Below are 49,675 nucleotides of genomic sequence, written 5' to 3'. Positions count from 1 at the left end.
AAAATGCTTTTGCGAGATTAAAACATTTCCGTGCTATTGCAACTCGATTTGATAAACTAGCACGCAATTATAAATCTATGATCCGTATAGCCTGTTAAGCAGCCACATGATAGTGTAAGCAGTTCACAGTCAAATTCAATCACCAAAATGGGGCTTTAAATCCTAAATTAGCATGTTTATGTTACAGTGACCGAAGTGTACATTGATGCACTAAGTTGATTTAAAAGTTCGCCAAATGATGGGCTTTTTTATTCCCTGAGAAATGTCATGTGTAAGCAATATCAGGACCACCAGATTCTAATTATGTCGAATTTTCGATAATCAAACCTTTCGAATTCGAAACCATTAAAACCATATCGAGTAGCAATTAAGTTTTTCTAATAATTTAATCAAATTAAAATTATGTGATTTTTGTCACATTATGCCACTGAATATTATTTTATTAGTGTACAAAATAGCCAACAGAAACTGCTGTAGTTTCTGAATGACTTCCCAAAGTCCTTAGTTTATAAGCCCACATCAACTACTACTGAAGTGGGCTTTTTTTTGTATGAAATTTAGGAGAAAAGCAATGCTCCAATTCCTAATGTGTTTATTTGGCTTTCATGGTGCGATAGAAATTGATTACACAATTGATGATGATGAAATCAAAGTGTGCCGAGATTGTTCGAAAGAAGTTAAATAATCAAATCAAAAAAAGCATAAACTTCATAATTGGTTTTTAATTCATATTAATTTTTGGAATATAATGTTAATTGCATCACACTTTAAACATAGTATATTAGTCTGGATTAATTTCTTCATAGAAATATTTTTAAGTCTTCTGCCTGAACCTTCCCTGAGATGCAGGTTTTTTTTTGACTAAAATTTTTCTGGACGCATTACGGCACATGAAGGCTCTGCTAAATATATGTGTGCTATCAATTAGCGTCCACATAAGTTGTGAATTTAGTGTGATGTTTATCATAATTTTACAAAATATTGTGATTGTAAAAACATTAATAAATGATTACTCTTCTTATAGTTAAGGTGCTCTGATTATCACTCTCAATAGCCGAAAATAGCACAAAGATCGGCTTTTTGCCCTTTGCCCGCGGATGATCAACAAAGCGGGCCTTTTTTATATTAAATAAGCTCATTTAGCCAATAATCTGTAAAATTAATGTGATTTTTTTCACGAAATTATTAGATAGATTAATTGTTATCACATTTTATTCATGGTAATTTAATAAACATTAAGCAAATCTCCGATCGCTTAACTTTTGCTTGGCTTTCTCCGAAGTCCAAGCTTCTTTAGGGCGTGTCATCAATTAAGCCATATCATGATTGAGGCAAGCTAGATCGCTGACAGGAAGTTTTGAGCCAATTTATCATAGCGCGTAGCAATACCTCGATACTGCTTGAGCTTGGCGAAGAAGTTCTCGATCAGATTCTTGCCTTATAAAGACGTTGGTCATAATCACGCTGATCAATCGCGTTACTTTTGGACGGCATCATAATCTGACCATTGATCTTATGGATTGGATCAATCACCCGATCCTTGGAATTGTAGGCTTTATCCATGAGCCAAGTCTGACTTAACGATAAGTCCAGCATCACATCAGCACCATTTAAGTCATGAGCCTGCTCGGCAGTGAGATAAAATCCTGTTGGGTTGCCTAAAGCATCAGTACGAGCATGAATTTTGGTACTTAAGCCACCTTTACTGCGTCCAATCGCCTGTTCTTTTTTTTTCCGGCACTGTGTTGATGAGCGCGCACAATGGTTGAATCCAGCATGGCATATTCATTATCACTATTCCTTGCCAGCACTTCAAAAACTTTCTGCCATACGCCTGCTTTAGCCCAACGGCTAAAGCGAGTGTGCACGGCTCAAAAATCCCCAAAGCGTTCTGGTAAATCTCGCCACGGAATACCTGAACGATACCGATACAATACTGCTTTAACAAATAGCCTGTTGTCTTTGGCAGTTACTCCAACAGTACTCGCTCGTCTGGGCAACAGATCCTTAATCTGTTCCCACTGATCATCTCTTAATGCATAGCGTTTAGTGATAAAAAAATAATGAGGGCAGATTAGATTTTCTCAAGCTAATTGATGACAGGCACTAGTTACTAGATAGTAAATTTAGCTGAAAGCACTTAAGCATATAACACCCTGCTACGTAGTAGATATTGGTGGGGGCTTTTTTCATCCAAAGGTAAATGAAAACGAGTCAAAAAATTAGGTAATAGGTGTGTAGGGTGCTGAGATTAATACAGATTATAATAGTGTAACTGTTACACATCAAGAATGGATTATCCGGATCCACAGGATGATGGTGATAAGACAACGTACTTACCAGCTGGACATTTTTATGATGTTATTGCTGGTGAATATGTCACTTCAATCCATTTCCAAAATGGTCCGGTAAAAGAAAATGGTGTGAATGGTGCAACCAGTGAAGCATTACTTGCAATCTTGATCCACTGCACCAAAGTTTTGAACGATAATTTCTCCTGTGATGAAAATAAGTGTGCTATTTCCTATATGGAAAATGCTTTAGCATTGTTTGAGCAACGTACCAAAGATTGTCAAGTTAGTGGTGTTAAAAGCCAGAACATCGCTTAATTAATTATTTGATCTACCAAACCCCAAAGTATTTCAAATGTTTAGGAGTTTAGGGAGGAGAGTTCCCTATGACCTGATTCAATAACCTAGATATGAGATGGTCACACTTGGAAGCAGCATCAAATGTTTGTAGACACTCCATTCTCAGGTGAATGCTACAAATGAATATATTTCATATTGCGAATATACGTATATTCATATATAAAGGCATGATTCATTTATAAGGGTAAAGCTCATGAATCAAATGCCAAAAGTCCAAATTTATCATAACCCAGCCTGTGGCACGTCACGTAATACGCTGGCGTTAATTCGCAATGCGGGAATTGAGCCGGAAGTGATTGAATATCTGGTTACGCCACCCTCTAAAGATCAGCTGGTCAATATGATTCGGGACGCCGGTTTAACGGTTCGTGAAGTCTTGCGTAAAAATGTCCATCCCTATGCCGAGCTAAATCTGGATGATGCGAGCTGGAGTGATGAGAAACTGGTTGATGCCATGCTGCAGCATCCAATCCTGATCAACCGTCCGTTGGTGGTCACCGAGTTCGGAACGCGTTTATGCCGTCCTTCCGAAGTCGTGCTGGATATTCTGCCTTTGCCTCAATTAGGAGCCTTTGCCAAAGAAGACGGTGAATTCATTATTGATGAACAGGGCAATCGGCTGAAATAAAGCGTCTTGGATAGCAAAAAACCCTAATTTGATTAGGGCTTTTTTGTGAAAATACATTGACGATGATCAATATAATTTACATACTGGTGAAATAGGTCCTTGATGGATAAAGGAATTGGATCATCAGCAGGCAGTTTCCCTGTATCAGGTTTTGACGGATAAGACCCGTCTTCAGATTCTGCAAATGTTACAGGCAGGGGAGTGTTGTGCATGTGAATTGCTCAAGAATCTGTCGATTAGTCAATCAACCTTATCTCACCACATGAAGTGTTTGACTGAATCGGGTCTGGTTAAAGGCAGAAAAAACGGACGCTGGATACACTATTCACTGAATCCCATCCGTGCTCAAGAACTGTCTCTATTTACACAAGCACTATTATTCCCCCAAGACCAGGAGATTTAAATGGATCAAATAATTGTCCTCTTTGCTTGGTTGAATAACACTCTGCTCAAAATGACCTGGTTGTCAGAGGGTGTGCGCTGGCTGGTTGAAAATGTCTTCGGTTTATCTGTCGCAACCCGTCTGGGTGGCAGTATTCACTTCTTTATCTATGATGTCTTCAAGATCTTTATTCTGCTCTCGGTTCTGATCTATACCCTGTCGTATATCCAAAGTTATTTTCCGCCTGAACGCACCCGGCAGATTTTAGGCCGAATGACCGGGATCAAAGCCAATATCATGGGGGCTTTACTCGGCACCATTACGCCATTTTGTTCCTGTTCCTCGATTCCTCTGTTTATCGGGTTTACCCGTGCAGGATTGCCTGTGGGGGTGACCTTTTCATTTCTGATCTCATCTCCGCTGGTCGATCTGGCTTCGATTATTTTATTGGCCAGTATTTTTAACTGGAAAATCGCCATGATCTATGTACTACTGGGTTTAGTGCTGGCGGTATTGGGTGGCTCCTTGATTAGCTATCTGAAAATGGAAAAGTATGTGGCTGAGTTTGTGACCCATCATCAGGCGATTCCGGGAGAAGATGAAGATTTCAGTATGACCGCGAAAGAGCGGCGCGCATTTGCCTGGGAACAGGTGGTGGAGATTTTTAGCAAGGTCTGGATCTATGTGTTGATTGGGGTAGGGATTGGTGCGGCGATTCATAACTGGATTCCTGAACAGTGGATTACCGCCTTGCTTGGTCAGGAACACTGGTATTCTGTACTGATTGCCACGATTATAGGTATGCCAATGTATGCGGATATCTTTGGTACCTTGCCGATTGCGGAAGCACTCGTGACCAAAGGCGTGGGTTTGGGGACGGTATTGGCCTTTATGATGGCGGTCACTGCACTTTCCCTGCCATCTCTAATCCTGTTAAAGCAGGTAGTGAAAACGCGCTTATTGGGCCTGTTTGTTGGCATTATTTTTGTGGGAATCTTGATTATTGGCTATAGCCTGAATATTTTGGGTTACTGGTTTTTGTAAAATGTTTGGAGAATAAAAGATGAAAATTAAAGTCTTAGGTACAGGTTGCCGTAAATGTAAGGCACTGTTGGCGGCAACCGAAGAAGCCGTCAAAAGTACCGGTGTGCAAGCAGACATTGAATATGTTACCGATATGATGCAGATTGCCGAAATCGGTCTGCTAAGCACACCGGGTCTGATGATTGATAATAAAATTGTCTCCAGTGGTAAAGTTCTGGAAGGTCAGGCTGTCGCGGAACTGATCGAGAAAAATAAATAACTTCAAAATTGAAGTTATAGAGAAGAAAACCAGTGGTTTAAGCCGCTGGTTTTTCTACATTGGAAAAAGAGGAAAACTGTTAAATCCAGCGCTTTCTGGAAAGCATATCCTGATCCGGATATAATTTTTGACAGGTCGTCTTTACTATATATATGGATATGTATATATTTGCATAACAGAATGGGAGCAGCTATGGACCACGTTCAGTTTTTTAAATGTTTATCTGATGAAACACGTCTCAGTATTGTCCTGCTGATTGCACAAAACAAAGAACAATGCGTCTGTGATCTGACCGATAAACTCCAGTTAAGCCAGCCGAAAATTTCACGCCATTTGGCTTTGTTACGTTCTTGTGGTTTGCTTAACGATCGCCGGCAGAGCCAATGGGTGTATTACAGCATCAATCCGCAATTACCGGTCTGGTGTTTTGAAATTCTAGATGTACTGAAACGTAGCGAAGTTCCGGTTTTATTCAATTCTTCCGCTCTATCGATTCAGAGCCATTGCGAGTAAGTTTTCATGAAGTTTTTATTTTTATGTACCGGCAACAGTTGCCGCAGTATTCTCTCTGAAGTGTTGTTTAACAGCCGCGCACCAGAAGGCTGGGTGGCTTATAGTGCCGGCAGCAAACCTTCTGGTCAGGTACATCCCTTGACAATTAAGACTTTGCAGAATTTGGGTTTATCCACTGAAGGTTTATCCAGCAAAACGATTGATGCCTGTGAACAGTACCAGCCAGAGGTGGTGATTACCGTCTGTGATGCGGCTGCACAAGAGGGGTGTCCATTGTATCTGGGGGGAGCGATCAAGGCGCATTGGGGGCTGTCAGATCCTTCGCATCTGGATTTACCCAAAGAAGAAAAATTACAGGTCTTCTTGACCACGGTAGAGCACATCAACAAACGCCTGGATGCTTTATTTGCCTTGGATCCAGAAAAAATGAGCCGTCCGGAACTCATTGCCGCAATCAATCAAATTTCTCATCTTTAATCGAGCCGATCATGTCTAAACCCGGATTGTCCTTTTTAGATCGTAACCTGACCCTGTGGATCTTTGTGGCCATGGCATTGGGTGTGGCGATTGGGGTGTTTTTCCCGCAAGCATCGACAGCACTGGATGCCATGAGCATCAACTCGGTCAATCTGCCGATTGCGATTGGCCTGATCCTGATGATGTATCCGCCATTGGCTAAAGTCGATTATGCGACTTTGCCACAGGTGTTTCAGGATAAAAAGACCTTGGCCTTGTCCCTGATCCAGAACTGGCTGATTGCCCCGGTGCTCATGTTTGTACTGGCCATCGTCTTTCTCAGCGATTATCCGGAATATATGACTGGTCTGATCCTGATTGGTCTAGCGCGCTGCATTGCCATGGTGCTGATCTGGAATGGTCTGGCTTGTGGTGATAACCAATACGGTGCTGCATTGGTTGCGTTTAACAGTATTTTCCAGATTCTGTTCTTCAGTAGTTATGCTTGGTTCTTCCTGACCTATTTTCCACCATTTTTTGGGGTGGAAGGGCATGTGATCCATGTTGATTTCTGGACGATTGCCAATGCCGTCTTGATCTATCTGGGGATTCCTTTCCTGATGGGTTTCCTGACCCGCCTGTCGTTGGTCAAAGCTAAAGGGCTGGACTGGTATCAGACCCGGTTTTTACCCAAAATTGGCCCGCTCAGCTTACTTGCCTTGCTGTTCACCATTGTGGCGATGTTTAGCCTGAAAGGTGGCGATGTGGTGAGTTTGCCGATGGATGTGTTACGCATCGCGATTCCATTGACGCTTTACTTTGTGCTGATGTTCTTTGTCAGCTTCTTTATGAGCAAATGGATGGGCAATGACTATCCGAAAACCACGGCTATTTCATTTACTGCTGCAGGCAATAACTTTGAGTTGGCACTGGCAGTTGCGATTGCGACCTTTGGTCTAGCTTCTCCGATTGCCTTTACCACCATTATTGGGCCTTTGGTGGAAGTGCCGGTGCTGATTGCGCTGGTCAGCGTATCGTTATGGCTGAAGAAAAAATATTACCCTAATTCTTAAGAGGCTGATATGAGTCTCCCAAATCTTGAATTTGATCTTTTACCAACACCCACGTTTGCCGAGGTGCAGGCCAAAGAACTGACCCATCCGCCACGGATGTTATTACTGTATGGATCAAACCGCGAGCGCTCGTACAGCCGACTGGCGGTAATGGAAGCCGGCCGCATTTTGGAGCGGTTTGGCTGTGAGGTCAAAATTTTTCATCCCAAAGGATTACCGTTGCCTGAAGATGGCGATCTGGAACATCCGAAAGTGAAGGAACTGCATGAATTGCTGGCCTGGTCCGAAGGTATGGTCTGGTGTTCACCGGAACGGCATGGCTCGATGAGTTCAATCTTTAAGGCACAGATTGACTGGATTCCACTGGCAGCGGGTGCCATTCGTGCCACACAGGGCAAAACCCTGGCACTGATGCAGGTCAGCGGCGGCTCGCAGTCTTTTAATAGTGTGAATCAGATGCGCATTTTGGGGCGCTGGATGCGTATGATCACGATTCCGAACCAGTCTTCTATTCCCAAGGCCTTTTTGGAATTCGATGAAGAGGGACGTATGAAACCGTCATCCTTGTATGATCGCATTGTCGATGTGATGGAAGAACTGTATAAGTTTACCTTGTTGACCCGTGGGCAAAGTGCTTACTTGACCAACCGTTACTCGGAACGCAAGGAATCGGCTGAAGAACTCTCTAAACGAGTGAACCAGCGCAGTTTGTAAGGCTGGATTTGCTTGAATTCAGGTTTGTCCTGTCAATATAAGATGAATATGCTGGAACCCGCTGTAAAAGCGGGCTTCTGCATCAAGAACAACAGAAAAGTACAAGGGGAAAGGCTTTGGACACAAAACAGATCGAAACAGATGTGATTATCATCGGTGGTGGACAGGCCGGTTTGTCCACGGCCTATTTCTTAAAGCGTAAGAACATTCCGTTTATCATCCTGGATGATCAGCCTCAGCCTGGAGGTGCTTGGCAGCATTCCTGGGAGTCCTTGCGTCTTTTCTCCCCGAATAGCTGGAGCTCCCTGTCGGGCTGGATGATGCCGGCGACCGAACAGACCTATCCGACCCGTCATGAAGTGATTAACTATTTGACCGCCTATGAGCAGCGCTATCACTTTCCTGTAGTTCGTCCGGTGCATGTGGATCGCGTGGAAAACCAGGGGACATATTTAGAGGTCTATGCTGGTGAACGATGCTGGAAAGCCAAAGCGGTGGTAAGCGCTACCGGAACATGGAGTCAACCCTTTATTCCCGAGTATGCCGGCCGTGAGCATTTTCAGGGCGTGCAACTGCATTCCGCAGATTATAAAAATGCTGAGTTATTTAAAAACAAGAAAGTCATGGTGGTGGGTGGCGGTAACTCTGGTGCACAAATCTTGGCAGAAGTATCTCAGGTGGCCGAAACGCTTTGGATCACCCAGACACCGCCGCAGTTTCTGGCAGATGATGTCGATGGCCGTGTCCTGTTCTTAAGGGCGACTGAGCGCCTGAAAGCCCAGCAGGAAGGTAGAAAAATTGAGCAGCCCATTGGTGGGCTGGGTGATATTGTCATGATTGATTCAGTTAAAGATGCACGTGAGCGAGGCGTTTTGCAGAGCAGGCGTCCATTTTCAGCTTTTACAGAACATGGCGTGATTTGGGAAGATGGCAGCACGGCACAAGTGGATGCAGTGATCTGGTGTACCGGATTTAAAGCGGCGCTGAATCATCTCAGCAGCCTTGGAATTATCCAGCCAGACCAGACCATCGCGGTTAAGAACGGCCGCTCGGTTCAGTTGCCGAATTTATGGCTGGTGGGCTATGGAGAATGGACCGGTGCTGCTTCGGCAACGCTGGTGGGTGTTTCTCGGACATCTAGGGCAGTGGCAGAAGAAATAGCCTCATTTTTAGGATAACAGCGTGATTTAAATCCTGCAAAAAACGTGCTTGTGTTTGGGCGTAAACGTTTAAGTAGGACTCGCCTCAGTTTAAAGAGGCGAGGATGTCAAATACCCACATTCAATGGATAGGATATGTCACAAGATTTACGTTCGGTAAATGCTGCGTTTTGTTCCAGAGAATAAATATGATGATAGTTTAAACTCCAGGATGTTGGTTCATTCGGTAAATTAAACTTGTACTGATAAGTCGCTGACTCTTGTGGCTTATGCGCGAGTGTTAAATCATTGGCTGCACATTCGAAGTTATCATGAGTTGCTAGTTGTTGCCCATCTTGTCCTATGATCTGAATAGAAGGCTGACAATTTTCAAAATATTCCGTTGTTGTTCCCGAATTGTTATTGGTGACTTGAATCGTGACAGCAATATTTTCTTCTGGATTGGGATGGAGTGGAAGGCCTTGCTGAGTCTCCAGTATAGAGCCTGTTTCAAGATCGATTAATTGCATTTTAAGGTTAATTTGGTCGCAGGTTTTCTCTATGGTGCCACTCGACCATAAAACGAATTGATTATCATCTGGTAATACTTCGCCCTCTGATGGCATTGGTGAACTAAGTATGGGTGGATTACCACCTGTAGACGGCAGCCCCGTACCTCCTAAAGAAACGCCACCAACTGAAAAAGAATCTCCCTCGCCACAACCTAATAAAACACAAGGAATAAAACAGTAAAGAGACAAATTGCTTAACTTCAAAATTTTATACCTTTAGGATTACTGGACTACATTACAATAATTATACAATACGAGAATATATTAATTTAATATTTTTTATTTATAAGAAATATATATTATTTTTTTTTGATATCAATAATTTCATCATATTGATAGATTCCCAAGCTAAATCGGTGACAAGCATCTACCTTTCCTTCATCTTGTTGAGAGAATTCTAGTGCTTTACTTAACATTTTCTGAGCATATTCCTGCCATAGCTGAGTACCGTACTCTCGAAGCTCACGAATAGACTCTTCGGTTAATTCATCTGCTCGTAAGCTTTGCTCAAGATATTCATTCTTTGTGATGAAAATATTGGCTATCCCACAGCAGAGATGGTCGAATGCAGACTGAGAAAGAAGTACCTGGCTGTCATAAAGACTATTGCTGGGGGTAAAAGACTCTGTATGTAAAATAACCGTATTGGCTAATTCAGTCACTAAGCCTAAACGCTGCAGTTCCAGTAACATTGCACGTGGATGTTTGTCTTGAGAAACTTCTTTAGCTAATGTTTCAAAACTGATGTCTTGCCCGCTGAAAGCAATTCGTTTATGCCACTTTTTTTGAATCCATAAAGTAACAATTCGCGCAGGTACGCTTGGGCTTGGAGGAGAATGATTATGATGAGCTTGTTCAAGAGACCTTTGCTTAAATGTACTCACTTCTCTTCGATTTAGTCCAGATAACAAGCTTATGGAAGAGTCTGTTTTTTTCTGCTGCAAATATGCTAATTCTTTTTCAGCTTCATGATAAAAAACAGATTTTAATGAATGAGAAAATTCGCTATAGCCTACACCCGATTTCAATAACCAAGATACCAATGGCTCCATAATCTTTAGGACATTTATAAGCGCAATGTCTGAACTAGGGAGGTTGGAATCAGGCATAGATGTAATCCTATATAAAAACTCAACTTATGAATTATAATTTAAGAAAGAGATGATACCAGCATTCAATACATATAAATTAAGAAAAAATAAATAATGTTTGATTTATATCGCAATTTTTCAGTCTAAATTGCTTTGATAATTCATTCTCAATGGAAACTCTAACTCAAATAAAATACTAAATCGTTTTAGATTTTTTTGAATGATAGGCCCAGTAAAAATCGGTTACTGTCAGATTGGGTTTGAGCGAAGTACAATTTATACTTTTATTTATTTTTAACATAAATTTTCTTCAATTGCTCTACAACATTTCTCCAGTATATTTGTAAGTTTAACTTAACTATTTAAGTTGACTTTAAAGCCATTTGTAAGATTTAATCTATTAAAAAATAATAAAACGTGACCTAGTATTCATTATTTTTATATAAAAATGTGAAAAATGAACATTTTTTGTGGTAAATTTACCGCCATTGATAAATTAATGTGCAAATTGCACATTTAGGGGTTTGGCATGAAGATCTATAACTCAGTTAAAAAAGCATCCTTCTTACTAATAGGTGGTGCCTTGGTCAACTTTTCCTATGCAGCGACAGAAGCTTTAACCGCTGATATGAAAGTATATAAAGTGGATCAATTGAACAAGAAAAAGGAATTAAAGCCTTCAGATCAAGTTAAACCAAATACATTGCTTGAATATAAGGTCGAATATTCAAATGTATCTGCGAATAGCCTGAAAAATTTGAAATTAAATTTACCGCTTCCTGAATTTGTCACTTATACCGGCCAAAGTGTTCCAAAAGATACCTATGCTTCGATTGATGGCAAGTTTTTTGCTAAAGCACCCCTGACCCGAGTGGAAAATGGCAAAAAAGTGAATGTTCCACTAAATGAATATCGTGTTCTGCAATGGAATGTGAATGAGTTAAAAGCGAAACAAAAAATCACTGTTTCGGCTCAAGTTCGTGTCAACACTTCTAAATAATTTTTTCACGTCGTTTTAAACGTTTTATGGTTGATTTTTTTATGAAACAACATTTTCAATTAAGTAAAGTCGCGACTGCTTTAGCTGTTGTGGGTGGGGTGTCGCTATTTGGCAATTCTGCGATGGCAGCAACATCTACGCCTTTAGCGGGTCAAAATATCAGTAACGTGGCAACAGCAACTTATACCGATAATACAAATACTGAACGTGTGGTCACATCTAATGTGGTTAAGACCCTGGTAGCACAAGTAGGCAGCTTTACCTTGGTGCAGTCTAATGAACGTCAAACAGCGGCAAACAGTAGTGTAAGCTTCCCGCATATTCTGACCAACACGGGTAACGGCACAGACTCATTCACACTTAAAATTGCAAATGATACCGGCACGTTTGATTGGGCCAGTTATAATGTTTATGTTGACCGCAATCAGGATGGTATAGCTGATAATGATGTGGCTTTAACAGAAACAACAGCAATTGAATTAGCTGCCGGTGAATCTATCGGTCTGGTTGTGGTTGCTAAAACACCATTAGCCGCAACTGCAAGTCAGTATGACAGCCTCACATTGACTGCAACAGCAAAAACAGCAGCTTTATATGATACTGGCAAAGATACCGCATCAAATATAGATAAAGCGACAATTATTACTGGCGCTGTCATTGAAATTAAAAAAGAAGCTAGTGTCAGCACAATTGGTGCAAATGGCTATATCACCTATACATTGACTTTCCAAAACAAAGGTACAGCAGCGGCAACTTCAGATGTCATTATTTATGACGTACTGCCAAGTAATGTAACATTTGATACATCAACCACAGCTGATGCAAAGTTGGTTGCTTATTACAATGGCAGCTCAACGGCGCTTAATCCTGGCAATACTGATGCTGACGGTTTCTACTTTAAGACCCGTAGTGATGAGAAAGAAGCTTTTACCTTTAATGCAGGCAAGCTTGCTGCAGGATCGACGGGTAAATTAACCTTTACCGTTAAGGTCAAAAATGCTGCGGAAAATGGTGAAAAAATTACCAACACGGCATATGCGGATACTGACGGCTATACATCAGGCACCAATACACCATTAACACCGGATAATGTCCCAACAGTTCCACCGACAACGACGGATACAACCCTAGTTCCATCGAACCCGAACAATGTCACCGTACTGGGTACAACTTCTCACTCGATTAACGATGATGCATCTGTTTCCTGGATTGACAACAATGTTCCAACCGGTAGCGCTGCAGGCATTGATGACCAAGTTCATGCAGCGGCTGTGCAAGGTCAGGCGATTGTCTTTGGTAATAACACCACAGACGGTGATGTTATTTATGTTCATAACTCAGGGACAACGACTGACAGCTATAACCTGAGTGTTGCAGCTGCGGCAGGTTCATCTTTGCCGGCCGGCAGCATTATCGAAATTCTGAAAGCTGATGGTAAAACACCGGTAACAGATAACAACACTGGCCCGATTGCAGCTGGCGGAAGCTTAAAATTTGTAGTACGCGTTACTTTGCCAACCAGTGGTACAGTTGATGCAGACACTAAACTGACGATGACGAGCGCTTCTGTTAGCAACAGCAGCAATAAAGATACTATTTCTTTGGTTGTTGATTCATTCACAAAAAGTGCTGTGGATTTAATACATAACAAAGGCACAACAAGTTCGCCAGTTTATGTTGGTGATGGGCAGAAGAGCAGTACAGGTGTTCCTGACACAGCTTTAGTACCTGGTACATCTAAACAGCTGGATGTTACGATCAAAAATACAGGCGGTACGCCGGACAATTACAATATTACAGTTGAAGGTGTTCCAACTGGCTGGACAGCAGAACTGTTTGGAAAAGATGCGTCAGGTAATTGTACAAATACCAAAGTCACCAACTCTGGCACCATTGCCAATGGCAGTACAGGTAGTTACTGCCTGGTCGTTACTGCACCAGACGGCACGCCAGCAACCAATATTCCAGCAACCATTACAGTCAAGATCAGCTCGCCATCGACTGGCACTAGCGACGAGATTGGATTTAACCTGACGATTGCAGAACAGCGCGCGATAAGCTTCACGCCAGACCGCCAAGGCCAGTTAGCACCAGGTGGCAGCATTATTTACAGTCATACTTTAACCAACATTGGTAACGTCACTGAAGCTGATGGTAGCAAAACACTAGATTTTGCTTTACCAACACCGTCAGCAGGTGAAACGGTCACTGTTTATGTAGACGTAAATGGTAACGGCATACTTGATACTAATGAGTTGGTAACCGGTACCGGCACAGGAACTTTAAACAGCATTTTACAAAATGCAAAATTTGATCCATCTAAGTTAGCCGGCTTGCAGCAAGGTGAGTCAGTTACTGTTTATGTAAAAGTTGAAGCAGCTGCAACAGCAACAGCAGGTCAATCTTATACATCTACAGTGCAAATTAATCCTGAAACTGGTGCTACTTTAGGTTCAAACAGCATCCTGTCGATTACAGATCGCACAGTTATTAACCTGGGTTCAGTTCGTTTGGAAAAATTACAGGTTGCTGCAGACTGTACTGTAACACCTACTGATTCTGAGTACACTGGCAATCTGCAAAACGCTAAACCAGGCCAATGCGTATTCTATAAAGTGACGGCAACGAATCAGGGTAATGCTGATGCAACTGCGGTTATGATCAATGATGCTGTACCTGCATACACAACATACAAAGCGGGTTCAGTTGCACGTGATCCATCAACTCAAGGTACTGCACCAACCGAAACCAGCGGTAATGTAAGTTACAACGTTGGCACTTTAATTCCAGGTGCTTATGCAACATTGAAATTCGCTGTTACAGTTGATAAAGCCACTCAATAATCTTGTTTAAACCTGTATGCCTCTTTTTCGAAAGGGGTATACAGATATGTCTTTAATTATTTGTATTATTTATCTTTATTTTGGGGCTGGGTCAATGAAAAAAGCAATGAATAAAAAAGTGGAGACGTTATCTTTGTCTGCGCTTGCTTCAGCTTTGTTCTTTGCACAGCAAAGTCATGCGGTAATGCCGGTTGCTGGCCAGATCATCCAGAACATTGCTTATGCAAGTTACCAAGTCAGCGATTTGAATGGTGGACAATTGCTGCAAACGACTCAATCCAATGCGGTAAATGTTGAAATTGCCAAGTTCTATGGTTTCGAGTTATTTCCAGATCAACTTCAACAGGTAGAAGCCGGTTCGAAAGTGATTTGGTTAAACCAGTTGACCAATACCAGTAATACAAATGCATGGTTTGATTTTAAACTCACACAAACTAATTACTTATCAAATTTTAAAATTTACCTCGATGCCAATCAAGATGGGGTATTTGATATTTCAGATACACTGATTGAAAATGGATTACAATTACAACCTAATCAGACCGTTCATGTGTGGGTGGTTGCAGATACGTCATTACAGACACCTGATCAGACCAAGCTAGAACTCCCTTTAGTCGCACAAATTCGTGAAGAGCCACAACTACAAAAAACCGTTAAAGATCCTGTACAAATTATTGAGCCAAAATTAAAAATAGAAAAACAAGTGGACCAAAGTGTGCTGAATGCCAGTCAGCAAGCACAGACCCTGAACTATAGCTTGATCATTTCCAATACCGCTGATCTTGCAGTGACTCCGACAGAGGTAAAGGTTGATGGACAATTACAGTCCCTGGTGATTGTTGAAGATCCTATTCCAGCTAATACCGTTTTTGAAGACATTCAGGTTCTTGAGAAAAATCAGGAGGTTGAAGTTCTACATCGAATTGCAGAAGGGGAATATACGCGTTATTTGCCAAGTGACAAGAATAAAATTGGCTATGCTGTCGTTGCTTATAAAAAACCATTTCAGCCTCAGCAAAAAAGCACAGTCCGCTTGACGGTCAAAACCAATCCAATCCTGAGCTATACCACTTTGCGCAATGAAGCGTATGTGCTACACCGTTCTGCTACAGGCAGTAAAAAAACCCTGTCTAATCGGGTGGAAACCAAAGTTGCAGGCAAGTTGGTCATTGAAAGTACAACCAGTAATTTCGAGAAAGTCGTTGAAACCGGGACGGTGAACGAGCCGATTTATGTCAAAGCAGATGCCGCCATCTGTAATGCCAACCGCTCTGTTTCAGATAAGGTTCGTATTCAACTGGTCTCCAAACTGACGGGTGATATTGTTTATGTCAATGCAGTAGAAAGTGGTGAAAATACCGGCATATTTCAGTTTACCGTGGATACTGAGGAAAAGGCTGAAAAAAACCTGTCCGATCAGATTTTACAGACGCTCAAGCGCGATCAGGTCAGTATTCACCTGACCGACTGTCTGGACGAGCAGGGCAAGGTGAGCCAAAATATTGAAGACATCTCAACGGAGATCACCACAGAAGTACTGATTGATCCCTACGGAGTTGTCTTTGATGCAAAAACAGGCCAGGCGGTCGAGGGTGCAACCGTCACTTTGACAGATGAATTCGGTCAGCCTGTTGCAGATAATGTTGTATTTGAACATGATCGGGTGACTGGTGAACTAAAGCCGTTTCCTGTACGACAGGTTACCTCGTCGACCGGTCAATTTGTTTATCCACATGTCAAGCCGGGCAGCTATAAACTGATGGTGGATACCACCACAATTCCAGGCCGAAAGTATAGTTTTGCCAGCAACCAGGCACTTTATCCGGTGGATTCATTTAATGGCAAGGCTGTGCATCCGGCATGGTCTTATGGTGGCCTGTTTACTTTAACCGCCGCCAGCCCAGCGCTGAATATTGATATTCCGATTGATCCGCTACTGGATCAATCGCTATTAATGGTCAAAAAAACCGCTCGGGACAGTTCGGTAGAGCTGGGTGATTTCACCAATTACAGCATTACCGTGAGTAATAAGGGTGATCAGCTGGCACATGATGTCAAATTGCAAGATACCTTACCGCGTGGTTTTAGTTATGTGCCAAATAGCATGCGGATTGATGGCAAGCCAGTGGCTGATCCTGAAGGCGGAAAAGGTCCGTATTTAACTTTGGGGCTAGGTGATCTTGCCGTAAATGCGAATGCTAAAATTGAATACCGTGTTCTGGTTGGACCGAATGCTTTAAATGGTGATGGGATTAACCGGGCACGTGCCGTCGATCGTTACGGTCTAAGTTCCAATGAAGCACAGGCCAAAGTGAAAGTTCGCCCAGGTGTATTCAGTGCTGACGCGTTTGTGGTGGGTAAGGTTTATACTGACTGTAACCGCAACGGAATTCAGGACAAAGGTGAATTAGGTGTGCCGGGTGTACGGCTGTACATGGAAGATGGCAGTTATGTGATTACTGACCGTGAAGGTAAATATGATTTCTATGGCGTATCCGCAAAGACCCATGTACTGAAATTAGATCGCACCACTTTGCCGGCAGGTGCTGAATTGATCACCCAGTCTAACCGCAATGCCGGTGACCCTTCTAGCCGTTTTGTCGATGTAAAACGTGGTGAATTACATCGTGCTGATTTCGCAATGGTGGATCAAGCAGGCACATGTTCTGCACCATTAACGGATGTGGTGAAACAGCGTCAAGAAAAAATTAATAGCAGTAATTTAAATCTTGAAAAGGCGATTAACAAGCAACTTTCTATTGATGCACCGAGCTATTTAGAAACCAGTACGCGTTCAGAAAATTCCCAAGGCTGTTTGGCCAGTGAGACTGATCAAAATTGCCTGCTCAATCGTGGTGAGTCTGCTCAAGCAAAGCAACCGCAATTACGCATAGATCCAGTTAAACCTCCTGTTTTGGTGAATCTTGAAGAATATTTAAAGCGTAATGATCACAATAGCCTGGAAATATTAAATCTTAAGGAAGGACAGGTTCTCCCTTTTGCCCAAACGACTATTCAAGTCCAGGGTGCAGCGGGCGCGACACAACGTGTTTTAGTCAATGATGTGATTGTGAAAGAAAAGCAGCGCGGTAAATTGGTCATCCTAGATGAGCAGCGTAAGCAAGGGGTTGAATATGTAGGTGTAGCATTAAGCACGGGTAAAAATAGCATCCGTGTGGAGCAATTGGATTTTGCGGGTAATATCCGGGAAAGCCAGCAGATTCAAGTGATTGTTCCAGATGACATTCATGACATTAAGTTAAAAAAAACTCAAGCATCCGTGATGGCAAATGGTCGTGATGTTATGCAACTGGTGGTACAGCTACAAGACAAACAAGGAATAAAAGTCGCTACACGTACCGCACTGACCTTAGACAGTGACATCGGTATGATTGATCTGCAAGATTTGAATCCAAATGAGCCCGGGATTCAAACCTTCATTGATGGCGGCGAGATGATTATACCGATCATTGCACCGAATACTGCTGGACGTGGAAAACTGCGCGTCAGTAGCGGTTTACTTAAACAAGAAATAGATATCCAGTTTGAGGCAGATTTACGTCCTCTGATTGCAGTCGGTTTAATTGAAGGCTCGATTAACTTCAATAATTTTGATAGCAAACAGCTGCATAGTGTTAATCGTAATGATGGCTTTGAAGACGAGTTGAATGAAATTGCCGAGTGGGGTAACGACACCTCGTTGAATGGTCGTGCTGCGATGTTCCTTAAAGGTAAAGTTAAAGGTGATTATCTTTTAACTCTTGCCTATGATTCAAATAAAAGTTCCAAACAACGCCTGTTCCGAGATATCCAACCTGATGAATATTATCCGGTTTATGGCGATGCTGCGGCAAAAGGCTTTGAAGCACAATCGACCAGCAAATTGTATGTCCGTTTAGACAAAGGGCGTTCCTATGCGATGTATGGTGACTATGTGACCCGTACAGAGAAAGATGAAGGTTTAGCTTTAGGGCAATATAACCGTTCATTGACAGGGCTTAAAGTGGGGCATGAAGGTGATCAGTTCCAATCTTCAGCTTTTGTCGCTGAAACCAAATCGCGTCAAGTGGTAACTGAAAATCGTGCTCTGGGTATTTCTGGTCCATATAGTCTCGGTTCAATTTCAAATGATCTGATTTTAGAAAACAGTGAAAAAGTTGAAGTGCTGACCCGTGACCGCAATAACCCGGGCCTGATTATTGCAAAACAAACCCTCACCCGTTTTTCTGATTATGAAGTCGATACCTATAGCAACAGTATTTATTTAAAACAAGCAGTCCCGAGTGTAGATAAAGACCTCAATCCAAACTTTATTCGTATTACGGTTGAGGCGGACGAAATTGGTGAAGAATATCAAGTCGGTGGTCTTAGCTTTAGTTATGCGATGAAGCCCCAGCTCAAAATTGGCGGCTCATTTGTTCAAAGTAATGATCCCCTGAAAGAAGAACAAATTGCCAGTTTAAATACTGTGGTGAAACTGGGCCAGTATGCCAAAGTGATTGCCGAAGTGGCACAGTCGAAGAATACGAATTCTACAGCAGATCAAGTGACCCAGATCAATAGCGGTGTAGCTGGCGAGAAGGATGAAGGCACGGCTGCCCGGGTAGAATTTGAATATGCACCAAGTTTTGCCCATGTGCGAGCGTATCACCAGCAAGCAGAAGACGGATTTCAAAATGATGCAGCCACTATTAGTGCAGGACGTAAAGAAAGTGGCATAAAAGTTTCAGCACCGATTGCGAAGCTTGGTTTGGCTCGTATGGAAGCGATTCGTACAGAAGACCAAAACAATAATGGGGTACGTACCGGTGTGTCTGCCAGTCTGGAACGTAATTTCTTTAAAATTCTCGCCGTGGAATTAGGTTTACGTCATTATGACGAAACCAGTACAGCTGCAACTTCGGCAACAGAAAATCAGGGCCCATATAATGGTACTACCGGGCGTATCAAATTTACCGGTAACTTGCCGTGGAAAGGGGCATCAGCCTTTGTCGAGTATGAACAGGATCTCTCCAATTCCGATAAACAGGTTTTGTCTGTAGGCGGGGCAGTTAAAGTCCTGCCAAATACTGAAGTCTATGCCCGTCATGAAGTGATTTCTGCGATTGACGGTTTGTATTCCATGAATACTACGGAAGAAACCAACAGCACGGTATTGGGTATTTCCAGTCAGTATATGAAAGATGCTTCCGCATTTAGTGAATACCGTGTTGCAGATGGTATGAGTAACCGTGAGGCGGAAGCGGCTATGGGTTTACGCAACCGTTGGCAGATTAAGCCGCATGTCTATATCAGTAGCAGTTTTGAACGAATTCAAAGCCTGTCTAAAAATATTGAAAATAGCGATAATGATTCAACAGCAGCGAGTCTGGGTCTGGAATATTTGGTTCACGACAATTGGAAAGCTATGACGCGTTTAGAGGCACGTCGTTCCGACAGTTCCGATACGATGATCAATAGCATTGGTTTTGCCCGTAAGTTGACAGATGATGCCACGATTTTGACCAAAAATACGGTTAATTTTGTCGATAATAAAGACCCCGAGCGCGGTGATCATCTGCGAAACCGTTTCCAACTCGGTTTGGCATGGCGTGATGATGAACACAATCAACTGGATGTCCTGTCAAAAATTGAATATTACTATGAGGATAATGCAACTGACCTAGAAGCAGCATTTAAGCGTGAATCCTATGTGTCATCTACGCATTTAAACTATCATCCTTATCGCCAGCTGACTTTGTCTGGTCAGTATGCAGCAAAATGGTCCACCTTGGATGAAGAAAAAGTTACAAGTTCGGCTTTAACCCAGTTGCTCAGTGGTCGAGTCATTTATGATTTGAATGAACGCTGGGACATGAGCCTGCAGGCCGGTTCACTTTGGGCAAACCATGGGGCAGGGACACGTTATTTGCTGGGTGCAGAAGTGGGTTATTTGCTGGCAACCAATCTCTGGGTTTCTGCAGGATATAATTTCCTCGGTTATCAGGATGATGAATTAGCTAATACCAGTTCCAGCGGTCAAGGGGCCTATTTAAGATTTAGATTCAAGTTTGATGAGGACCTGTTTGGACGCCGTAATTCTGGGGTAAATTCTTCTTTAGAATCGGTGCAGGAGCAATAATTCATGCGATTAAAATCAATGCTTCTGCTCAGCGCCTGTTTATATCCCATATGCCATTCTGTTCAGGCACAGACCCTACAGTCCTCTGCTGTTGAAGCCGAGGTGTTAAGCCAGCAGTTACAGCCTTATCAGCAGGTCAGTGATGCTCAAACACGTTATCAGGCCTCTAAAGCACAGATTTGGTTAAGTTATGCGAAAAATGAGTTTTTAGAACGGAGTCTAACGACTGCTGGAAGGGAAGCTCTAGCTCAAGGGCATCAGATTGCAGAAAAATTAGCCCAGAAACAGCCGCTCAGTTTAACTACGCCTATTTTAACTGTTTCACAAGTCATGCGCCGGGACTTATGGTGGCAGGTGGAATATTTCAAACAAAGCGGGGCATTGGAAAAAGCTCCTGAGCAATTGGCTCATGCAGAAGTGATGTTGGTTTGGGCGGCAGCAGAATATTGCGAACTGGGCTGGCGACATGCCAGAGAACATTTTGATGCTGCTGAACAGGCGCTATACCAGGTGGCTGTCGCAACACGACAGGATCATATTGATACAGTGAAATGGGATGGGCAAGCTTTACCAAGTTTAAAGCAGCTTAATGGACCGGGCTGCCAAGGGGTAAATGTTGATTACTGGCCATTGAAGGTGTCAGCTCCTATCCAGGACCAGACCAGCAAGCCAGCCTTAACAGAACCAGATCCAAAGATTGAAAACGTGGTGCATTTTGCCGTGGATCGCGCCGATTTAAATGCTGAAGCAAAAGCGGTCCTGGATCACTTAAGCACCTTTTTGCTTGAGTACCCTGACATCCAGATGACCTTGGTGGGATATACAGATCTGCGAGCCAGCGATGCTTACAACCTAAAATTGTCGCAACGCCGTATTCAAACGGTACGTGATTATTTAGTGGTTCAAGGGGTGTCCGCAGCACGTATTTCCGAAAAAGCGAAAGGAAAACAAGACTGGGTAGCTGATCCGCAACAAAATATTGCCCATGCCAAAAGCCGCCGGGTGGTGATTGAATTCGATGATGCTGAAGTGCATGTACAGCCACAGTGGCGTGATTTACAGCCAGAGCCATGATCAGGAATTGCAAGGATTAAAAGATGAAAAAAGCAATGTGTAAAAAAATTCTGGCGATTTCCATGCTGACGGCTGCCCTAAATACTCAGGCCTATGCCGTTGCTGATGTAAACCTGTCTACTAAAGTCATTCAGCGTAGTTTTGTGAATTTGGGTTTTGAAACTGTGCCGGACCCAAAATGGAGAAATACGGATAAAACTTCAAAATATTGTTATGATTATACTGGATTAAATGGAAGTGGCAGTCATACAGGAAGCTGGACTCAAGGTCACTGTCTATTTGATCAGCGAGGTGTTTTGGGGTGGCGAACAACAGCAAGTACGAAAGATGGTGATAAGGCCGAGATTTCACGCCGTGAAATTGAGTTTTGGAAGTATGGTGGGTGGAATGGTATTAATGCATATAATGGAACATATTATGCGGAATTAAATGCGCATGAACCTTCAAGCTTGTATCAAAACGTTTGTGTCTCAGATCAAGATAAAATGACGTGGTCTTTACGTCATGCTGTACGAAATAATGTTACTACAGAAAAAATTAAGTTTTTTATCAGTGATGAAATTGTAGATCCAATTCCGAATGGGGGAACTGCAAATGCAATTACTGTTACTGGAAAGCAATATTTCAGTAATGATCAGGGGCAAACAGAATTTAGTTCTGATTCAAGTTATTTAAAAAAGTGGAAAGAGCACAAACAATCTACAGCAGTAGCTCTTAAAACCTTTTTAAATGGTGCAACAGCTAAAGTTAAAGCATTTGGTTTTGAAGGTGTAGGCACGGGTGAAGAAGGCAACTGGCTAGATGATATTAAACTAAATTTAAAGCCAGCAATTGAATTTTCTGCAGAGAGTGGGGCGGTGTTGGAAAATGCTACAGGGAATTTACACTCAGTTGATTTTAATATTGTTGGTTTAGTAGAAGGTGATATTGAAGTCGCTTTTATGATTGACAACAGTATTATTAATAATCCTGCACAGTATGGCAAAGACTATAAAATTTATGACAATAGCTCAGCACAGCCTATCGAAATTATCCCAACTCCAGATCCTAATAATCCAAAGATTCTGCGTTTTAAATATAAAATTAAATACAATTCAGCCCTTAAATATGACAGTGGGGTAACAGTTAAAGGTCTAGCGATACAAGTCTTTAATAATTTGGATAAAGAAGGTAATCGCATAATCCCGTTTGAGCTGGACAGAACACAAACTACTATTGCTGTAATGGATTTAAGTGATTGTGGCGGGCGAGTTTTTGAAGGTTTCCAATATGAAATTCAAGATGATGATGTCGATTTGGGGGTGATCAAACAGCTCGTAGATCAAGTCGCACTTCCAAATACGGCTGTTTCATACGAAATCACCTTATTGAATGACAGTCAAGCCACTGCGAATAATGTCGTATTAAAAGATCAGCTTCTGGCCAATTTGACTCAGGATCAGACGACCAGCTTGGTTTGTGAAGCGATTGAAAATGAAGTTAAAATAGCAAGCTGTCCTGTATTTACTTCTGCAACTGATGCTGCAAGTCAGTTATTTTCTCCAACAGGTTTAGCTTTGGGTAATGTGCCAGGAAAAGCAAAATTTAAATTCACTTTGTCTAATTTAAAAGTCAGTGCGAGTGATACTGGAACTGGTGAAAATAAGGGGTATATTGCGAATAAGGCTGAAGTCAGCACGACATCCAATGATATTAACCTTGACAATAATAATGCGATCGCTAAAAACCTGTATGCTGCAAAAAATGATTTATTTAATGCGGATGCCACCAAAACCGGAACTAACTTATTTGTGATTGATAATAATGGTCAACCGCTCTGGACTAAATCCAGCCATGAAAATAAGGCTTATTTTCCTTTAAGCATTAAAAATGAAGCGACCTTGGCCCAGGACTATCAATTGTATGCCTCTAGTACTGCGATCGCCCCAACACTCAGCACTGGCGGCTATTCAACATTAGTCAAGAGTGGCATTAATTCTTTTACCTCCGGCTTGAAAATCGAATTTTATAAGGCGGATGAGGCTCAATGTAAAACGGGTTTAAACACTCAGCAAATTACCCAGCTGAATGTTGCAGCAAATACCGTAGCACAAGTCTGCGCCGTGGTTACCGTCTCCCCATCTGTAACAGCGACCACTAATATCTGGTTCGCGATTGAATCACTGCAATCAGGGTTGGGTGACGTTATCTTAGATGCTGTGATTCCTCCAGCTCAAAAACGGCTGCTCGAACTGACCAATGACCAAAGCGCACAGGTGGGTATTGGCGGTACATACGTATTCTTGCACCGTTTGACTAACTATGGTGTAGCAGATGAAACCAAAGTTAAAGTCAGTCTGAATGCCGTGAATGGCAAAGATGGTTTTTTATATACCTTATTTGTCGATAAAAATGGTAACGATATGCTGGACGCGACCGATACATTGCTATCCGATCTAGAAACAGAGTTAAGCCATATTATCCGACCAAACCAATCCGTCACTTTATTAATAAAGGCTGAAGCACCTGCTACTGCAACGAATGGTATAAATAGCCAGGTAAAATTGATTGTTAAACCGGATAATACAGGAAAAGAAATAGCATTAGTTGATCTGATGAATACCGATTTAATTACAGTTAGCCCAAACCAATTAAAAATTCTTAAATCGCAGATGAAAGTTGAAAATTGCGATATGCCAGATAAGTCAGCAGTTATGAACGCAACCTATACGGTACAAAATGAAAACTTGAAGCCAAATCAATGTTTAATTTATCGTATCTTGGTGAAAAATATGGGTAATGCGCCGTTAAGCAATGTGGTCATTAACGATATGTACCCCGCTTATACTCAGCCCTGGAAATCAGGGACAGTTTTACCTATGACCAGCAGTGGTGAAGCGGTTGAAGATAATGCGAGCAGGGTAAAAACCACCTTTGTTGAATTGTTGCCGCAGCAACAAGAATCACTATATTTTGGCATTAAGCTAAACTAATGTCTAAGCTTGCCCTACATATGGGAGTTGTTGATTGTCGATTCATAGGCTTTCTTATGATAAAACGCATCGAGATCAAAAGAACCCATTCACGTTAGCGTTCTAACTAATAATTATTCCAAAAAATAAGAGCTGATAAATCAGCTCTTATTTTTTGGAATAATTATTTAATTAAGACAATTGAGCAGCACCAAAATCAGCTCGTTGATTACCTTTCTCTTGAGAGTTCACCAGTCTTGCTTTAGGCCTTTTGAGACAATCCCCAACTCTTTGCAGAGAGCAGAAATTCATAGTTTAATGCCATGAGGATGCTCTGCATATTAAAGTTATTGCGGTCTTCAGGTAACTGTAACAGAAGCGGTAAACGTGTTACGCCATTTTCACCATTAGCAAAGGCATAATGCCGTACTTTAGAGTCAATCACCGAAATTAAATTCTTCGCTTCCAGATAAACACTCTCTTGAGAGGCCTGTTTTTGAATAGCAATAATTCTAATATAGCAACGATCTCGAACCTCGATCAGATTCTGTTTTAATTCATTGATCTTCAATTCATGATTTTCAGATTTGTTAAACAGCCGTTTAAGAAAACTGCTATTTTCGGCATTTTGCATTTCGCGTTCTAACTGGCGTATGTGCTGCTGGATCTGGCGGGTTTGTTCCATCGCGCTATTGAGCAGTTCCCTAATTTCCTGAGTGGGGGCTGAAACCGCTTGTAGCTGTTGCTGATACTGAAATTCATCGTGAAAGATCACAAAGATTTGCGCACGACGTTGTTCCAGTAATTTTAAATAGGCAATTAATCGATATTTGAACAGACGTGCATGCTGATTAAACTGTAGCATGGGTTGCTGCGATAAAATTTCCAGTTGATGCAGAAACTCATTAATTAACCTTAAAATATTTAAATAGCAATATTCTAGTTCATCGGTATGTTGCACACTGTTTTTTAAGCCTTTTAGCAAAGGTTCGAGAATATTTAAGGATAAATCTTTTTCTAAGATTTCTAGATGCTCTTTCACCAAGTGGTCGATGGAAAAACTTTGAATATTTAAAATTTCTTTTAAACTTGGGATGAGATTTTGCTGATTATATTCATGCAGGGATTCAATTAGTTCCACAATATGCGGATTCATTTTGCGCTGAATACCAATGATTCGGTTCATCAGTTGTTTAAAATTTGCAAAATAATTCGCTTGATCCAGCTGTTGCGGGTCAAGAACCAAACCACTGATATAGAATCGATCCTCTTTACCAAAGTTTTCTTCGGTTAAAAAACGGCGAATTGAATAGGCAGAAACTGAACTGTCGTAGGTGCTGCTCAGGACAAAATAATATTGAAAGGTTTTGATAATTTCAAAGTCGCGAACGCGTTGTTGCTGAATAAAATAATCCTGAAAAATTACTAGTCCCTGTTCAGCATATTCACTCGGCAAAATATGGGCAAACCAGCTTCCCAGAATTTCACTTTTCATAAAAATTTCAAAGATAAAAGTTCGAACCTGCTCAATATCCAAATGCCGGTGATTTTCAGAAACAGTAAAATCTAAGTCCCGAATAATCAGGGCAGCGTCATACAGAAAGGCTTTTTTGATCAGTTGCTGTGCCTGAATGTCTGCTGAATGTTCTAGATCAATCTGGTTAATTTCACGCACAATACTTTCTAGGTAATCGGCAATCTGAAAGTCGGTTTGATAGCCTTGCAGATAGCTGAATGTACTCTTTATTCTGTGCGCGAGTTGCAGTAATTCGGAGTTTTGCGTGTCAAGCTGAAGATTTTTTAGGCTAGTATGACCTTTAAACTCAAAGGTCTGGTTCAGGTAATTCCATGCGATATTCTTGGCTTTCAGGTACTGGTCTTCTATTTTCTGATGCAATGCTTGCGGCGTCGTCGATAGGATGGACTGTAGTTGTTGTTGCCAATGCTTATCGAGAATAGGATCAATTTGTTTTAATTTTACCCGCAGCTGATAAGGAATATATGTTTGCATTGAAATCCAAAAACCTTGTAATAAGTTCAAACTTTTAGGGAAAATAAGTCGTGTGATTTATATCACAAATATAAGTCTTAACTGGGAATATAGCATAAAAAAAATCGATATCGGCTGTGTTCATTGCTGGTTAAATGATCTGAATCTGTGCTGAGCGTAAAAATGCAGTAACCCCACGACTCCAAGTAATCCGGTACCCTGCATGTTCAGGCCATTTTCCTGAAATCATCAGTTCAGGCAGAAACAGCGATGAATGCCTAGAGCATACTTCCAAGCATTGACATCCCTTCTGCACTACAGTGGCAGTGCATTCGTTGAACGCTCGGTAAAACAAATAGGACCGGAAAAATTGACGGCCATTTCTGGGCGATTTGACTCACGTCGATGTTATTGAAATAAACCGTGTTTTTTCATTATTTTGTGATATAAGTATCGTAAATAATGATTGGGAATTGCCCTATTGAGACAGGTTTTACTGGTGCCTCGTTTAAATCTGCGCAGCTTAATATTACTTTTAACGGTTTTAAGCGTGACCTGTCTGTTTGTCTTTGCTTTATTTTTTGTTAACTATACAGTGAAAGAGCGCCTGATCGATAACTCTCTGGCCTTGAATGCTGAATATTCCTCAAGGATTGCTGCCCATACCAACTATCAGTTTGAAGAAATCTTAAAAAATTTACGCTTTAGCGCCAGGCTGCTCGGTCAAGATTTTGCTAGTCCCAGCCTGAGGAATAGTGAAACGGCACGCCTGAAAAGCCAGTCCGGACATTTCAACAGTGTTTTTCTGGTTGACCGGGAAGGGCATATCATTTCATTTTTCCCGACCACCTTAAAGATTGATTCTAAACAGATCCATAAAACCCTTGGTATCACCGAGTCGCTCAAACGCAAGCAAACTTATATTTCTTCTCCATACTGGTCATCAACCAAAAGACTGATCGTGATTATTTCTGAACCAGTCTTCGATACCCAGGGGCAATACTTGGGCTTTATCGCCGGTACGATTTATCTACAAAGCAAGAATCTGGTCAGTGAAATGCTGGCCTCCAAATATGGTTACAAGAAAAATTATACCTATGTTATGGATGACCAAAAACGCATCATTTTTCATGCCGATACTCGGAAAATTGGCCAGAAAGTCCAGGTCAGTGATGGCTTAACCCCGATGCTTCAGCAACAAGATGGCGCTTTTCGTCTGATGAACGGCCAAGGCATAGATAGTCTAGTCGGCTTTTCACATATTCCCAGTGTGAACTGGATTGTGGTATCGCAGCAGCCGATTGACGAGCTGTTTGCTCAAGCCAACAGTATCATTATCAACGTATCCATCGGGATTACCCTGTTCTATTTCTTCATTTTCTTTGTGGTCTGGCGTTTATCGGGTTTGATTGCACTACCTTTAAACCATTTGGCGAAAATGGCCAGTATGCTAAATCAGCCGGAGATTCAGGAAAAAATTAACAGAATTGACCCTGTATATTTTGAGGTTGATCAGTTCAAAAATTCCCTGATGCTAAGTTCTCAGAATTTTAATGAAAAAATTGATGAGCTAAATCAGTCGGTGAATACCGATCCGTTGACCGGTTTATATAATCGCCGTGGGATGAAGCTGTTTCTTGAAGAATTTGTGCGTGTGCGTACCGAATTTGCGGTACTGGCAGTGGATATCGATTTTTTTAAAAAGGTAAATGACAGCTATGGCCATGACAAAGGCGATATTGTCTTACAAAGACTGGCCAGACTGATGAAATATCATTTTCGTGACAATGACATCTGCTGCCGTTCAGGGGGAGAGGAGTTTATTATTTTAATGGCTGCTTCAGACCCGATCACCGTTTTTCAGGCGGCAGAACGACTACGAAAGGCAGTTGAAATCACGGAAATCGAGGAAATTGGCATTGTCACCATTTCAATAGGCATTGCTTATTGGCCGCATAGTTCTGAGGATGTGGAAGAGGTACTGAAAATAGCAGATCAGCAGCTGTATCAGGCCAAGCGTGAGGGACGTAACTGCACGCGTTAATTTCAAGTATCTAACTGATGCAAACACGACAGAGAGAGTTGAGGTATTTGATATATAAGATTAGCTGTAGGCAGCTCTCATGCAAGGTATTCACGGATTATTTACACCGGCCTAATGTTATAATAAACATGTGAATTTTTAGACAATACAACATTTTAAACAGCGCTATGACATAAGGCCATTTTCGAACTTTATTGGGGAACTTTATGCCTAAATCATCTCGTGACTTATTTTCACCGGATGTATTCGACCTTAAGTCGTTTATTTCTCCTTATATGATGATCATTCCTCCGACGATTTTTGCCTTGCTGATCTGGTGGACCAATCAAAGTTTTGGTTTCATCTTTACCCATACCATCGCGGAACTGATTTCCATCATTATCGCGCTTACAGCACTGATAGTGACTGTGGTATCGCGGCATTTTACTAAAAATTATTTTGTGGTTTTCATTGCGATTGCCATTGGCTGGTGTGGATTTATTGATCTGTTCCATACCTTGCTTTACAAAGGCATGCAGATTCTTCCTGTGGACAGTGCCAATCAGGCCACACAATTATGGATTGGCGCCCGCCTGTTGCAGGCTTTTACCATGCTCGTCGCACCATTCATGCTGACACGCGCGATCAAACCTGTCCCGCTGAACCTGTTTTTTGGTCTGCTTAGTGCCGGGATTGTGACTGCAGTCATGCTGGGTTTCTTCCCCACCGCCTTTGTTGATGGGCAAGGCCTGACCCCTTTTAAAATTTACAGTGAATATCTGATTATTGCGGTGCTGGCACTGGCGCTGATACTGGTCTGGCGCCGCCGCGAATATTTATCGGCGCAACTGACGTTTGGGGTCAGTCTTTCCATGCTGACCATGATGGCCTCTGAATTTACCTTTACCCAGTATGTGTCCGTATATGCCGATGCCAATCTGCTGGGGCATATCCTGAAAGTTTATTCCTACTGGTTTATTTATATGGCACTGGTCGAGTCGACCATCAAAGAACCTTTTAGTATGCTGTCCAAGGCGGCCAGCACCTATGACACCATTCCGGATCCGACCTATATTGTCAGTTCCAGCCAAACCATTCAGCAGGTCAATCTGGCAGCAGCCCGGCTACATGGTATTGCTGCGGCACAATTGACCGGATGTTCCGTACATGAACTGGCGCATGATCCTCGTGTAAAGGCTGAGGATTGTCCGGTCTGTTCCAGACTGCAGCATGCACCGCAAGAGTTTTTAATCCAGTTGACTTTGCCGGACCGCAAAACGGTCGAGTGTCATGTCGCCCCCTTTGCAGAACGCCTAGGCAAAAAACCGGTCTGGGTTATGGTGGTGCATGATATTACAGACCGCCAGCTTTTGTTGCAGGATGTACAAAAACGGGTCAAGGAAGTACGTTGTCTGAACCAGATCAACCAGCTTTGCAATAACATACATAGTGACATGGCTGAGCTATTGCAGAAAGCCATGGAAATCATTCCTTCGGGATTTTCCTCTCCGGAAAGGATTCATCTGAGGATTGACAGTGACTGGGGCATTTTTGGCACTGAACCTCCTGCCCAGACGCACTATCTGCAGTCGGCTTTTGGCAATGATACCCAGAAATCCGGAAACTTAATAATCTGGTATGCTCAGGCACCGGATGTGCCCGCTTTTCTGGATGAAGAACAAAGTTTAATCGATCACATCACCAGCCAGATTACCGATGTTTATATCCGGTTACAGTCCCAGGGGCGGGTAGCACGTTTAACCTATCTGTACCAGCTGCTCAGTGAAACTAACCGGGTGATTGTGCATAGTCAGAACCAGCAACAGTTGCTGACTGAGTTGCAGCAGGTACTACTGAAGCTGGGGAGTTTTGCCAAAATTTTGATTGCGCTGAAAGTTGATGATCAGGTAGACAGTCCACTGGTAATTCAGTTCCATCATAATATTAGCGCCAATATTTTGCCCACTTTACAGACTGCCTTGCAGCAGGATCAGAATACTCCGTTGAATCATCTGAAAAATACCAGCCCGGACGTGGATGTTTATAGCTATACATTGATCAATGATCCTGATAAGAGTGTTTCTCCAGAATACCGGACCTGGATACACTATTTAAAACAGGAGCAGATCCGTCAAGCGGCATTAACTCCATTGCTGTTACAAGGCCATTTCTGGGGACTGGTCGGGCTGTATACCACGGGCCAGGTGGAATTTGACCAGGAGCAAATTCAGCTACTTCAAAATCTCTCCAGAGATATTTCATTTGCGCTGGAGCGTTTTGCAGCGGAGCAGCGGCGTCAAACAGCCGAAACCTATTCACAGCAGATGGAACAGCGTTTCCAGCAGGTGTTTTTACAGTCACCTGTACCCATGCATATTATTTCCATGCAGGATGAACGTATTCTTGCAGTCAATCTGGCCTATGAAAAATGGTTGGGATATAGTCTGGCCGATTTTCAAAATCGGGAAGCCTGGCTGAAAAAGGTGGCACCTGATATAGAACAAAGACAGGTGATGCAGCAGAATTGGAAAGATGCCTTGCAACTGGCCAAAGATGGCAAACAGGTACAATTTCCTGAAATCACTTTTTTGGCAAAAGATGGCAGTCCCCGTATTGCACAGCGTACACTAGCGGTTGTAGGTAATGACGTAATTGTTGCTTGGAACGATGTCACTGCTATCCGGAAAACCGAACAGGAATTACGAGACAGTGAGCAACGTTTCCGTGGAATGGTGGAGCAGACTGTGGTCGGAATGTATGTATTGCGAGACAATCAGTATTTATACGTCAATCCAAGTTATGCCAATATGCTGGGTAGATCTGCCACAGAGCTCAACGGACATAATATCCTGGAGTTTAGAGATGCGACTCCAGACACGTTGGCGTTGATTCACCAAGCTGAGGATAGGACACAGGCGGCAGAGCATTTCAGTATGCCATCTATCGTTTCATTTCGACATCGAAATGGTCAGATCCGGGAATTTTCTTTGCATAGCCGTCACATTACTTGGGACGATGGCTTGCCTGCCGAAATTGTTATGGCACAGGACATTACCGAGCAAAAGCAGGCACAGGACCAGATTGCCCGGCAGCTGGAACAGCTGGAGGCCACCATGTATGGCACCTTGCAGGCGGTATCGATCATGGTGGAATTGCGCGATCCTTATACCGCAGGGCATGAACGCCGTGTCGGCTTGATTGCCAGTGCGATTGCCAAAGAAATGGGCTGGGATGAAAAACGCTGTCTGCAGATGGAAGAAATTGGACTGGTACATGACATTGGTAAAATTTCTATTCCTTCCGAGATTCTGACCAAACCTTCTCGTCTGACTCATCTGGAAATGGAAATGATGAAAGGCCATGCACAAGCCGGCTATGAAATTCTCAAGGATGTTCCTTTCAATATTCCGATTGCTGAAATCATTGGCCAGCATCACGAACGGATGGATGGCACCGGTTATCCTAAAGGATTAAAAGGTGATGAGATCCATCCGCAGGCCCGTATTCTGACCGTGGCAGACGTGATTGAGTCAATGGCTTCGCATCGTCCTTATCGTGCGGCTTTGGGGGTTGATGTGGCCCTGGCAGAAATCTTACGTGGACGCGGAACGATTTATGATGCGGAAGTGTGTGATGCAGCAGTACGTTTAATTAAGGAAAAGGGATATGTCCTGCCAAGTTAAACAGGCTTGAAGACCAGCTGAATAGCAGCCAAAAAGTTATTCACTCTTTGAGTTTAATGGGAATTGGGAAGACCGATATTTTCGAATGCTTTAAATTGAAGTGTTAAGGTGTGTTCAGAATTAGGTCAATAAAACTATTCCGTTTATAGTTTCGTTATGGATAGATACCTATTTACAGATGCTCAATGAGAAAAAATGGAACTACTCTGCCTCGGTAAAGTCACAGATCGGGGTCGGATCGGTACAAATAATAGATTATTTCTAGACGCGCTATTGTGGATTACACTTAGAGGTAATCGAAGGAGAGATTTACCATATAATTTTGGCAAATCGAATACTGTTTTAAAAGGTCGCTACTGCTGGGTGAAAGCCCGTGTATTTGAGAATTTTTGAATTAGTCAATGTGGATTCTGATCTTGAATACGCCATGGTGCAAAAGGGAGAGCTATTCCTAAGCGATTGGTCAATCAAAAGATGGAATGACTACTAAAATCCTTGCCTTAGTCGAGAGTTTGGGAAATTTGGTTAAATTCCGCTTAATGCCCGGACAATCTCATGATCTTGCTGAAGTTAAGCCACTGATTAAAGATATAGATTTTCAGGCATTATTAGTAGATAAAGCTTTTGATGTAGCTTAGTTATTGAAGGAGCTTAGTTATTGAAGGAGCTTGATCATCGTGGAGTAAAAGCAGTTATTCCCCCAAAAGCCAAGCGTAAAGTTCAGCGTATATTTGATCGTTGTATGTATAAATGGCGGCATTTCATCGAAAATTACTTTTGCAAATTGAAAGAATTCAAACGTATTGCCATGCGTAGTGATAAAATAGACTCAAATTTTGCCGCCATGATTTATATTTGTGTGAGCGTAATTAACCCTCGTTAATTTTCAACACACCTTAGATTAGCTTGTAGATGTATTATTAAAAAAATCGAGTAACTCAGAGTATTGAAAATCTCCTAAATCTACTCCATTTTGCGCACGTATTCGAACAGATGATAGTTGCGCTTCCTGCTCACCAATGATGATCAGATAAGGTATTTTTTGTAGCGTATTTTCACGGATTTTATAGTTCAATTTCGTTTGACTTAAATCTAATGTTGCCCTAAAGCCATACTTTTTAAGCGATTCTTGCACTTGTTTGGCGTAATCATGTTGTGTATCTGTAATTGGTAAAATTGCGATTTGAACTGGTGCAAGCCAAAATGGGAAATGTCCCACATAGTGTTCAATTAAAATACCAATAAAGCGTTCAAAAGATCCAAATAAAGCCCGATGTAACATCACAGGTCGTTGTTTTTGATTATTTTCATCAATGTAATGAATATCAAAACGTTCTGGTAAATTTAAATCAACCTGAATCGTCCCGCATTGCCATTCACGACCAATAGCATCTTTTAAGGTAAATTCAAGTTTGGGACCATAAAATGCACCTTCACCGATATTTAAGGTATAAGGGATATCAAGCTGTTCAAGAGATTGTTTTAGTGTATTTTCTAAAAAATCCCAAATTTCATCTTTACCGACACGATGATCAGGACGTGTGGATAATTTGATCGAAATTTCATTGAAACCAAATTGTTCATAAATTTTGTAAATGAGAGCAATCGTATCTTTACATTCAGATAAAAGCTGGCTGTCAGTGCAAAAAATATGGGCATCATCTTGGGTAAAATGGCGAACGCGCATTAATCCATGTAAAGAGCCAGATGGCTCATAGCGATGAACTTTACCAAATTCTGCCATGCGTAACGGTAAGTCTCTATAACTTCTTAATTCATGTGCATATAGACAAACTGCGCCAGGACAACTCATTGGCTTAAGCGCGTAACTCCGCTGATCTTTAGTGACTGTGGTAAACATGTGCTGCTGATAGTTTTGCCAGTGTCCCGAAATTTCCCAAAGCTCACGATCCATGACATCGGGAGTATTAACTTCAATATAACCCGCATCATCTTGTTGCTGGCGTAAATAATCTGTCAATAACTGAAATAATTTCCAGCCTTTCGCATGCCAGAATACGGCACCAGGTGCTTTATCATCAAAATGTAGCAAATCAAGTTGCTGTGCTAATTTACGATGATCTCGTTTTGCTGCTTCTTCAACTTGCTTTAAATGTTTTTTTAATTGTTTTTGGTCAGCCCAACATGTGACATAAATTCGTTGCAACATAGGGTTTGTAGAGTCGCCTTGCCAATATGCACCAGAAACATGAGTCACTTTAAAATGTTCTAAAAATTCAGTATTTGGAACAAGTGGACATAAGTAAACATCAGAGAAATCATTATTTTGATGAAAATATAATGTGCTTAAATCACTCATATTTTTTAAGTGTTGATATTTAAAATCAGAATTTTGCTGTTTAAAAAAATCAGCGGCTTGATCGGACGTAATCTTTTCTGTGCGTATATCTAAATGTTGTTGTACCCACTCATGCATTTTCAGTTCAATTTGTTGCAAATCATCCTGATTAAAGGATGGAGTATCGGCGAAGTCACAATAAATACCATAATCAGTAATTTTATATTCTACGGGGTGAGCAGAAGGGTATAACTGATGGACAGCTTGTGCCAATAGATAAGCATAGGAGTGTCGTAGTAGATTTAAATGATTGTCATCGTTCAGACTGAAAAGTTCGATGTGACAGTCATGCTGGATAACATAGTGTAAATCAACGAAATGAGCGTCAACTTTAGCGAGAAAAGCTTTTTTATAGCTTTGAATTTTGAAACGAGACAAAACCTCAGAAATCGCCATGGATTGTTCGAGTTGAAAATGGTGAGTTGAACCAAGAAAATTAAACTGGATATTCATATAGAGTCATCTAAATACGGGTAAGGCTATTGCAGATTAGCGGTCAATTTCTAAAGCTTGACCCTGACAGTTAAGATAAGGTTGCTGTTGATGCCATGCGAGTTGACCAGAAATGATGGTTGTATCCACCAGATGGCGGAATGTTTTCTTTTGGAAGGGTGTCCAGCCGCAACGCATATAATTGGTTTGTTCAGCTACAGATTGTTTTTGATGATTTTCACGGATGAGGACTAAATCTGCCCAATAACCTTCACGGATATAACCTCGATCTTTAATGCGGAATAAATCAGCAACCTGATGTGAGGTTTTTCTTACCAGTGTTTCAATCGATAGTTTTTGATCTGCCACTAATTCTAATAATGCAGGTAATGCATGTTGAACTAGAGGTAAGCCTGAAGGGGCATTAAAATAAGATTGTTGTTTTTCTTGCCATGTATGCGGTGCATGATCTGTACCAATAATATCAAGACGATGGCTATTAGAAACTGCCTCAATAAGCGCCTGTTTGTCATTGCTAGTCTTAATAGCTGGATTACATTTTATTAAATGGCCTAAATCAGCATAATCAGATTCATCAAAAGTTAAGTGATGTATACATACTTCAGCAGTAATATGCTTTTTGTCCAATGGCAAATTTTTAAATAAGCAAAGTTCTTTTGCTGTTGTCAGATGTAGCACATGTAACTGTGTACCGAATTTTTCAGCGAGTGATACGGCTAACCGAGAGCTTTCAAAACAGGCTTGTTTATCCCTAATTCTAGGATGTAGGTATGCAGGGACATCTTCGCCATATTGATCACGATAAAACGCTTCCAGTTGTTTAATCCGTGGCGTGGATTCGCAATGTGTTAATAAAATAGTGGGTACATTAGCAAATAAGCGTTCTAAAATCTTTGGATCATCAACCAGCATATTACCCGTTGATGCTCCCATAAAGACTTTAACACCGCTGACCAATTTAGGATCAAGTGCTTCAACAATCTCTAAATTTTGTGCACTTACACCAAAGTGAAATGCATAATTGGCTATGCTATGTTGGGCTGCAATTCCTTTTTTATAGTGTAGTGCAGTTAAGTCCAATGTAGGAGGATTGGTATTTGGCATATCCATGATACTGGTAATTCCACCTATCGCAGCTGCCAAAGACTCTGAGGCAAAACTCCCTTTTTGTGGTGAGCCTGGGTCACGGAAATGTACTTGATCATCAATCATGCCTGGGAGTAACCATGCTCCATCAGCCTCGATGCTTTTAGCATTGTATATACCCGTTATATTAGGTTGGATTTTACTAATACGACCTTGCTGAATCAGGACATCACAGATTTGTTGCTGCCCCTCATTAACCATATTCGCATTACGTATGATTAGATTTGGGGGTTGTCTAAAATTCATTTTGTAATGCCTTATAACCTTGTACCAACTCAATATTGGTGCTCACCACACTTTCAGAAAATTCACTGATAGAAATATCGATTGGAGGGTACTGACTTAAGTCCGTTCGAGCATTGATATAGCTCATCGCAGGTACATAAAATGATTCAGGCAAATCGCGACCATCGACCACTGCATTATGACGGATGGCACTATGATCACCGACTTTACAGTTGAATAAGACGCTGTTAAAGCCGACAAATACGCGGTTACCAATCACACATGGACCATGAACAATCGAACGATGGGCGATGGATGAGTTTTTTCCAATCGTGACTTGTGCACCTGCTTTTGAATGAATGACAACACCATCTTGGATATTTGAATTTTCACCGATAATGATGGGTTGCATGTCGCCATTTTCATCTACTTCATCTGCACGGATCACTGCATAAGGACCGACAAATACGTTAGCTTCAATGATGACTTTTCCACAGATAATTGCGGTTTGATCAATATAAGCGGATTGGTCAATGATAGGGAGATGACCAGTTGGATTTTTACGAATCATGGTAATGTCTTCGATGTTGTATAAATTGGCTAAATGATGGGCTGAGTTAAAATTGTGGCGTGTTGTTTGTTTAATCCAAGATAAAAACAATTGGGACGATCAGTGTGGCAGGCGGATCCAGTCTGTTCGACCAAAAAGAGAATGCTGTCACCGTCGCAATCAAGTCTGGCTTCAATGAGTTTTTGACGATGTCCTGAACTTTCGCCTTTTCGCCATAAGCGCTGCCGCGAGCGAGACCAATAGCAAACCTGTCTTGTATTCAGGGTTTCAAGTAGTGCATCACGGTTAATCCAAGCAAGCATTAAGACATCTTTACTCTGTATATCTTGTGCGATTGCAGTGATTAATCCATCCTTGTTCCAAGGAATGGCATCAATAATGCTTGCCAGTTCATAACATTGCCCCATCTTTCCTTGTTCGATATCTAGAAAAATTGTCGAACTTACCATTGCCATGAACCCTGCGCGACTGCATCGTGGGCATGTAAACTTTCAGCATGGATGACTTTGAAGTTAAATCCTGCAATACCTGAGTAGTTGACAAATGCGTGGTATAAGCGGCGTAAAGCATCTTCACAGAACATTAAATTTTGACCATTTGCTAATGCAAATGCCTGCTCATCTACACGTTTGACAGCAGTCTGAACGGGTGTTGCCAAGGCTTGTTCTGCATGTGAAATGAATTGTCGAATTGGAATGGACTGTAAGCAAGGGGCTAATTTAAAACGTAGCTGAGCAAAACTTCTTTGGCTGTGTGGTGTTGCTACAATCGCGTCTGTTGTACCTAACCACGCCATGACATCATCCGTGTTTTGTGGATTTATTTTTTTTGTATCAACGGCATCTTGAAAGCTTTTTTGAATGAGGTCTCGTGCCAAAGCCGCAGAACAAGGACAGGTTGAAGAATAGGTGATTTCTATTGCTAATTCAGCTTCAAAAGTATGCTCATTTAACTGACAGCATAAGCTGAAGGGATAGCTTTTCCAGCCCGATAGTACACTGATTAAAGCAGGTTGTTCTAAGTTAAACTCCGCTTGAATATCAAGGCGGGCTTGTTGAGAGAGCTCAGTATGACTTGCTAAGAAATCCTGAAGTGTTTGATAAATGTGATTTAAAGTTAGGTCAGGCAGTGAATGGAGCTCCAGCAGTCGAGTATACAGTCTAGACATATGGATGCCTTTGGCCTGAGGATCATCTAAGCTGACATAGGCATTTACTTTACTGGCACACAGTGTGTTTTGAATTTGAATGGGCAAAGCAATATTTTCCATTCCGACCCAATCAAGAGGATAGGTATGTGTGTGAAGAAAAGGCGCAGACGAGATATCTGGGAGTTGCGAGGCATTCATATTGGAAAGCAAGTATTAAATGTTATGTTATAACATAACAGATAATGAGTATTGTTTCTAGTCCGCCCTTAATAAGAACCGATAAATACTCAATTTTCTATTTTATTTTTTGGAATTTCTACAATATCCAAATAAGATTAGAGAATGTCCTGTGAGTTGGAAATCATGATTTTCTGCAATACTTAAAAGTAATTTTTCAATTTCTTCATTCTTAAACTCAATGATTTGGTTTGGTTTTTTGACATACAAGATGATCGTGGGAAGTATCTTGTTTTATTTCAAATAGGGCATGATTATGATCAAAGTTATGGCGTTGAATAATACCTGCCATTTCAAATTGAGTTAAGACACGATAAACCGTCGCTAGTCCAACATCTTCATCTTGTTCTAAGAGTTTTTTATAAATATCCTCTGCACTCAGATGGTGAGGACTTGAGTTTTCTAATATTTCTAAAATTTTTATTCGCGGAAGAGTGACTTTTAGTCCTGCTTTTCTCAGGTCTTGATTGCTAATCGCCATATATATAATCCGTATTTGATAAGGATGGGGGAATGTAAATTTTGAGGAAGAACTTTTAAACTCATAAGTTATGTTATAACATAACAATAATGATGGTAAACTTATTAAAATTGCCAAGATGACATTTAGAGTTGCGAGATTGTAATAACTGAATATGAAGCATCTTTTAATTATAGGGTTACTTTTTTGTCTTTCAGCATGTAGTCAAAAACAAATAGGGCAATTGATTTACTCATCGAATGCCTCGGGGAAATATGCCATAACAAAACATAAATCTGTGCTGTCAAATCGATTATTCAAGAAAATTGCACCAATTTCTTATCAGCATTGGCTATCTCAACCTTTAAATAAAGATCAAGTTCTTCGTTATAAAGAGTTTTTAAAAAATAATAACTTACACAGTGTCATGCCTGAGTTTGAGTTATTTCAAACTGCGAGAGATTGGCAAAATTGCAATGCATCCGAATATGAAATTCCACCTCAAGAAATTTGGAGCAATATTATTCCGACCTTAAAAATTTTGAAGGAATTGGTTGATGTCAAAGTGATTGATGATTTTACAGTCACTTCTGTCTACCGTAATTCTGTATTAAACCGTTGTGCGAGTGGTGCTGATTCTTCAAGGCATGTTTTTAATGCAGCACTCGATTTTCGAATTGGTTATGAACAACCAACGCCAGAAGAATCTGGAGTGATTCAGCAAACAAAAACTAAATTGTGTCAATTTTGGGTCGAAAAGGGAGTCACTTTAAATATGGGACTTGGTATTTATACTTCTGGGCAAATTCATATTGATAGTGCTGGATATCGTACATGGGGACCAGATCATAAAAGTACCTCATCACCTTGTATCACTCAGCTTTTGTCCAATCAGAATAATAAAGGAACACGAGATGAATGAATTAAAACTCAGTGTTGTGCAGCAAAGAGTGTTAACAATTTTGCAGAATGAGCAGAAGGCAATGAGCGCCTATGCTTTATTAGAAAAGGCAAAATCTTTCGGATTGCAATCTCCAGTACAGATTTATCGTATTCTAAAAAAATTATCAGGCTATGGACTGATACTTAAACTCAATACATTGAACAAATATTTAGCGTATGAATTGAAGAAGAAGCAAAGCTATTTGCTCGTCACGATTTGTACAGAATGTCAGGCAGTACAAATCGTTGATTCACCTCAGTTTGCTCACGCCATCGAACAGTCAATTTTCCCTCAAAATTTTAACTCTAAACATCATTATTTAGAGCTCGCAGGTCAATGTGCTTTATGTTTTTCCAAACATAACAGCCCTTTATTAACATAAAAGTGAGAAAGTCAATGGATCATCCTTTAGCCATCCCAGCAAAATTACCTGTAACTGTGCTGTCAGGATTCCTCGGTGCAGGTAAAACGACATTACTCAACCATATTTTAAATAACCGTGAAGGCCGTCGTATTGCTGTCATTGTCAATGATATGTCGGAGGTGAATATTGATGCTGCTTTAGTACGAGAGGGAGGTGCAGAACTTTCTCGTACAGATGAAAAGCTGGTCGAGATGAGCAATGGTTGTATTTGTTGTACGTTGCGTGAAGATTTATTGGTTGAGGTTCGTCGCCTTGCACAAGAACATCGTTTTGATCAATTGGTCATTGAGTCAACTGGAATTTCTGAGCCATTACCTGTAGCAGAAACCTTTACTTTTGAAGATGAAAATGGTGTGTCACTGAATGAGTTTGCGCGACTTGATACCATGGTGACGGTTGTAGATGCCTTTAATTTTTTAAAAGATTACAGCTCGTATGATAGTTTGCAACAACGTGGAGAATCATTGGGTGAACAAGACGAGCGTACAGTCGTTGACTTACTGATTGATCAAATTGAATTTTGTGATGTCATCATCTTAAATAAAGTGGATCTGATCAATGAAGAAGAAAAGCAACGTTTATTTGCAATTTTAAATAAGCTCAATCCACGCGCAAAAATTGAAATTTCTGAATTTGGTCAAGTTGATTTAGATAAGGTTTTAAACACGGGACTTTTTGATTTTAATGAAGCTTCTCAAGCTCCAGGCTGGCTGAAAGAATTGCGTGGTGAACACACGCCTGAAACAGAAGAATATGGAATTAAAAGTTTTGTATATCGTGCCAGACGTCCATTTCATCCACAACGCTTTTATGATTTCATCAATTCAGAATGGCAAGGTGTAGTCCGTTCTAAAGGTTTTTTCTGGCTGGCATCAAACCCTGAATTTGCTGCTTCTTGGTCACAAGCGGGTGCGATGGCTAGACATGGTGTTGCAGGCTATTGGTGGGCAACGGTTCCTGACGAGTATTGGCCAGAGGATCAGCAAAGCCGTGATGAAATCATCAAAAATTGGGATGAGCGTACTGGCGATGCACGACAGGAAATTGTACTGATTGGGATGGATATGGATGAGCATAGTTTAATCCAACAGTTTGACCAATGTTTACTGACGGATGAGGAAATGGCTGGGGGACCTGAGCAGTGGAAGCTTATGCTTAACCCATTTCCCGATTGGGAAAATTTAGGCCAATCTTTAGATAATTGATTTGAATGTGTAAACAGACTCTTTTGTTTAAATGAGTGAGCAAAAGAGTTTGTTATCTAATATATGAAATATTTTGAAGATATCTCTGGTTTTAGTCTAAGTCTTTATCACTCTGACAGTACAAGTCATATAGGGTCTGCATGATTTTTAATATTCGTATATCACTTAATTGATAAATAATCTGCTTACCTTCACGACGTGTTGATACTATTTTACTTTTTCTCAGTACAGTCAGTTGTTGTGACAAGGTCGGCTGGTAAACCCCAGCAGATATTTCAATTTTTTGAACATTCAATTCACCATCAACTAAGACACATAAAATTTTAAGACGATCAGGATTGGATAAGACTTTTAAGCAATCAGTCACAAGATTGACTTTGGAAAAGTCTATTTTTAATTCATTGTTATTCATAAAGTTATCCTAAAAATCCACCTTATTCTATAAAAAAGTAAAGTAACACTTGAATATAGTATATAATTATATATTATTAATAAATATATTGTTTGGTGTATTTTGTATGTTATGCATGACTATCTAATTTCCTTTACTGGTGGATTGTCGAGATGCGAAACCAGCGTGATTCAGGACTGAGTATGCCAAAGCTGATCCTACCTTTCATTCAGATCAATATGAAAGGTGGACAGTTCCCAACGCCAGAAGAGAATGGGGGTTTCTTATTTAAAACTTCCACTCAATTACTTTAAATAGGCATTTTTTCAAGATTAAACAAAAAGGTTTGTCTGTTGTTTAATTGCTTTAGTAAATAGAGGAACAGTGGCTATGTGGGTATTGATACTTGAAGGGCTGGCCATCGGTGGGTTATTGGGTTTAACCGGTGCTGGTGGTGGTATTCTGGCTGTACCGGCACTGATGGCGAGTCAGGGTTGGACTGTGGCACAGGCTGCACCTGTAGGCTTGCTTGCAGTCACTTTGTCCGCATTCGTTGGAACGTTCGAAGGTTTATTCAAGCGTATTGTACGTTATCGTGCTGCACTCTGGATCGCCTTGATCAGTATTCCTTCAGCCCGTTATGGCGTGCATTTAGCCGATATAGTTTCTCCAGTCTGGTTGACGCTGGCTTTCAGCCTGGTGATGCTGATTGTGGCTTACCGGATATTCTTTAACAAAGTCAATGACTATGAAAATCCACCGTGTAAAGTCAATCAAACGACCGGTCGCCTGATCTGGAATTTGAAAACTGCCTCGTTCCTCGCCGGTATTGGTGTAGTTGCGGGTTTATTAACTGGCCTGCTTGGGGTTGGTGGTGGTTTTGTAATTGTTCCAGCGCTGCGTAAATTCACAGACCTCGATATGCGTAGTATCGTTGCGACTTCCCTGATGATTATCTTCCTGATTGGCAGTGTCAGTATTTCTGCCCACGTTCTGGATGGCTTTCAATATCCTGTTTCGGTTACGCTGACTTTTGTTCTAGCTTGTATCATTGGGATGCTCATTGGGCGTAGTTTGATACCTTTGATAAAGAGTAATCAAATCCAAAAGGTTTTTGCCACGACCGTGATTGGGGTGGCAATCTATTTAATCTATTCAGCACTCATAGGCTAGTCCTGTGCACTGTATGGATAAAGAATGCATGAGTTGATGTATGACTACATGATCTGTCATCTGAATGAATATCAAACAGGTGTAGAGTCTAAAATGAATTTAGCAAATGGGCTGTTTGCAATAGTGTGATCGTTGCAACAGTGCTGGAATGAGAGTTTATAACAAAGTGCTTTTAAGTTGCTGATCTGGCTTTTATAACAGATGAGGCTGATTTTGATGAGTGAGGAAGAGTAGAAATGATGAAAACTGCAGAGCAAATGATCCTGAATGCGAAAAGACGGATTCAGGAAGTGAGTGTAGATGACTTACTTGAAGCCATGAAAAATCATAAAACCATTCTAATTGATGTTCGGGAACCAGATGAATTTCAGGCGGCAGCGATAGACCGTGCGGTGAACTATCCTCGTGGTGTTTTAGAAATGAGGATTCACCAGCATCCTTTGGCGAGCCATCATTGCGATACCCTACAGGCACTGGAACATCTTAAAGATCAGCCGATCTATTTGATCTGTGGTACAGGCGGCCGTTCTGCACTGGCTACAGATACTTTGCAGAATATGGGTTTTACTCAGGTTAAATCCGTTCAAGGGGGATTTCAAGCATGGCTAGAGCTGGGCTATCCGGTACAAAAATAATCTATTGAATAAGCAAAACCTTATTGTTGATTGTTTAGTTTGAGAGAAAATCATGAAATACAAAGAATTAACCCAGAATATTTCAGGTAATTTAAGAACGCTCAGCCAGGATTCACCTGATTTAATGAAAAGTTTCAATCAATTATCCCAGATCGCAATGCGTGATGGTGTGATTGATTCCAAAACCAAGGAATTGATTGCCTTGGCGATTGGTGTGGCTGCACGTTGTGATGGTTGTATCGGTTTTCATGTCAGGACGTTGGTCAAAATGGGTATGACCCTGCAGGAGCTGGAGGAAGCTCTGGGCGTTGCTGTGTATATGGGCGGTGGACCTTCATTGATGTATGCCGCAAATGCCCTGGAAGCATTTAAAGAGTTTTCCAACTGATTGGATAGTGGAGTAAATGGAGGGATGAAATGAGTCAGCACTGGAATGAATTGTATACCCAGACGCAGGACTTATACGGCACAGCAGCAAACCTGTTTATCCATGAGATTGCGGAAAAAATCCGGATAGAAGGTAAAACACTGGCTATTGCTGAAGGGGAAGGACGGAATATCCTGTACCTGGCTGAGCAGGCAAGACAGCAGGGTTACCCTTTTTCAGCGGAAGTTTGGGATTATTCCGATGTTGCTTTGAAGCATCTGTCCAGCAAAGCCGAAGCCACAGGGATAAAGCTGGAACTCCGACATGTTGATTTAACAGCAGCGAAATGGCCGTCCGAGCGTTATCAAAACGTGATTTGTGTATTTGGTCATTTCGATACAGAAACGCAAAAAAAGGTTTTAGAAGGCATAAGAGAATCTTTGCTAAACGGTGGATGGTTTATCGGTGAGCTGTATTCCAAGGAGCAGATCAACTATAAAACTGGTGGCCCTAAAAATATCGAATATTTATACGATCCGTGGGATATTTTGCAGGTTTTCAAGCAGGATCATATCCATCATTTTTATGTTGGAGAGCAAGAAAGACAGGAGGGAGAATTACATTGCGGTAAATGTCATGTTATTCAATTTGCGATACAAGCGATGAAGTAAAAATAAGTGAATTATTAAATGTGATGTAAATATTCAGCATTGCAGTACTTTAAAAAGAGGTTTTATTATGTCAAATCGGTTCAAAAATAAAGTTGCCCTAGTTACTGGTGCGGGTTCTGGAATTGGGAAAAGCACAGCTATGCTTTTAGCGAAGCAGGGTGCAAGTGTTGTAGTCTCTGATATTAATTTTGAAGCAGCACAGAAAGTTGCTGAGGAAATTGTATCTTTAGGCGGTAAAGCGGCTGCGAATAAAGCCAATACGGCTGAACCTGAAGACATGAAAGCAGCGGTTGAATTTTCAATTAGCACATATGGTGCCCTTCATTTAGCTTTTAACAATGCTGGAATATTGGGTGACGTTCAGCCAATTGCAGATTTAAGTATTGAAGCTTGGCGTCGTGTGATTGATATTAATTTGAATGCGGTCTTTTATGGCTTACATTATCAAATTCCTGCAATATTGGCAGCCGGCGGTGGTGCAATTGTGAATACAGCATCAATTTTAGGTTTAGTTGGGACTGAAAATATTTCTGGTTATGTTGCAGCTAAGCATGGTGTAACCGGGCTTACTAAAACGGCTTCGCTAGAATATGCTAAAAAGGGTATTCGTATTAATTCAGTACATCCTGGTTATATTAAAACACCTTTAATTGGTGAGTTTGATGAAGCTGAACTGACAAAATTGCATCCAGTTGGTCGTTTAGGAAATCCGGAAGAAGTTGCTCAGGTCGTTGCTTTCTTACTTTCTGATGATGCATCTTTTGTAACGGGCAGCCAGTATGTAGTAGATGGTTCATATACTTCACAATAGTTAATTTTAGGAAAGGCCTTCACCTAATTGAGAAGGTTTTTCCTTTTAGGGTTTATATATAAGTATATGTTTTACAAATAAAAAACTTATGGAATTCATCAGGTGTTTATATGAAATATCGTGTCAACTTATTTTAAGCCTAGGCAATTTAATTTTTTGATTAAATAGCAGTTAGTAAGATGTATTTTATTAGCTAAAGTTCCCACTAACTTTTAATGGAAACTTTAACTATGGTTTTAGATTTTATTCATAGGCGAGTTAAAGTAAACTGTTAATAAAATTATCAGGATCAATTTCATCCGTCACAATAACATGTACGCCAATATTTTTGAGTTTTTCTCGCAATCTGTCACCCATCCCTGTAGTTACGAACATGTCCATAGGTAACAGTTTTTCTAGTACCTCACCCGACTGAGAAAATGATGCTTCTTTCTCCACCTCAATGAGCTGTTTGTCCATAACTTTCCCATCTTTGAGCTCATATTTCCAGAATTTTCGGCATTTCCCAGCGTGCGGAGTAATATGACGTCGGTTCTGTGATGTAATTACAATTACCATAAAGATTTCTCCAAACCAAACCGATACTACTGCTCTTTATAGGTATGTATCGGTTCATGATGATTCATAAGTTAAGCTTGTAGTGACAAAAACTATTCAAAAACATAGCTAATACTATTCAAGCAAGATTTTTCAAAACAAACTGAGGTGACTTGATAAAGAGTTTCAACAAAGCTTGGGCTGAGCTTGAGGGATGACGAACTCCACGTTCCCAACTTTCTAAGGTACGGGCGGAAATACACAGTTTTGATGCTAGTTCTGTCTGTGAAATATTTAGAGCTTGCCGGATCCTTACAATTTGTTGTGCTAAATCCAGACAACAGTTGCTATTAAAATCACTTTTTGGGAGATGTGCCTGATCATGCTGAAGTAGATTCATCATTGTCTCCTCCTTATCGATATACTAGAAAGTTGTAATAACACTTTGAAAAATCCAAAGGTCATTGAGACTGTGACAGCCTGATTTCAAATAAATTTGAATACAGGTAAATTAAAAGCCATATTCATTATTACGGATAGGATCACTGTGACTGAAGATGCTAATTGTGAGCTGCTCACATGTTTTGGATAGATGAATATTTTCAGCCATATCGGAAACTGCGGCAGACTGCTCAGCGATACCACATCTGCTGATTTAGTGGATGAGTGTTAAAGGAGGAGCACGACCCTGAGGAATCAGGAACCACGGAGCAGGTGGGGACAGCGTATATGGGACAACTGTACTGAAGAATTGTAGTAATATCTGAGTCCTGATCAGTACTAGTCTGAGTTTCGTATCCAGTAGCGGTAGGGTATAGCTGTGCACTAGGCAAAACTGACAGTCATGCCCGGTATGTGCATCATCCCGCTCTTGATGTTCATGTCGATCCTGCACATGTGTGAAGACATGTGCATTATTTTGGTCTGCTCCGCTGGCTTGATTGCTATGCGGATGTGATGTTGCGAAGCTGTGGTGTGGATGAACGTTAGTAACTTCTAGATGTAATGCTGCGGCAATAGTTTTACATACCGAAAAAACACTGTGTTTTTCTGGCAATAAAGGCTGCAGCAACACAGCGATCTGTAACAAGATTGCTGATAACCCCAGCAATCTTCCCAACATCATGAGCACTTCACTACACTTTTATGGACATTACATAAGTTATAATATAACAAAATATAAAATTTATAATTGAAAAATAGACGATAAAATCGATTTTAATCTGCTACTAAACATAATTTTATTTTTTCTTTATGGAATAGGAAGCATAAGATCATTCTGAAGCGAATGAGGTCTTATTAAAGTTGGACTGCATTGTAGGTTTAGTTATTAAAAAGTCATTGTATTTTCTATGAGGATAGATTTGATGTTTAACTCAAGATTAGCTTATATTTATTTTACTACTTATTTTTATTTTAAATACTTATAAATATAAGTCGCGGATAACAACTGTTCTAATAGAGGAAAATCATGTTTAATATTCTGATGTATCTACCTTGGGGCAAGGTGCCTGAAATCACTTGTCAGGAATTATTGCAGAAACGGGAAATTGTACAGATTGTTGATGTCCGAAGTGCTCAAGAGTTTAAACACAGTCATATAAAAGGTGCTGTTAATTTACCTATTACACAGTTGAATGAATCTACAATACAGTCATTGGGGCTCAATCTGGATCAGCCCGTGGTGACCATTTGTTTATCGGCGCACCGGAGCATTCCAGCGACACGCAGATTGGCCAAGATGGGATATTCAGTCACACAGTTAAAAGGTGGTATGAAATCTTGGTGGAAAAATGGCCTGCCTTGTATCAAAAACTAAGTTTTAAATATGCTCTGTGAGCTTCTAAATTTAAAAAAGGAGTAAGACTATGTCGACTCAACCCAATGTAAAAGATTTTTTTGATCCTAAAACAAATACATTCAGTTATGTAGTTTCAGATCCAGGTACAAAACAATGTGTGATTATCGACAGTGTGCTCGATTATGACTCTGCTTCAGCAGTGACATCTACCACGCATGCCGATCAAATCATCGCGTATGTCAAAGAGCAGAGCTTACAGGTTAAGTGGATTTTAGAAACGCATGTACATGCAGATCATTTAACAGCAGCACAATATTTAAAACAGCAGCTGGGTGGAAAAACAGCGATGAGCGAACGGATTTCACTGGTACAGGAAACCTTTAGCTCAATCTATAACATTGATATCAAAAAGTTCAATGCTTTCCAGACATTTGATCATGTATTCCAGGATCATGAAAAATTTCATATTGGCAACTTACAAGCCTATAATATTCCTACCCCTGGACATACACCTGCATGCTTGAGTTATGTGATTGGAGATGCTGTTTTTGTAGGTGATACCTTGTTTATGCCTGATTATGGAACGGCACGATGTGATTTTCCGAAGGGCAGTGCTGAGACTTTATTTGATTCTGTGCAGACCCTCTATCAGTTGCCTGAAAACACTCGTGTTTTCCTGTGTCATGACTATTTACCGGAATCACGTCATGACTACATCTGTGAAACCGATATCAAAACTCAGAAAAAGTCTAATATTCATATTCATACTGGTACAGAAAAAGCGGAGTTTGTTGCAATGCGTCAAAAACGTGATGCAACCTTAAGAATGCCTGAGCTGATTTTGCCATCCATTCAGATTAATATGAACGCAGGACGTTTTCCTCAGCCAGAACAAAATGGCGTATCTTACTTAAAATTGCCTCTCAATTATTTCAAGTAAGCAAAGTATTCTTCTGAACACTCTTTGTACAATACATAACTTTCTCCTGCATCAACTGTAAGAGAAAGTTTTTTAAATTTTAAGTATTTAATTTAATTAACTTTTTATTTATTTTTTTTGCTTTTCAAAACTAAGTATATATTATATATTTGTAGAATGAAAAGTTGAGTAAATACGTAGGAATTTATCTTTAAATTTCATGTTTTTATTCAGCGTATCCCTCTTATTCGATGCCAGTCGAGAGAAAACTTGCTGAAGCGAAGTGGAATCTTTATTGCATTTGCAGCGATACTTTTGCAAATTGCAGTATATTTACAGCCTCTGCTGCCGGAAAAATTTCACATTGCTCCGGTCTGTATGTCGATTACCCACAATCTTCTTTCGCCTGTCGATCATCATCATGTCCACTCAGTTCATCATGAGCTGTTCAAGGATTTGATTCCTCAACATTCCCACGATCACAATAAACATAACCATCAATGCCAATATTGTACGGTTTATGGTGATTTAGTGCTGCCATTTAAGCTGGGGATTGATGAAGTTCTGGACCGGATTCAGGTTCGACTTAATTTCTATCAGCCTGTCTTCCGGCATGTCTATTTCAGCTTACAGAAGTTGTATTTGCTGCCGCAGGGCAGGGCGCCTCCTTTGGCTCTTTAGGACATGATTGGTCACGTCAAACAGTTGTTTTGTTTGCACTACACAACATCTTAAAGAGTTTTAATCATGAAAATTCAGTTTTCGCTGTTCGCTAACAGCGTAATGGTTTCGTTCGCCCTCAAAAAAGTCTATAGCGTATCCGGTATACGGGTTTCATCTCTATACCAGAAGATCGATGTCTGGCAAGGGGTGTCAGTTTCACTGCATCAATCGGCGCTGTTGATGTCCTCCCTGTATTCAATTGATCAGCAGGAGGCAGCATGAATTTAGGGCTAACCGCGCTGGAACTGGCACGTATCCAGTTTGCAT

42 protein-coding genes and 5 pseudogenes are annotated in these 49,675 nt (G+C 41.0%); 32 read left to right on the top strand and 15 right to left on the bottom strand.

Annotation, left to right across the window (positions count from 1 at the left end; all coding sequences use genetic code 11):
* Positions 1 to 98: pseudogene (locus GTU69_RS14685) on the top strand (IS5/IS1182 family transposase); the annotation flags it as partial.
* A gap of 1,238 nt (positions 99 to 1,336) precedes the next feature.
* On the opposite strand, the pseudogene GTU69_RS14680 reads toward GTU69_RS14685, so the two are convergent.
* A pseudogene (locus GTU69_RS14680) lies at positions 1,337 to 2,054 on the bottom strand (IS5 family transposase).
* Positions 2,055 to 2,291: 237 nt separating this feature from the next.
* Here GTU69_RS14680 and GTU69_RS14675 point away from each other — a divergent pair.
* The 10 genes from GTU69_RS14675 to GTU69_RS14630 all read left to right on the top strand — a co-directional run bounded on the left by GTU69_RS14675 (position 2,292) and on the right by GTU69_RS14630 (position 8,898).
* Positions 2,292 to 2,609: a hypothetical protein gene (locus GTU69_RS14675; protein WP_205683552.1), complete on the top strand. Its 318-nt coding sequence runs from the start codon at positions 2,292 to 2,294 to the stop codon at positions 2,607 to 2,609.
* 235 nt (positions 2,610 to 2,844) lie between these two features.
* The gene (gene arsC / locus GTU69_RS14670) at positions 2,845 to 3,279 is read left to right on the top strand and encodes an arsenate reductase (glutaredoxin) (RefSeq protein ID WP_166171552.1); all 435 of its coding nucleotides are present in this window, start codon (positions 2,845 to 2,847) and stop codon (positions 3,277 to 3,279) included.
* Between the two features lie 115 nt (positions 3,280 to 3,394).
* Positions 3,395 to 3,682, top strand: a complete 288-nt coding sequence (locus GTU69_RS14665; protein WP_086197131.1) for a metalloregulator ArsR/SmtB family transcription factor — start codon at positions 3,395 to 3,397, stop codon at positions 3,680 to 3,682.
* Positions 3,683 to 4,705 (top strand): permease, encoded by a 1,023-nt coding sequence (locus GTU69_RS14660; RefSeq protein WP_166171550.1) that lies wholly within the window; start codon positions 3,683 to 3,685, stop codon positions 4,703 to 4,705.
* Positions 4,706 to 4,724: 19 nt separating this feature from the next.
* Entirely contained in the window at positions 4,725 to 4,964 is a 240-nt protein-coding gene (locus tag GTU69_RS14655) for a thioredoxin family protein (protein ID WP_166171548.1), read from the top strand.
* Positions 4,965 to 5,156: 192 nt separating this feature from the next.
* On the top strand, positions 5,157 to 5,477 hold the full coding sequence (locus GTU69_RS14650) for a metalloregulator ArsR/SmtB family transcription factor (protein WP_086197128.1): 321 nt from the start codon (positions 5,157 to 5,159) through the stop codon (positions 5,475 to 5,477).
* Between the two features lie 6 nt (positions 5,478 to 5,483).
* Positions 5,484 to 5,954, top strand: coding sequence for an arsenate reductase ArsC (locus GTU69_RS14645; protein ID WP_166171546.1), 471 nt, complete (start codon positions 5,484 to 5,486; stop codon positions 5,952 to 5,954).
* Positions 5,955 to 5,965: 11 nt separating this feature from the next.
* The gene (gene arsB / locus GTU69_RS14640; RefSeq protein WP_166171544.1) at positions 5,966 to 7,006 is read left to right on the top strand and encodes an ACR3 family arsenite efflux transporter; all 1,041 of its coding nucleotides are present in this window, start codon (positions 5,966 to 5,968) and stop codon (positions 7,004 to 7,006) included.
* A 9-nt stretch (positions 7,007 to 7,015) separates the two neighbouring features.
* A complete protein-coding gene (gene arsH / locus GTU69_RS14635) occupies positions 7,016 to 7,720 on the top strand; it encodes an arsenical resistance protein ArsH (RefSeq protein ID WP_166171542.1) in 705 nt (234 codons plus the stop codon).
* A 116-nt stretch (positions 7,721 to 7,836) separates the two neighbouring features.
* Positions 7,837 to 8,898 (top strand): ArsO family NAD(P)H-dependent flavin-containing monooxygenase, encoded by a 1,062-nt coding sequence (locus GTU69_RS14630; protein ID WP_166171540.1) that lies wholly within the window; start codon positions 7,837 to 7,839, stop codon positions 8,896 to 8,898.
* Between the two features lie 89 nt (positions 8,899 to 8,987).
* Here GTU69_RS14630 and GTU69_RS14625 read toward each other — a convergent pair whose 3' ends face one another.
* Positions 8,988 to 9,635, bottom strand: coding sequence for a hypothetical protein (locus GTU69_RS14625; RefSeq protein ID WP_166171538.1), 648 nt, complete (start codon positions 9,633 to 9,635; stop codon positions 8,988 to 8,990).
* Positions 9,636 to 9,730: 95 nt separating this feature from the next.
* Positions 9,731 to 10,540, bottom strand: a complete 810-nt coding sequence (locus GTU69_RS14620; RefSeq protein ID WP_166171536.1) for a DUF6502 family protein — start codon at positions 10,538 to 10,540, stop codon at positions 9,731 to 9,733.
* 511 nt (positions 10,541 to 11,051) lie between these two features.
* Between GTU69_RS14620 and GTU69_RS14615 the strand changes: the two genes are divergently transcribed.
* The 5 genes from GTU69_RS14615 to GTU69_RS14595 all read left to right on the top strand — a co-directional run bounded on the left by GTU69_RS14615 (position 11,052) and on the right by GTU69_RS14595 (position 24,532).
* A complete protein-coding gene (locus GTU69_RS14615) occupies positions 11,052 to 11,522 on the top strand; it encodes a hypothetical protein (RefSeq protein ID WP_086197121.1) in 471 nt (156 codons plus the stop codon).
* 41 nt (positions 11,523 to 11,563) lie between these two features.
* On the top strand, positions 11,564 to 14,365 hold the full coding sequence (locus tag GTU69_RS14610; RefSeq protein ID WP_166171534.1) for a DUF11 domain-containing protein: 2,802 nt from the start codon (positions 11,564 to 11,566) through the stop codon (positions 14,363 to 14,365).
* A 94-nt stretch (positions 14,366 to 14,459) separates the two neighbouring features.
* Positions 14,460 to 20,486 (top strand): SdrD B-like domain-containing protein, encoded by a 6,027-nt coding sequence (locus GTU69_RS14605; protein ID WP_166171532.1) that lies wholly within the window; start codon positions 14,460 to 14,462, stop codon positions 20,484 to 20,486.
* Positions 20,487 to 20,489: 3 nt separating this feature from the next.
* Positions 20,490 to 21,560: an OmpA family protein gene (locus GTU69_RS14600; RefSeq protein ID WP_166171530.1), complete on the top strand. Its 1,071-nt coding sequence runs from the start codon at positions 20,490 to 20,492 to the stop codon at positions 21,558 to 21,560.
* 23 nt (positions 21,561 to 21,583) lie between these two features.
* Entirely contained in the window at positions 21,584 to 24,532 is a 2,949-nt protein-coding gene (locus GTU69_RS14595; protein ID WP_166171528.1) for a DUF11 domain-containing protein, read from the top strand.
* 241 nt (positions 24,533 to 24,773) lie between these two features.
* Here the strand turns inward: GTU69_RS14595 and GTU69_RS14590 are convergent, their stop codons facing one another.
* Together GTU69_RS14590 and GTU69_RS14585 are read right to left on the bottom strand one after the other, a co-directional pair.
* Positions 24,774 to 26,522, bottom strand: coding sequence for a hypothetical protein (locus GTU69_RS14590; RefSeq protein WP_166171526.1), 1,749 nt, complete (start codon positions 26,520 to 26,522; stop codon positions 24,774 to 24,776).
* A gap of 130 nt (positions 26,523 to 26,652) precedes the next feature.
* Complete coding sequence (locus tag GTU69_RS14585; protein WP_166171524.1) at positions 26,653 to 26,796, bottom strand: hypothetical protein; 144 nt, start codon at positions 26,794 to 26,796, stop codon at positions 26,653 to 26,655.
* Positions 26,797 to 27,000: 204 nt separating this feature from the next.
* Between GTU69_RS14585 and GTU69_RS14580 the strand changes: the two genes are divergently transcribed.
* From GTU69_RS14580 to GTU69_RS14570, 3 genes and pseudogenes are all read left to right on the top strand, one after another.
* Positions 27,001 to 28,545, top strand: coding sequence for a sensor domain-containing diguanylate cyclase (locus tag GTU69_RS14580; protein ID WP_346764490.1), 1,545 nt, complete (start codon positions 27,001 to 27,003; stop codon positions 28,543 to 28,545).
* A gap of 206 nt (positions 28,546 to 28,751) precedes the next feature.
* Entirely contained in the window at positions 28,752 to 32,207 is a 3,456-nt protein-coding gene (locus GTU69_RS14575; RefSeq protein WP_166171520.1) for an MASE3 domain-containing protein, read from the top strand.
* Positions 32,208 to 32,402: 195 nt separating this feature from the next.
* Positions 32,403 to 33,090: pseudogene (locus GTU69_RS14570) on the top strand (IS5 family transposase).
* Positions 33,091 to 33,108: 18 nt separating this feature from the next.
* On the opposite strand, the gene thrS reads toward GTU69_RS14570, so the two are convergent.
* From thrS to fur, 6 genes and pseudogenes are all read right to left on the bottom strand, one after another.
* Positions 33,109 to 35,019, bottom strand: coding sequence for a threonine--tRNA ligase (gene thrS / locus GTU69_RS14565; RefSeq protein WP_166171518.1), 1,911 nt, complete (start codon positions 35,017 to 35,019; stop codon positions 33,109 to 33,111).
* Positions 35,020 to 35,055: 36 nt separating this feature from the next.
* Positions 35,056 to 36,411 carry a dihydroorotase gene (locus tag GTU69_RS14560; protein WP_086197112.1) on the bottom strand — a complete coding sequence of 452 codons (1,356 nt, stop codon included), beginning with the start codon at positions 36,409 to 36,411 and terminating at the stop codon, positions 35,056 to 35,058.
* On the bottom strand, positions 36,401 to 36,961 hold the full coding sequence (locus GTU69_RS14555) for a carbonate dehydratase (protein ID WP_166171516.1): 561 nt from the start codon (positions 36,959 to 36,961) through the stop codon (positions 36,401 to 36,403). Before GTU69_RS14555 ends, GTU69_RS14560 begins: the two co-directional genes overlap by 11 nt.
* A 29-nt stretch (positions 36,962 to 36,990) precedes the next feature.
* Positions 36,991 to 37,410, bottom strand: a complete 420-nt coding sequence (gene hisI / locus GTU69_RS14550; RefSeq protein ID WP_166171514.1) for a phosphoribosyl-AMP cyclohydrolase — start codon at positions 37,408 to 37,410, stop codon at positions 36,991 to 36,993.
* The gene (folE2, locus tag GTU69_RS14545; RefSeq protein ID WP_166171512.1) at positions 37,404 to 38,309 is read right to left on the bottom strand and encodes a GTP cyclohydrolase FolE2; all 906 of its coding nucleotides are present in this window, start codon (positions 38,307 to 38,309) and stop codon (positions 37,404 to 37,406) included. Before folE2 ends, hisI begins: the two co-directional genes overlap by 7 nt.
* Positions 38,310 to 38,411: 102 nt before the next feature.
* A pseudogene (gene fur / locus GTU69_RS14540) lies at positions 38,412 to 38,829 on the bottom strand (ferric iron uptake transcriptional regulator).
* Between the two features lie 154 nt (positions 38,830 to 38,983).
* Here fur and GTU69_RS14535 point away from each other — a divergent pair.
* From GTU69_RS14535 to zigA, 3 genes are read left to right on the top strand one after another with little or no spacing between them, the layout of a single operon-like run.
* A complete protein-coding gene (locus GTU69_RS14535) occupies positions 38,984 to 39,730 on the top strand; it encodes a D-Ala-D-Ala carboxypeptidase family metallohydrolase (protein WP_166171510.1) in 747 nt (248 codons plus the stop codon).
* Entirely contained in the window at positions 39,723 to 40,133 is a 411-nt protein-coding gene (locus tag GTU69_RS14530) for a transcriptional repressor (protein ID WP_166171508.1), read from the top strand. Before GTU69_RS14535 ends, GTU69_RS14530 begins: the two co-directional genes overlap by 8 nt.
* 14 nt (positions 40,134 to 40,147) lie before the next feature.
* Positions 40,148 to 41,380 (top strand): zinc metallochaperone GTPase ZigA, encoded by a 1,233-nt coding sequence (zigA, locus tag GTU69_RS14525; RefSeq protein WP_166171506.1) that lies wholly within the window; start codon positions 40,148 to 40,150, stop codon positions 41,378 to 41,380.
* A 91-nt stretch (positions 41,381 to 41,471) separates the two neighbouring features.
* Here the strand turns inward: zigA and GTU69_RS14520 are convergent, their stop codons facing one another.
* Positions 41,472 to 41,792 carry a metalloregulator ArsR/SmtB family transcription factor gene (locus GTU69_RS14520; protein WP_166171504.1) on the bottom strand — a complete coding sequence of 107 codons (321 nt, stop codon included), beginning with the start codon at positions 41,790 to 41,792 and terminating at the stop codon, positions 41,472 to 41,474.
* Positions 41,793 to 41,938: 146 nt separating this feature from the next.
* Between GTU69_RS14520 and GTU69_RS14515 the strand changes: the two are divergent.
* The 6 genes and pseudogenes from GTU69_RS14515 to GTU69_RS14490 all read left to right on the top strand — a co-directional run.
* Positions 41,939 to 42,089: pseudogene (locus GTU69_RS14515) on the top strand (MBL fold metallo-hydrolase); the annotation flags it as partial.
* Between the two features lie 72 nt (positions 42,090 to 42,161).
* Positions 42,162 to 42,944 (top strand): sulfite exporter TauE/SafE family protein, encoded by a 783-nt coding sequence (locus GTU69_RS14510; protein ID WP_086197103.1) that lies wholly within the window; start codon positions 42,162 to 42,164, stop codon positions 42,942 to 42,944.
* A gap of 239 nt (positions 42,945 to 43,183) precedes the next feature.
* A complete protein-coding gene (locus tag GTU69_RS14505) occupies positions 43,184 to 43,579 on the top strand; it encodes a rhodanese-like domain-containing protein (RefSeq protein ID WP_166171556.1) in 396 nt (131 codons plus the stop codon).
* Positions 43,580 to 43,631: 52 nt separating this feature from the next.
* Complete coding sequence (locus tag GTU69_RS14500) at positions 43,632 to 43,967, top strand: carboxymuconolactone decarboxylase family protein (protein WP_068911064.1); 336 nt, start codon at positions 43,632 to 43,634, stop codon at positions 43,965 to 43,967.
* A 29-nt stretch (positions 43,968 to 43,996) separates the two neighbouring features.
* Positions 43,997 to 44,617: a class I SAM-dependent methyltransferase gene (locus tag GTU69_RS14495; protein WP_166171502.1), complete on the top strand. Its 621-nt coding sequence runs from the start codon at positions 43,997 to 43,999 to the stop codon at positions 44,615 to 44,617.
* A gap of 67 nt (positions 44,618 to 44,684) precedes the next feature.
* A complete protein-coding gene (locus GTU69_RS14490; protein ID WP_166171500.1) occupies positions 44,685 to 45,428 on the top strand; it encodes a glucose 1-dehydrogenase in 744 nt (247 codons plus the stop codon).
* Positions 45,429 to 45,686: 258 nt separating this feature from the next.
* On the opposite strand, the gene GTU69_RS14485 is transcribed toward GTU69_RS14490, so the two are convergent.
* The 3 genes from GTU69_RS14485 to GTU69_RS14475 all read right to left on the bottom strand — a co-directional run bounded on the left by GTU69_RS14485 (position 45,687) and on the right by GTU69_RS14475 (position 47,091).
* Entirely contained in the window at positions 45,687 to 45,986 is a 300-nt protein-coding gene (locus GTU69_RS14485; RefSeq protein WP_120366198.1) for a NifB/NifX family molybdenum-iron cluster-binding protein, read from the bottom strand.
* A gap of 118 nt (positions 45,987 to 46,104) precedes the next feature.
* Positions 46,105 to 46,365, bottom strand: a complete 261-nt coding sequence (locus GTU69_RS14480) for a helix-turn-helix domain-containing protein (RefSeq protein ID WP_166171554.1) — start codon at positions 46,363 to 46,365, stop codon at positions 46,105 to 46,107.
* A gap of 255 nt (positions 46,366 to 46,620) precedes the next feature.
* Positions 46,621 to 47,091, bottom strand: coding sequence for a DUF2946 domain-containing protein (locus tag GTU69_RS14475; RefSeq protein ID WP_166171498.1), 471 nt, complete (start codon positions 47,089 to 47,091; stop codon positions 46,621 to 46,623).
* A gap of 345 nt (positions 47,092 to 47,436) precedes the next feature.
* Here GTU69_RS14475 and GTU69_RS14470 point away from each other — a divergent pair, with 345 nt between their 5' ends.
* The 4 genes from GTU69_RS14470 to GTU69_RS14455 all read left to right on the top strand — a co-directional run bounded on the left by GTU69_RS14470 (position 47,437) and on the right by GTU69_RS14455 (position 49,630).
* A complete protein-coding gene (locus GTU69_RS14470; RefSeq protein WP_166171496.1) occupies positions 47,437 to 47,784 on the top strand; it encodes a rhodanese-like domain-containing protein in 348 nt (115 codons plus the stop codon).
* Between the two features lie 49 nt (positions 47,785 to 47,833).
* Positions 47,834 to 48,706, top strand: coding sequence for an MBL fold metallo-hydrolase (locus tag GTU69_RS14465; RefSeq protein WP_166171494.1), 873 nt, complete (start codon positions 47,834 to 47,836; stop codon positions 48,704 to 48,706).
* A 249-nt stretch (positions 48,707 to 48,955) separates the two neighbouring features.
* Positions 48,956 to 49,366, top strand: a complete 411-nt coding sequence (locus tag GTU69_RS14460) for a DUF2946 domain-containing protein (RefSeq protein ID WP_166171492.1) — start codon at positions 48,956 to 48,958, stop codon at positions 49,364 to 49,366.
* A 66-nt stretch (positions 49,367 to 49,432) separates the two neighbouring features.
* Positions 49,433 to 49,630 (top strand): hypothetical protein, encoded by a 198-nt coding sequence (locus GTU69_RS14455; protein ID WP_166171490.1) that lies wholly within the window; start codon positions 49,433 to 49,435, stop codon positions 49,628 to 49,630.
* Positions 49,631 to 49,675 lie beyond the last annotated feature (45 nt).

Source organism: Acinetobacter sp. SA01 (assembly GCF_011319235.1).
Classification (GTDB): Bacteria; Pseudomonadota; Gammaproteobacteria; order Pseudomonadales; family Moraxellaceae; genus Acinetobacter.
This window is presented reverse-complemented; position numbering and strand designations above follow the sequence as displayed.

Coding starts and splice junctions, on each gene's coding strand:
- GTU69_RS14475 (WP_166171498.1), bottom strand. CDS start 47,091: ATGATGTTGGGAAGATTGCTGGGGTTATCAGCAATCTTGTTACAGATC.
- GTU69_RS14560 (WP_086197112.1), bottom strand. CDS start 36,411: ATGAATTTTAGACAACCCCCAAATCTAATCATACGTAATGCGAATATG.
- arsC (WP_166171552.1), top strand. CDS start 2,845: ATGAATCAAATGCCAAAAGTCCAAATTTATCATAACCCAGCCTGTGGC.
- GTU69_RS14605 (WP_166171532.1), top strand. CDS start 14,460: ATGAAAAAAGCAATGAATAAAAAAGTGGAGACGTTATCTTTGTCTGCG.
- hisI (WP_166171514.1), bottom strand. CDS start 37,410: ATGGTAAGTTCGACAATTTTTCTAGATATCGAACAAGGAAAGATGGGG.
- GTU69_RS14455 (WP_166171490.1), top strand. CDS start 49,433: ATGAAAATTCAGTTTTCGCTGTTCGCTAACAGCGTAATGGTTTCGTTC.
- GTU69_RS14610 (WP_166171534.1), top strand. CDS start 11,564: ATGAAACAACATTTTCAATTAAGTAAAGTCGCGACTGCTTTAGCTGTT.
- GTU69_RS14520 (WP_166171504.1), bottom strand. CDS start 41,792: ATGAATAACAATGAATTAAAAATAGACTTTTCCAAAGTCAATCTTGTG.
- arsH (WP_166171542.1), top strand. CDS start 7,016: ATGAGTCTCCCAAATCTTGAATTTGATCTTTTACCAACACCCACGTTT.
- GTU69_RS14470 (WP_166171496.1), top strand. CDS start 47,437: ATGTTTAATATTCTGATGTATCTACCTTGGGGCAAGGTGCCTGAAATC.
- GTU69_RS14555 (WP_166171516.1), bottom strand. CDS start 36,961: ATGATTCGTAAAAATCCAACTGGTCATCTCCCTATCATTGACCAATCC.
- arsB (WP_166171544.1), top strand. CDS start 5,966: ATGTCTAAACCCGGATTGTCCTTTTTAGATCGTAACCTGACCCTGTGG.
- folE2 (WP_166171512.1), bottom strand. CDS start 38,309: ATGAATGCCTCGCAACTCCCAGATATCTCGTCTGCGCCTTTTCTTCAC.
- GTU69_RS14645 (WP_166171546.1), top strand. CDS start 5,484: ATGAAGTTTTTATTTTTATGTACCGGCAACAGTTGCCGCAGTATTCTC.
- GTU69_RS14505 (WP_166171556.1), top strand. CDS start 43,184: ATGAAAACTGCAGAGCAAATGATCCTGAATGCGAAAAGACGGATTCAG.
- thrS (WP_166171518.1), bottom strand. CDS start 35,019: ATGAATATCCAGTTTAATTTTCTTGGTTCAACTCACCATTTTCAACTC.
- GTU69_RS14500 (WP_068911064.1), top strand. CDS start 43,632: ATGAAATACAAAGAATTAACCCAGAATATTTCAGGTAATTTAAGAACG.
- GTU69_RS14535 (WP_166171510.1), top strand. CDS start 38,984: ATGAAGCATCTTTTAATTATAGGGTTACTTTTTTGTCTTTCAGCATGT.
- GTU69_RS14510 (WP_086197103.1), top strand. CDS start 42,162: ATGTGGGTATTGATACTTGAAGGGCTGGCCATCGGTGGGTTATTGGGT.
- GTU69_RS14485 (WP_120366198.1), bottom strand. CDS start 45,986: ATGGTAATTGTAATTACATCACAGAACCGACGTCATATTACTCCGCAC.
- GTU69_RS14590 (WP_166171526.1), bottom strand. CDS start 26,522: ATGCAAACATATATTCCTTATCAGCTGCGGGTAAAATTAAAACAAATT.
- GTU69_RS14660 (WP_166171550.1), top strand. CDS start 3,683: ATGGATCAAATAATTGTCCTCTTTGCTTGGTTGAATAACACTCTGCTC.
- GTU69_RS14495 (WP_166171502.1), top strand. CDS start 43,997: ATGAGTCAGCACTGGAATGAATTGTATACCCAGACGCAGGACTTATAC.
- GTU69_RS14530 (WP_166171508.1), top strand. CDS start 39,723: ATGAATGAATTAAAACTCAGTGTTGTGCAGCAAAGAGTGTTAACAATT.
- GTU69_RS14575 (WP_166171520.1), top strand. CDS start 28,752: ATGCCTAAATCATCTCGTGACTTATTTTCACCGGATGTATTCGACCTT.
- GTU69_RS14675 (WP_205683552.1), top strand. CDS start 2,292: ATGGATTATCCGGATCCACAGGATGATGGTGATAAGACAACGTACTTA.
- GTU69_RS14650 (WP_086197128.1), top strand. CDS start 5,157: ATGGACCACGTTCAGTTTTTTAAATGTTTATCTGATGAAACACGTCTC.
- GTU69_RS14465 (WP_166171494.1), top strand. CDS start 47,834: ATGTCGACTCAACCCAATGTAAAAGATTTTTTTGATCCTAAAACAAAT.
- zigA (WP_166171506.1), top strand. CDS start 40,148: ATGGATCATCCTTTAGCCATCCCAGCAAAATTACCTGTAACTGTGCTG.
- GTU69_RS14480 (WP_166171554.1), bottom strand. CDS start 46,365: ATGAATCTACTTCAGCATGATCAGGCACATCTCCCAAAAAGTGATTTT.
- GTU69_RS14620 (WP_166171536.1), bottom strand. CDS start 10,540: ATGCCTGATTCCAACCTCCCTAGTTCAGACATTGCGCTTATAAATGTC.
- GTU69_RS14595 (WP_166171528.1), top strand. CDS start 21,584: ATGAAAAAAGCAATGTGTAAAAAAATTCTGGCGATTTCCATGCTGACG.
- GTU69_RS14655 (WP_166171548.1), top strand. CDS start 4,725: ATGAAAATTAAAGTCTTAGGTACAGGTTGCCGTAAATGTAAGGCACTG.
- GTU69_RS14615 (WP_086197121.1), top strand. CDS start 11,052: ATGAAGATCTATAACTCAGTTAAAAAAGCATCCTTCTTACTAATAGGT.
- GTU69_RS14600 (WP_166171530.1), top strand. CDS start 20,490: ATGCGATTAAAATCAATGCTTCTGCTCAGCGCCTGTTTATATCCCATA.
- GTU69_RS14490 (WP_166171500.1), top strand. CDS start 44,685: ATGTCAAATCGGTTCAAAAATAAAGTTGCCCTAGTTACTGGTGCGGGT.